This window comes from Terriglobia bacterium, from assembly GCA_036496425.1.
Lineage (GTDB): Bacteria > Acidobacteriota > Terriglobia > 20CM-2-55-15 > 20CM-2-55-15 > 20CM-2-55-15.
In genome coordinates, this window is record DASXLG010000100.1 from 1 (window position 1) to 41,237 (window position 41,237).

Genomic DNA, 41,237 nt, shown 5'->3' on the forward strand with positions numbered 1-41,237 from the left:
GAGCCGTTGACAGTACTCCAATAGTTCGATGTGAAATCTGCCCGGGGTCTCGAGGTGTTTGCGAAATGCATCGGTCGTGGTGACAAATGCATGGCCGGGAACCATTACGACACCACGATACGGAGACGTTTCACTAAGCACCGCGGCCGCGCCGGCCAGGCCTTCTGCGCCGACAGTCCAGACTTCGATACTGCCGCCCGCACCCGTTTCGGCCCAGAAAGAGACTACCGCGTCTTCGGGAAAGTATAGGGAGTGGACGGGCTTGCCCGGCTCGTAGAGAACTGTGTCCCGCGCCAGTTCCAGGCGGTCGAATGTCCTGAGGACTTTTCTCGAGCCGCTGGAGTAGAGGGCGCGCATCACTTGATTTCGCGGACCTTCCAACGCCTTTGCCACGAAACAAATAAGTGCAGACGGATTGCCAAAAGTCTATTGGACTGTGAGCTGGCGCACGCCGTCTTTCAGAATGTTGTAGCACTCGCAGCACATCTCTCTGAGGCCGTCCGGCTCCAGAATCGTGATCTGCCCACGGGACATCCGGATCAATCCCGCTTTTTGAAGAAGACCGGCGACGCCGGTCACACTGGCCCGGCGTGTGCCTAACAGACGGGCGATGGTTTCGTGTGTCACGCGCAGCGTGTCCGTTCGCGCCGCGTCCCGCGCGAACATCAGCCACCGGCAGACACGCTCTTGTAAAGGATGATAGCAATTGCAGAGACTCGACTGCGTCACCTGTATCAGAAAAGTATTGGTGTATTTCAGGAGAAGATTTTGAAAAGCTTTATTGTGGCTGCATTCCTCGCCGTTAATGCGGCCGCATTTCATCCTGAATGCGGCGCCCGGCGTCTGGACAACCGCGCGGTAGGGAGTCACTCCGCCGAGGAGCGCCGGAACTCCGACCATTCCGTCACGTCCGATCAAGCCAACTTCAACCGTGCTGCCGTCCGGACCCAGTGACAGGATGGATACGAGAGCACTTTCGGGAAAGTACACATATTCAACCTTTTCATCGGGTTCATAAAGAACCGCCCCCGCGTGAAGCGCTACGGCTTCGAGCGGCGGAAGCGCTTTCCGGTCCGGCAGCAAGTTCAAGAGTGTGTTCTGCGGTTCATTTAGAGTCGGAGCTTCAATCATCGAAAGTTTCCTTTCTTGAACTCGATCGGAACCCGGGCGGCCCATCGTTAGTCAGTGCATGCCCGGTACCTTCGAGACCTCCAGGTCTAATAATTATTCGCCCTTATGCATCAGCGGTCGTGCAGCCCCAATGGCGGTATATTTCTGTGGAAAAGTTCCCATGCACGGGCAGAAATCCGCATTCGCGGGAAATCAAAGGGTTTTGTCCTGGTACGGCAGCGTACGGGGAGCCGGCAAAAAGAGCGCAGCGCGCGGTCCCGTACAGATTATCTTAGGATTTTGTTTTATAGTTTTGCTTCACGTTCATCCTGAGGAGCCAAATTGCGAATACTGCTGGTTGACGATACGGAAGACGTACGGGAGACCGTTGGCGCAATGGCGAAATCGCTCGGACACGACGTCATCGCGGTCGACAACGCCATCATTGCGGTTAAGCTCGCCGCCGCCGATCCGCCGGACCTTGTGCTGATGGATCTATTCATGCCGGAGGTCGACGGCGCACAAGCCGCCGCAGCGCTCCACAGCATCTCTCCCCTGCGTCACCTGCGGATCGTTCTGATTACTGCTTTTCCCGAGAAACTGTCTCCTCATGTTCGCGAGGGCTCCTGGGATGGTCTCCTGATCAAACCATTCAACCTTCACGACCTCGAACGTGTCCTAAAGCGCTTCGACGGCGGGGCTAGCGGTCCTTAGCCGCAGATCCTCTATTCACACCTCAAAGCCGCCATTGGATCGACGCGGATGGCGCGGCGCGCCGGAATATAGCAGGCCAGCAGCGTCAAACCGAAGAGCAACGAGGCCATCGAGACATAGGTGAGCGCATCGGTCGGACTGACTGCGAAAAGCAATGTCGACAGGATTCGAGTCAGAGCGGCTGCGCCGAGCAGACCGGCAGCGACGCCGATGGCGGCCAGTTTTCCGCCTTCCCGAAGAACACCAAGAACAATATCGCGAGGCGGGGCGCCGAGCGCCATGCGAAGGCCGATCTCGTCGATGCGCTGGCTGACAGAATACGAAATCACTCCATAGATGCCGATAACAGACAGCAGCAGAGCGATGAAGCCGAACGCACCCAGTACGATAAGCGAAAAGCGCCGCGGGGCCAGGGTCGCCGCGATGGCGTCGGTCATGAGTTCTTCGCTATGAAGCGGGCTGTTGCTGTCAAAAGCAGCGAGCTCGCGCCGAAGTAATGGCAGGAGCGTGGCCGGCGCGGTCTTCGTCCGAATAAGGCAGGCTACCGCGGGAGCGAACAGCGGAATGACGTCATCCGGCATCTGCGCGACCGGAAAATAATATTCCATGCGCAGCTTGGCCGATGCGTCCGCATCGAGTCCGGCATGCTTCACATGTTCCGCGACGCCGACGATTTCGATGGGCTTGGGTTCTTTTTCCAACGTTATGAAGATGTGTTTACCGATCGGGTTCTGGCCCGGAAACACCGTATGTGCCAGTTCCTCGTCGATGACCGTGACCGGCGTGCTCTTTTCCGTGTCCTGCGCAGTAAAACCCCTCCCCCGCAGCACTCTTATCCCCATTGTCTTAAAGTGATCGGCCCCGACGGCATAAAAGCGTGCGATGTGCATATCTCCCTGCCGCGCAGCTTTCGGTTCGTTTTCGGAACGAAAAGCGATGCTCGTACCGTTGCTGCTCAGGAAGGGAAGACCTCCGATCTGAATGCTCACGGACTGCACGCCCGGTACTGCCGCCAGCCTCTCCTGAAGCTCGCGAAACGCCGCCCTGGCTTTTTCCGGAGTCGACGCCCGTTCCTTTGAAATGCCTGTGTAGAACGTCAGCAGGCCGTCTGGATTCAATCCGGGATTCACATTCCAGACCTTCTCCAGGCTGCGGATCATCAAGCCGGCGCCAACCAGAAGCACCAGCGTCAGTGCGATTTCAGCAACAATCAATACCCGTTGCGAACGATGCCTGCCTTTGACCGTGCCGCGCCCGCTTTGCTTCAATGTTTCATGAAGGCCGAATTCCACGGCCTTAAGGGCCGGGAGGAAACCGAACAACACACCCGCTGCAGCCGATACGGCGAAAGTGAAGAGCAACACGCGATTGTTCAATTGAACGTTGGAAAGCGAGGGCAGGGCCGCGGGCAAGACCGCAATTGCGGCTTGCGTTGCCCATGAAGCAAAGGCGACGCCGATGATTCCGCCAGCGATCGACAGAAGCATGCTTTCAGTCAGCAACTGACGGATGATGCGGCTCCTGCCTGCGCCCAGAGCCATCCGAATTCCAAATTCTTCCGAGCGTTTCATCGACCGGGCCAGCGCAAGATTCGCAACATTCGTGCAGGCGATGAGCAGCACGAAACCTACTGCTGCAGCCAATGCCAGAAGCGCCGGCCGCACTGAACCGACGACCTCATCGAGGAACGGGAAGATCTCGGCATACTCGCCGGCCACCTCGTCCGGATATTGCTCAGCGAGGCTGCTCATAATTGTGTCCATCTCGGCGCGAGCTTGCGCCAGCGTCACGCCGGGCTTGAGCCGTCCGATGCCCAGTGTGCCGTTTCCTACGCCGTGACTATAGAAGTTGAAGGTCTCGTACTGACCGATGGGCGTGAAGACGTCGTTGAAGAACGAGTTGAATGCCCGCTCCATTCGAATGGCGGACGGTACGACGCCGATGATCGTGTAATTCAAGCCATTCAAAGTGAGCGTCTGTCCCAGAACGTTCTTATCGGCGGCGAACCGCCGCTTCCAGAAATCTTCCCCGAGCATAACCACCTGCTGTGCGCCTCGCTGGTCCTCTTTGGATGTGAAGTTTCGTCCAATCAGCGGCTGGATTCCCAGAACCGGCAGAAAGTTCTGAGAGACCATCATGCCGATCAACTGTTCCGCATCGCCACGGCCGGTGAGCGTGAACCCGCTATCGCGCATGCCGGCGATGCTTTCGAAGCTCCGGGCCTGGCGGCGCCAATCCAGAAAATTCAGGTAAGGAACGGAGTTTCTATCCGTGCCGGCTGTCTTCTGATACATGCTGACGAGCCGGTCCGCCTCGGGAAAGGGAACGGGATGCAGAAGGACGCCGTCCACGACCGTATAAATCGCGGTGTTGGCGCCGATTCCCAGCGCAAGCGTCAGCAATGCCGCACATGTGAAACCGGGCGATCGTCTCAACGTCCGGACGGCATAACGAAGGTCACCCCAGAAACTGTTCATGGCTTCGGCATAGCGAATCTGCTTCCAAAAAGACGGGAATAGCCGCAAAAGGCATACGAGGGACCACAAACAACCCAAAACGTGAGGTCATTCGTCATGTTTTGTTGCCTTTGTGTTCTGCTATGTGCCTTTTGTGGCTATTCCCTTTTCCGTTGTGACTGTCCGCTCCCGCGACCGCCCGTCCCATTACCGGACACAAGTCGATCGTCCCAATCAAAAGTCTTAAGGCCTAATTGTCTCCACAATCCACGCGCATGATCCACTGCGGCAGGATCGGCAGCAGTTGTTCGGTCGTATAAATAAAGGACCGGCTGCCGGGTAAGTACGTCACGCCTTCCTGCTGTTGCAGAAAGTTGAGCTTGATCTTCTGCTGGTGCTTGAAATCGATGCTGTATTCGACCGCATCGATGTAAGTCAGGACCAGCAGGCGGTTGCCGTCGTCGGAGAACGCCATGTCCGTGGGCTTGGCGCCGGGATCCAGCGTCGTCACCGGCGTAAGGACCTGGGTGGTGAGGTGAGGATCGGCCTTGAACAGCCGCGCAGGACTTTCTTTCACGAGAATGTAGATTGTGCCGTCGGGATGCACGGCGAGGCTTTCGGCGTCGTGCGGTCCATCGGGGTAGCGAAGCGTCATGCGCTGCCGTGCTTTGACGGTTTGTGGGAAGGTTTCGAACTCGTCGACGACGGCGATCTCAATCGATTTCCTGTTTTTATCGTTGTCGCCGATATCCCCCAGGTACAGGCACGAACTGCCACCTCCGGAACACGGGCCCAGGCTGATGGCCTCGACATCGACCGGGTCGAACCCGGCGATGTTGATCGGACGGGTATCCTTCCCCGCCATGGAGGTGATGAAGAACCGGCCCGTATCTCCTGAATCATTAATGTGATACAGGCGGCCCGGCACCTTCCTGGAGGCCGCCACGCCACTGGCTTCGTGCAAAACGGACTGCAGCGCGCCGATCCGGGCAGGTTCTTTCCATTGCGTGCATACCTGTCCATAGATCGCGCTGTCTAACAATAAGGGGAACAAACCCAGGAGAAGCGGGAACCATCGAGAAACTCCTGGATTTCGAGTCACCTTACCTATACTAAAATTATGGCAATAAATTCTGTCACCCCGGCCCATGTCTTCTATGCGGAAGTCCTGAAAATCCTCAAAGACTCAAAGTTTACCTTCATGGTCGCCGGCGGGTTTGCAGTCAATGCCTATACCGGTCTGCACCGTCCGACCAAGGACATCGACATCTTTGTTAAAGCCGGCGATTACCCCAAAATTCTGAATAAGTTCACCTCACTCGGCTTCAAAACGCAGGTCTCGGACGAACGCTGGATCGCAAAGATCTTCAAAGGGAAATTGTACGTCGATCTGATATTCGGCTCCTCAAATCTTATCGCGCCGGTGACGGACGACTGGTTCAAGGATTCGAAAACAGCAAAGTTTTTCAATCACGAAGTCCGGATACCTTCGGTCACGGATCTGATCGTTTCGAAAGTGTTCATTCAGAACCGCGACCGTTACGACGGCGCGGATGTCGCGCACCTCATATTGATGAAAAACCACGACATCAATTGGGAGCGGCTGCTTTGTTCGTTGGAACAATATTGGGAAGTGCTCTTGATCCATCTTTTGAACTTCCGTTTCGTTTACCCCTCCGAGCGCGAAAAAATTCCGATCTGGCTGCTGCGCGAACTGCTCTCGCGCCTGCAGCACCAGTTCGAACTGCCCACACCCCGGATGAAGGTGTGCCGCGGCCGAATGTTCTCCGTCGCCGACTACACCGTGGACATTGCCGGCCTGGGATTTGCAGACGTCGTCGGAGGAGAAAATGAGCGCAAAGCCGGATAGCCTGCGCGTCGCCGCAGTGGGTGATCTGCACGTTCACCAGAACTCGACCGAAAGTCTGCAACCGCTCTTTGAAAAAATCTCGCACAACGCCGACGTGCTCGCGCTGTGCGGCGATCTGACCCACCTCGGGTTGCGCCAGGAAGCGGAAAAGCTCGCGCACGATCTGCGGGCGTGCCACATACCGGTCGTTGCGGTGCTTGGAAATCACGATTACCAGAGCGGGCATGCGGAGGAAGTGAAACAGGTTCTATGCGACGCCAAAGTGAACGTGCTGGAAGAGAGTGAGACATTCGAGTTCAGAGGCGTCGGATTCGCCGGCGCAAAAGGCTTCGGCGGCGGCTTCGACAAACACATGCTCACGCCTTTTGGAGAAGATGCCATCAAGCACTTTGTCGGCGAAGCCGTCAATGAATCCCTGCGGCTCGAGGTCGCATTGAACAGCCTGCGTACCGAGAAAGTCGTCGTCGTCCTGCATTACGCGCCGATCGCGCAGACCGTCGTCGGAGAGCCCCCCGAAATCTTTCCGTTCCTCGGCTCTTCAAGACTGGCGGAAACCATCGACCATTTCGATGTCAACGCGATCTTCCATGGACACGCGCACCACGGCACCTATCAGGGAAAGACGATGAAGGGCACGCCGGTCTACAACTGCTGCCTGCAGCTGGTGCAGGGTCTCCAGCCTGAACAGCCGTTCGCATTGGTGGAAGTTTAGAAAAGGGGAAGACTCGAATCCTTCCAGCCTCCGCAAAATGCGTTTGGCTACAGGCATTCCCTCCTGTGTTATCGTCCCCTGAAATGTTTTTGAACCTTGCGCCGTTGAAGAAACATCGGGATTACCGGCTTCTCTACACCGGGCAACTGGTCTCGATGTTCGGCAGCATGATCACCTACGTTGCCGTCCCCTACCAGGTTTTCGAATTGACGCACTCCAGCCTCGCCGTCGGGTTGCTGGGAGCCGCGCAGCTCGTACCTTTGCTGATCTTTGCGCTTTGGGGCGGCGCATACGCCGATGCGATGGACCGCAGAAGACTGCTGATCGCTTCCGAAATACTCATGGCCGGCGGGTCGCTCACCTTAGCCATCAACGGAATGTTTGCCCATGCGAGTGTCGCTCTCATCTTTGTGGTGAGCGCGGCCATGTCGGCATGCAATGGCTTTCACCGTCCCGCACTCGATGCGATGACGCCGCGCCTGGTGGACCGTGAGGACTTGACGGGCGTTTCGGCTTTGAACTCGTTCCGGTCCTCAATCAGCGCGATTGGCGGACCTGCGCTCGGCGGCGTCTGCATGGCGCTTCTTGGATATCCGCTGACATACATGCTCGACGTGCTCAGCTTCCTTATTTCGCTCGTCGCGCTTGCGGCGATCCGGCGGATGCCGCCGGCGGACGGCGCTTCGCGGCCGGGAATCCGAAGTATTGTCGACGGGCTGAAGTACGCAATGAGCCGTCCCGAATTGGTTGGAACGTACGCCGTCGACATCGTCGCGATGACGTTCGCCATGCCGATGGCGCTGTTTCCGTCGATGGCCATTGCCTGGGGCGGCGCGAGCGCGGCGGGCTGGCTGTATTCCGCCATGTCGGTCGGAAGCCTGTTCACAACGCTATTCAGCGGCTGGACCACGAAGGTGACGCGCCACGGCATGGCCGTCGTCACTGCTGCCGCTACCTGGGCGCTGGCGATTATCGCGCTGGGATTCGCTTCGAGTCTGGCTGCCGCCGTGCTGTGCCTGGCAATGGCGGGAGCGGCGGATTCGGTCAGCGCGGTTTTTCGCGGAACAATCTGGAACGAAACGATTCCCGCCGACCTGCGCGGCCGTCTCGCCGGCGTCGAAATGATCAGCTACCTGAGCGGACCACTTCTCGGCAATGCTCGAGCTGGCTGGGTTGCCTCGATTTCGTCGAACGCGGTCTCGGTTGTGTCGGGAGGCGTGGTCTGCTTCGCAGGAGTCCTTCTGTGCATCCCGCTTTTGCCGGCATTCTGGAATTATCGTGCGGACCGGACACCGGCAGCCGATATAATCCCGGTCTCATGAGCAGCCGCGACGAGGCGCTTCAAACCATCAAACAACTCGCGCCGACTTTGGCGCTCGCGGATTTCACGCGTGTGGTGTTAAAGCTCGTCCGCGATCAGGTCGGCGCGGACCGCGGAACGCTTTTTGTGGTGGATCCGGCGCACAGCGAGATCCGTTCGGTTGTGGCGGACAGGGTCATCGGAGAGATTCCGCTGCCGATCGGTTTCGGGATCGCGATCGCGGGCGCGGAGACGGGCGAGATCATCGACACCTACAATCCCACTTATGACGACCGTTTCGAAGAAAAATACGAAGCGGCCCTGAAATACGACACCAAAGACATCTATTGCATGCCTGTCGTCGACGACCGGAAAACGATCGTCGGCGTCCTGGAGCTGTTGAACCGGGCGCGCCCCTTCACCAACGAAGATCACGAATTTCTGCGACAGGTCAGCCATGAAATCGCGTCTTGCTTGAGGAACAGTTTCGCTTCCCGCTAGTGTTGCCTTAGGCCTGATTCAGCCGCAGAGCGGCTGCGCAAGCCGTGAAAGCATATAAGCCAGGGTTTTGCTCCCTCCGGGAACGCCACAAACCGCAATCGCACGGTTGTATAATTATCGGGTGACCGCTCGAAAACGAAAAATACTGGTCGTCGATGACGATCCCGGGATTCGTATCTCTCTCAGCGTGTTGCTGCAAAGCTGGGGCTTCGAAGCGCTGCAGGCATCCGATGCTGCCGAGGCCACGCGCATCGTCGAGAAGCAGGAACCGGATATCGTCATCACGGATCTTGTCATGCCCGAAACTTCCGGTCTCGAGCTGCTGAAAAAGCTCAAGGCGGGAGATCCTCACCGCCCCGTGCTCCTTATCACCGCTCAAGGCAGCATCGACATTGCTGTTGAAGCGATGAAGCAGGGCGCCCGCGACTTTCTTACCAAACCGCTGACGGATCTGGCGATGCTGAAAACGCTTCTCGACGATGCCGAACGCGAGCTTGAAATGCGCCGCAAAGCCAGGCGGCTGGCGGCTCGCGCGGACGAGGAAGGCGGGCTTGGCGATTTCGTAGGCAACAGCAAAGCCATACGCGAAGTGTTTGAAATGGTCGAAAGCGTGGCCCAGCGCGATGTGTCGGTCATGATCACCGGCGAGAGCGGCACAGGTAAAGAGGTCGTCGCCCGGACGATTCACAAAATGAGCCGCCGGGAGAACAAACCTTTTGTGGCGATAAACGCAGCGGCCATTCCGGAATCGCTCATCGAGAGTGAACTCTTCGGCCACGAACGCGGCGCGTTTACCGGCGCCGTCGCGACCCGGCAAGGCGTGTTTGAACAGGCGAACGGCGGGACGCTTCTGATTGACGAAGTCGCCGAAATGCCGATGGCGCTGCAGCCCAAATTGCTTCGCGTCCTCGCGGACGGCCGCGTACGCCGCCTCGGCGGAACACATGAATTCGAATTCGATGTCCGGGTCCTTGCGGCAACCAACCGGGATCCGATGAAAGCGATCGAAGACGGAAAGCTCCGCGAGGATCTCTACTACCGGCTGAATGTTGTTCCGATCATGCTTCCTCCTCTTCGCGCCCGGCCGGACGATATCCCGCTTCTCGTCCAGCACTTCATCACCGAATTCAACGCCAAACACCGGCTGGAACTCGAAGGCGTGACCGACGAAGCCATGACGATGCTCAAGGGATACCCGTGGCCGGGAAATGTCCGCGAGCTTCGCAACGTCATCGAACGGTCGGTGGTTCTCGCGAAGAGCGATTGGATCGATGAAAAGGACCTGCCGCCCTACGTGCGGAATCCGGCGCTGCGGCCGGAGAAACTGGTCTTTTCCGTCGGTGAAACCACCGTTGCGGATGCCGAGCGCGAACTCATCCTGAAAACACTCGAAAAGGCCGGCAATAACAAAGCCGAAGCGGCGCGCCAACTCGGTGTAGACGTCAAAACGATCTACAACAAGCTGAAAGGTTACGGGATCGACGTTACGGATAAATGAAGGTATCGAGCAAGATCATCGCAGGCTTCCTGATTCTGATGCTGCTGGCGGTCGTGCTTCTCGCGAACCAGCTGGGGATCATCCACCAGATGCAGCAGGTGAATCGCGAACTCGCGGACGTGGATCTGAACGCCGCGGCGACAGCGCTTCACATTGAAAAGAATACGGACATCATCACCGATGATTCGAAAAAATACTTCGCGGTGCTCGATCCGATTTATGGCGACCAGATCGCCGACCTCCGAAACGACGTTCTCAAAGATATCGCAACGCTGGAGAAGGCAGCTCACTCCAAAAGCGAACGTGAAGCGACAACCGAACTGCGCGAAGCGCTCGATGCCTACTGGAATGTCTTCAACCGGCTGAAAAGTCAGAACCAGGTCTCGGATACCGACGAGTTGCCTCCGGACCTGACGATCGCGATGGATCACCTGGGGGCGGAGGCCGAAGTCGCATTCGAATCCGTGAAAGGTTCGATGAAAGAGCGTGTCGCGGCTGCAGCGGAAACAGGCGCGAAGGCCGAGCGTGTTTCGCGGATTGCAGGCGCGCTTTCGCTTATCCTCGGTGCGATTGTCGCGGTGCTGTTCGTACGCTCCATCAACGATCCCCTGCGCCGGCTGACCCAGGGTACCCGGGCGATTGCGAAAGGGCAGTTCTGGCACCGGCTGCCTGCCGACGGAAACGACGAATTCAGTGAACTGGCCCGCGATTTCAATTCCATGAGCGAACGTCTGGGCGATCTCGATCGGATGAAGAAAGATTTCGTCTCGCACGTCTCGCACGATCTGAAAGCGCCGCTCGCATCGATTCGCCAGATCATGCACCTGCTGCTTCAGCAGATTCCCGGTCCGCTGAACGATCAGCAGCAGGATCTGATACGCCTCAGTTACAGCAGCGCCGAACGGCTGGCGGCCATGGTGGGGAATCTTCTCGATATCTCGCGCATGGAAGCGGGCTCGATGGAATACCAGATGTCCGCCAATGATGTCCTGCCGTTAATCCAACTGGTGACAAGCGAATTCGAAATACAGGGGCGCGAAAAACAGATCCGCCTGCGGCTTGAATGCGATGAAGCCTCGGTGTTCGCCGGCTGCGATCGGGACCGCATCGTTCAGGTGATCGGAAATCTGTACGAGAACGCCTTGAAATTTTCACCGGCCGGTTCAGAGATCCTGACGCGCGTGCAGCGCGTGAAGGGCGAGATCGTGATTTCGGTTTCCGATTCCGGCCCTGGCGTTCCCGATGCCCATAAGGAAAGAATTTTTCACAAGTTCCACCAGGTCCAACAGGGAAAGAAACTGGCGGGCCAGGGGGTGGGACTTGGATTGGCGATCTGTAAAACGATCGTCGAAGCGCACCATGGTCAGATCTGGGTCGAGGACAATCCGGATGGAGGCAGCGTCTTCTTGTTCGCCATACAACCCGCTGCCGGCGAGGAGATTCTCAAATGCAGCCAACCCGCCTGATACTCGGTCTGTGCCTGCTTTTTGCCGCGTGCCACAAACACGTTCCGGTGACGGCTCTTCCGCCGGTTGCGCCACCCGCTCCAGCGCCCGCACCGGCGGCAGCGCCGCCACCTGCAGCGGTGGCACCACCCGTGGCGGTGGCTCCTCCCGTCTCGCCATTGAATGGCGCGGATCGCGCGTTCAATGCGGGCAACTATGATGAATCCGCCCGTGCTTACGAGGACTACCTGCGCGCCAACACCGCGGGAACAGAACGCGATCAAGCCCTGTTTAAACTTGGACTAAGCTATGCATTGCGCCCGGCCGCCACCGCCGACTGGACCCGGGCGGAGGCCGCCTTTAAAGAACTGGTTGACGCGCATCCTAAAAGCCCGCTTAAACCGCCGGCGTATTTGATCCTCTCCATGCGTTCGGAACTCGATCAGGCGGCGGCCGATGGCAAACAGCGGGACCTGAAAATCAAACAGCTCACCACGGAGCTTGATCGGTTAAAGAAAATCGATGCCGATCGCCGGAAAAAGCCCTGACCCTGGAAATCTTCCAAGGTCGGAAAAGCGGGAAGTCTCTCGATTTCTCCGTTTTGTCATTCTCTGCACCACTTAAGCGAACGGCAGACCGCTTGCTGTTTTTTCTTCCGTGCCGGCTGCGATCCGGCGATTTCGGAGGGAAAATAAACAATGCATAGACTCTCAATTGTTCTATTGATGTCGGCAACGCTCGCGGCGACGAGCGGCTGCGCTTCGAGAAAATATGTCCGAAGCACGGTCGACAACTCTGCGGACACCCTGAATGGCCGGATCGATACCAACGAAGGCGAAATCAAGGAAGTCCGGGACGACGTCGACAAGAAGGTTTCCGGCGTCGATTCAAAGGTTTCCGCGCTCGATACACGTACCACGGAAGGCATGAGCTCGCTGAAAGGTGACGTCCAGAACTCGGACCAGCACGCCGCCCAGGCTCAAAGCTCCGCGGACCGCGCCGCCAACGGCGTTAACTCCCTGGATGAAAAGTTCCAGAATCGGAACCAGTTCGATGTTTCCGATGAAAAGTCGATCCAATTCAAAGTCAACAGCGCCACCCTCGACAAACAGTACACGGATACTCTTGATGAGATTGCGAATACTCTGATGCAGAGTCCGAATTCCATCCTCGTTCTGGAAGGCCGGACGGATTCCAGCGGAGCCAAGGACTACAACGTGAAGCTCGGTGAACGCCGCGTCGACGCCGTAAAACGGTATCTGGTCGTCGAAAAAGGCGTGCCGGTCTACAAGATTCACGACGTCAGCTTCGGTTCGGAGAAACCCGTTGCCGAAAACAACACGCGGGAAGGCCGCGAGAAAAACCGCGCGGTTGTCATGACGGTGATGATTCCCAAGGGCTCCGGAGACGTGGCAGCCAGGAACAATAACTAAGAAATTGCACCATTGCATCATTCGAAGTTGCTGCATTTCAAATTTAGAACTGCAAAAACTTCCAATGATGCAATGGTGCAATAAGCCCTTAAGCCCCCTGCCTCTTCCGGCTAAACTGAACCAGCCTGACCGTAGTACCAATCGTCGTCCCAGGAGGCGGCGGTGGACAGCAGCTCGTCGCGAGAGGCCCCCAGGGAGTCCCGCCTGATGCAGAAATCCGGCTTCTGGTACGCACGCGTGAGTTTTTCAAGCAAAGCCGGGCGTTGTGCGTCGCAGCGCTTGCGGGCCAATTCCAGCGCATTGATAAAATATCCGACCTGGGATCCTGTCAATCCGCTCAAGAGCCCGGGCTGCGTTGCATTTTGTTTGAGAATTTCCAACAATTGCTTGAGGCGCGTGTTTTCAGCCAGTATCTGGCCACCTGAACTTACCTGGGCGAAACCGATTACCGCCAGCTCTGCGACGGAATCCATCGCTGTGATAAGACGAAGTGCAGCCTCCCCCAGGTTGGCGGGCGACTTCGGCTGAGAACCTTTGTCATCGGCGCCAAAGTGTCCTCGACCGCCTGGTAACAGGAACGGCGCTATGCCGTCGTAAGCTTCTTCCAACTCGGCCCGGCACTCGGTGAACATTTTCTGGCTCAGGATCATCAGACCCAATTCGTCCTGCGGCTTTCCATTTTCGAGGAGAGTTGCTTTATCGCCGTCGCTTAACCTGCCAACCAGCGTTATTTGATCCGCGTGGAGATTCTTCACCGTCTCCGTCAGCCGATTCAAGTCCTCGGGGCTTAACCGCGTAGCAACGGAACCTGGGCGCTGCGCCAGCAGATTGTTGACGAACAGGTAAAGATCCGCCTCTGCCGCGGCATTGTTTTTGCCGGAAGGCAGCGCATCCACTATCTTGAGAAGGTCGCTGTAGCCCTTGCGCCAGCGGCAGGCGTCGCCGGAATTGCCCCACTCACGAGAAAGAATCGAACCGACGATCATCTGCGGATCGACGTTCTTCAGCGCCTCGCGCGCTGCTGTTTTGCTGATCAGGTTGCCTTTGGTTTGCCGCGCTGAAGGATCATGCGTCCGGCGCTCGTTGGCCTGGAACATCAGGGCAGCCATACTGCAGCCCCGCAACTGGTTCATATCCGTCTGGGCCCGGCAATCTGCGGTTATAGGCGGTTGATCCTCCGAGCCGCTCAGCAACGAATCGAAAGCTTCTTTGGAGAGACTCCACTCGAGAGTGCCAGACCTCGAAAGAAGCCTTTGTGCGAGCGGCTCCGTCATCGTTGCCCGGATATAAAACGGACGTATGGCTTGCGCGCTGTGCACAATGCCGGCGCCGCTATGCTCGACGGTCGGACCGAGGATTCCAAGATCTTCCGCAATCTTAAGGCTCGGGAAGTCGTGCAGCCGGACCACCAGCGTCTCTTCGATCTCGCCGATATCGAATACTTCCTTGAGCACGCGAGGCACGATCAGAAGTTCCTGATAACAGGCCTTGTCCGGATCGCAGACATCGCGGAACTGCTTCAGCGTGTATAAGGAGAACGGTGTTTGATTTCCCAGAAGTTCAAGCGCGAGCGCTCTCGCAATCGAACATTCGTCCGGGTTTGCTGCCTGGGTTCGGTTCATTTCGCCGAGTTCCAGGCGCAGAGTTTCGGCCCACGAGCGGGCCGTATCATGGGAGTCGGCGTTCCCGAGTCCGAACGTCGGGTCGTGGTTGTCGATCTCGATGATTGTCTCGATCCTTGCCTTCTGCCCCGCTCCAAGGGCCGGCCAGACCTCTGCGTCCACTCGGAGAAAGGTTTGTTTGGAATCGATATCAGACTCGCCTTCCTTCAGCCACACGTTTTCCGGCCGCACAAAATTGGCAGTGAAGGCATTGATGCCTTGAATCTCGGAACGGGAAATCGCGGCAATGCAATCGTCCACGAAGGTGCCGGCGGGCAAAAGTCCAACCGCGATAACATCCCAGTCCTCGTTTTCGTCTTTGTTGCCTCCGGGTTTTAAGCGTTCCCACTTCACGGGAATCAAAAAAGACAATTCATATTTGGCCCAGTCACCGACGTTGTTTGTCTTTGAAAGGACATTCGCGAAACTCGTGGCGGTCAAGTAGACATAAGCAAACTCGCCGCCTATAGGGGCGGGTGGACGCGCCCACACGGACAGGCGTAACTGTTCTTTCTCACCCGTGTGCTCCCGCACGATGGGCGCCTGCAGCGGCTCGTTGACCAATTTGTCGACAAACGACTGGACCTTGTCCAGGTTCGCCAGCAGTGGAAGCACCCGGATCGTAGTTCCGGAATATTCGAACGGGCCCGTGATGGCATCCAGCGCCGTCGGCACCGTACTGTTGAAGAGCGGTGGCTCCAATTTCGAGGCCGGAATGCAGGGATTGAGCGGCGCGCCGGCGCCATCCCGCCAGATGCCGTCGTGTTTACGCCAGGCGAGGTTGATGCCCTGCTCATAAATCAGGTTCATGCTCATCCAGAAGGGCAGCACGGGCTTCAACTCCGAAACGTCCGCGTCTTTGGCTCGCCATTGCCGGGAAACTTCCAGGCCCAGTACGCGCTCGATCGGCAGCGACGACTGTTGATACAAGTTGATCGTGTGACCACCGCTCAGATCGCCAAAGAAGGTCCGTTCCTCTCCAAGGAGACCGCCGCCGAGAAAACCCGTCATTCGCATCGGCCCGTTCGTCAGCGCCTGATAACAGACTCCGGACACATCATCGGCACGGCGAAACTGCTTGAGGTTGAGAGAGTTTTGAATGAATCCTGATCCGGACGGCGCGAAGCCGGGCGCGAGGCGGGCCAGCATCTCCGGGATGGCCGACGGATCCGTCCCCGGATTCAGGGGGTGGATTCTCATGGCTTGCGCCAGCCATATTGCGTCGCGGGCAAAGCCATTCATGGCCTCGGCGATATTGGATGCCATCTTCCAAGGCATGATCGGACTGCCCGGGTCGGTCGGCACACGGAAGTTCGACATCGGTGCATCGCGCTGGACTTCCAGGAAGACGCGTTTTTCCAGGCCCTTGTCGGCATACGCCTCCGGAAACACCTGCGTTTCGATGCGCGCGAGCGTGACGGATGAAAGCGCATTATGGGTCCAGGAACTCGGCGTAGCCGTGACCTTCGAGAGGATCTTGGTAAAACCGAAGACGGTACGGCCCATCGGCACCGAAAAATTGTCGTCCACAAAGATGTACGGCGTAATGACAGCCCAGTCGTGAAACACCCATTTGCCGTGGACGAGCTTGTACCACTCGACCGGCACAAGAAACAGAACTTCGACCTGCGCAAACCATCCGGTTTGAGTTACCGGATCGGACAGCTGACCGTAATCGAGCACCATCAGATAAACATAAGGAACAAACGCGCGGAAGTTTCCCACTTCCAGCGGTACGAGGTTTAAATAGCCATTGCACAACTCCTGCAGAGCGTCGAGATCGGCTCGCAAAGGGAAGACGCGTACCGACACTCCGTTGAATGCGAACGGAGGCTTCATCCGTAAGCGATTACTTGTGAACGGCGGCAGGTGCTTGCTGAACTCGCCAGGAGTCATTCGGGCCTCGTCAATTTCGCTCGATTACCCACGCGGGGAGCGCCTGCAGAAAGCGCTTGTCCCGTGAATCGGGCAGGTTTCCATACACCTCGTTAAACTCGTATTGAGCCGCTCCCGCGAGACCATGCGCCAACTGTCTGGCATAGTGCAGAGAACCATATGCTTTCATGCGTTCAAGCACCCACAAGACGTCTTCGTGGGTTCGGAGATCGCGCGGTTGTGCAAGGATCACATGCAGGCGATCGCGTTCAGGATCCGTGACTCTCGACAAAAGATGAATCAACATGAGCGTGCGCTTGCCTTCTCGAATGTCGCCGCCGAGTTCCTTGCCGTAGGCGGCCGGGTCGCCCTCGAGATTGAGCAGATCGTCCTGGATCTGAAACGCGGCGCCAAGAAAAAAGCCGAACCGGATACATCTGTCGGGGTCGATCCATCCCTTTCCTCCGATGAGAGTACCCATCCGGCTGGGGTGAATCGTGGTGAGCCAGCAGGTCTTCTTCAGGACCATCAGGAGGTAATCCTGTTCAGCCACGTCGATAATGTTGTCACGTCTCCAGCCGAGTTCGAAAGCCTGACCTTCGGCAGACTCGCGCGCCATGCGCTCGGTGTCCTCCAGGATGCGGAGCGACAGCTCGGGTCCCAGCAGATGGCGGTTGTCGAGCAGGGGCCGCATTGCGAGCAGCGAAAGAGTGTCTCCCACGTTTATCGCAATGGGAACGCCGGCGGATTGGTGCATCGCGGGCTTGCCGCGGCGCTGTTCGCTTTCATCTTCGATGTCGTCATGGATCAACATGGCATTGTGAATCAACTCGATCGAGGCAGCCGTGCACAGCGCCAGCTCCGTCGGCGTACCAAAAGCTCGAGCCGTCGCTATGCAGAGACTCGGACGGAATGCACGGCCGCCGCGACGGGGGTAATCTGCGACCAGATCATAGAGATAACGGCGCGGCTCAACGGCCGGAAGATACTTGAAAAGAATTGTTCGTGTGGCGTCACCGTATTCCTTCAGGATCGATGACACCAAGCCGCCGCCAGGAGCAGATGCAGTCATCAGAAGCCCGCTCAGTCTCCGCGCGATTCGTGGATGACGACCGTCAGGTCCCCGACGGTACGGCGGTCCCCGATACTTCGAATGGACCCGTAGTAGCAGCCCGCAGGCTGGCCACTATCGATCTTCACAGTGACAACAACGCGGCCTGGCGTCCGGCTGATCGAAACAGCGTCTCCGGAAAGCGGCTCCGGGGCGCCTTGACGAAAAAGCGGATCGACCATAATTTCAGAATGATCCGCTCCCGGCCCCAGGTTCGCGATAACCTCGGCAGGCCGCGTCGATAACAATTGGATGGCGACCGCCGGTGTTGTCTGTGCCTGCGCGGAAGCCGCTCCAGCCGGATTCCAGGCTTGCTGCGGCCAGCCCCCTGGAACGAAAGAAGACCACGCGTCCATCCACGTGCGCATCGCCATCAGCCATTGCTCGGTGAAAGGCGGCATGGCGCCCCAGGGGTTTTGCCAGCCGTAATTGTTCGCTCGTTTGTCGTTCATCGGACCTCGCCTGTCTTGGTAACTATTATTGTTGTTTGCCGCCTGGTACCCACGGCGCAAATACTCCTCGATGACCTCGTATGCGGTTCGGACACCGTTTTCCAGCGCGCCATCGGCCGGCGTCCCGGATTTCGGCTGCTCGCGCGATTCTTCCGGCGCAGACGGCCTCAAAAACGCCGAGAGCGGATTGCGAATGGGACCGCTCCGCACAGGAGGCACGCGTCTCTGCCTTGAATGCGGCTTACTCATCCATCCTGCCTGTTGACGGGACAACCCAGCGTGTCATGTGTGGAGGGGCATAATACCACCGCCGGGTCATTCACACACCACTCTTCAGCGCTTCGAGCATGATTTTTGCTTCACGGAGATCGGGAGTGTCGAAGCCTTCCTGAAACGCATCGTAGGCCTTTGCCAATTTGTCACACTCCTCAGACGATGAGCCCACCTCCCGCCGGAGCCGGCACAGACTCACAAGCGAACGTAACTCCAGCATTCGGGCCTCCTGGCTGCCGGCGCGGTCGATGGCCTGGCGGATTGAGGCCTCCGCTGCGGCCAGCAGGGCACCCTTTTCAGGAACAGCCGCACTCGCTTGTGCAAAAAGAAATTCACCTTTCAGGCGGTAGAGCTCCGGCTCGAACAGTCCCTCACCATTCCCGGCAGCAAACTTCATGGCCGTGTCGAGTGTATTGAACGCATCATTCCACTGCCCCGCCTTCCACTCCGCACCGGCGAGGACGCAATAGAGCCAGTTCAATTGGATGCCGTTTCCGGCCGCACGATAACGGCGGATCGCGTCGCGTATCTGCACCATACCCTGAGCAGGTTCTCCCAACTCGGACAATGCCCAACCGCGGTATATCGTGATCATCGGCTCATAAAACCCAAGACGCTCCTCATGCACGACTCGGAGCGCCTCTTCAGCGCACGCGAACGTACGGTTCACATCGCCTTGCAGATAGTAGATCGCGGTTCTGTCCGTCAAAGAAAAGCCAATGGAAGGCGGATGGCCGATTTCGCGCGCGAGTGCCACGCCACGTTCTCCGGCAGCTTTCGACCGTTCAGGAAAACCAAGCATCCAGAGCGCAGTTTTCTGATAGGACAGCAATCCGACACCCGAAGACAGGCCCATCATCCGCACGATGATTTGCTCGCGCTCCATATCGAGCATCGCCAGCCCCTCGTTCGCATACTTGTCGGCAAGCCGGAAATCGCCGTGGTAACAGTAGACGGCCGAATAATCCTGCAAAGCCATCGTCAGCAGGAGAGGGTTGCCGCTGGCTTGCGCCATCTCGAAAACCTGCGAGGCGAGCTCAATCGAGGAAGTGACGCGTCCGGCGACAAAGTGATAACCAAAGGTGCCGGTCGCGACCGTGAACCGGTGTGGCGTATCGCCAACGATATCCACCAGCTTTGCGGCTCGCCGGTACACCAGATCGAGATTGACGGATGCCCAGCTCTCAGCAGCGATCAATGCAGGAATCAAAAGGACCAGGAACTCCAGCTCCTGACGAGGGCGTTCGGCTTCAGGTAACTGGCCCACCAGCTCAAGCCCGCGCTTCAGATGCGTGATGGCTTCGTGGTTCGCCGCACGGCTCACAGAGAGTTGGCCGGCCTGCAACCAGAATTTCACGGCATCCTGCGTTTGTCCTGCCGCGGTGAAATGTTCCGCTACGAGTTCAGGGTGCTGTTCGGCGGTTTCAGAGAAGCTGCTCAGCAGCGCTTTGGCAATGCGCTCATGCAGAGCGCGGCGAGACTTTCTCAGCAACGACTGGTACGCGGCATCGCGGACGAGAGCGTGCTTGAATAAATAGATCTCTTCGAGGGCGTTACTGTCGCGATAAATCAGTTCCGCCCGGGCCAGCCGGTCGAGGCCACTCCTTAACTCAAGCTCATCGGTCTCGGCAACGCGGCTCAGCAATGCAAAGCTGAATTCCCGGCCGATGGTTGCCGCAAGTTGAGCAAGGCCTTTCGCCGGACCCAGCCGGTCCAGGCGGGCGCTGAGCGAAGCCTGCACGGTCGATGGAATCAAGCCCGGAGGCAGCGGCCCCGACAGCTCGAAGCGGTCGGCCCGCTCGACCAGCACGCCCAATTCGAGCACCGCCTTCGTGACTTCCTCCACAAACAGCGGGACGCCTTCGGTGCGCGCAACGATCTGACTCAACACTTCCTGGGGTATCGATTTGCCGTGCGCTACCCGTACCGCCATCGAAGTTGTATCTGCAGGAGCGAGGCGGCTGAGCGCCAGCGATGAAACCCGGCCGTTCACCGGCCATGGTGCTGCGAAATCGGGCCGGAACGTGAGGACGACCAGCAGCGGCGACGCCGCAAACTCTCCGATCACGGACGTCAGCCACTCCAGGGTTGTCGGGTCCACCCAGTGCAGATCTTCGATAATCCAAACGGCCGCCCCTTGCCGGGTCACGGCAAACAACCACGCCGACAGTGTTTGCAGGGTCCGTTCGCGTTTCTTCTGCGGCGAATAGTTGAGCAGCAGGTCTGCTTCGCTGCCCGGGATCCTCAGCAGTTCCGCCATCAGCGCAAACGCCTCGGCTGAGAGGATGCCGCGTTGCCCAAGGTAGGCCTCCAACGTCGCGCGTTTGCCGGCGTAGGTTGTCTCGCGGGTAAACCCGAGAGCCCGCTCGATCGAACCGATGATGGGAAACAAAGGAGTATTTTGTGCGTATGGAGTGCAGAAGCATTCCAGAACGGTTGCGGACTGGCGCTGGACCTCCTCGCGAAGCGAATCGACAATTCTGGACTTGCCGATACCGGCTTCACCCTGCACAAGTACGGCATGCCCACCCGAAGTCGAAACGGTGTTCCAGCGGCTTTTGATTGTAGTGAATTCTTCGTCACGCCCCGTAAGCGGGGTCAAGCCGCTGCGCCGTTCGACGTCGAGACGGCTTGCGGCGCCGGTCTCTCTCAGGACCCGGTGCAACGTGACCGTTTCGGAGAGTCCCCTGATGTCATGTGCACCGCGGTGGATAAAATCAAAATATCCCCGGACGATACGATATGTATCGTCGCTGACCAGCACCGTGCCCGGCTCTGCGATGTTCTGAATTCGCGCTGCCAGATTCGGCGTTTTGCCGACCGCAAGCTGCTCGCGCCGGTCGGCGCCTCCAACTTCACCGACCACGACGGGGCCGGTATGGATTCCCTGGCGGATATTGAGTGAGATGCCGCGCTCGCTACGCAGCCGGCCGGCAACCGGCACCAGATCCTGGATGATCTCCAATGCAGCTCGAACAGCGCGGCGGGCATCGTCTTCGTGCGCGGCGGGATAGCCGAAATAGGCAAGCACTCCATCACCCAGGTACTGAGCGATGTATCCATCGTGCCTCCGGATCGCAACCTCGCAGATCGATTGGTACATACTCGTCACTTCGCGCAGATCTTCCGGTTCGAGAGACTCTGCAAGGGAGGTCGATCCGACGAGGTCGCAAAAGAGAACGGTCAACTGTCGAAGTTCGGCTTCGGTCTCTGCAGAAGCCGGACGCAACGGTGTCCCGCAATGCCCGCAGAACTTTGTCCCACCGGGATTTTCTCCGCCGCAATTTCCACAGCGCATACCGACTCTCCGTCTGCCCAAAGCGGACACACGACGTTATTCGGCCAAGGCACGGGGATAACTAAGTGTTACGGGCAGTCCCGTGATAATGAACGCACCCCAGGGTTCGGTATCTCCTATTGGGCTGATATCCGAAACTGCACCGCTCAATCCCGGGATGAACGCATCACCTGATTCCAGCCGTACCGATGCCGGCGTCAATCGCATCGTCTGCTCCTCAAACGCGCGATCGAGGAACGATACCACGAGTCGATCTGCATACCGCAGGCCAAGCAAAGGATGAGACTGAGCAGTTATGACATGCGTTGCGGCGGAATACACGGCGGAGGCCGGCATTGGCGGAGCTGCGCGGCTGATGATCCGGAGCGGCGGGCCCGTCGAGCCCGTCATCACTTCAAGCGCGCCGTCTTCCGTCCAGGTACCGGAAGCGCGCGATTTCCTGTATCCCCACCCGACAAGCCATTCGCCGAGCAGTGATGCCGCACTATCGGTGTATGCGGCGAGGACCAGGGTAAAATCGCGGGCTCGCCCAGCTTGCTCATAACAGCAAGGAACCGTCACGATGATCTCATTGTAGGTCCCGACCATGCGCGAATTATTCTCGCTGGTCTTGCGGCCCATCGCAGCCGCCCAATGTGCGCCGCGAACAGCGCCCTCGGCCGCCATCAGGCCTGCTCCGGCAACGGACCCGGCCACTGCGCCAGCTGCGGCGCCCCACCACCAGCCTAACGGGCCAAGACCGATTCCCAGGGTCCCGCCGGCGGCCGCTCCCGCGGCGCCGCCAAGTCCTGCTCCCAACACCGCACCTGCGCTGCCGCCGACTCCGAGTCCGGCGGAACTGCCTGCGATCTCCCATAAGTCATGTGCGTCGAGTCCGCCCACCTGAATCAAACCGTTTTGAACGCGCCAGATTTCCAGAATGATGGGATGGCGGCCTTGCGGGACCTGCGGAAGGCGGGGCAACGAGAGCGGAGGGCTCTGTGGCAGGCACTGCTGAAGCTGATGAGAATCGACCAGCAGAGGACAGACCAGCGAATCCAGCCGGGCAGTACTGTAAGTCGGAGGCCGCGGAAGCGCTGTCACAGGTCTTCGCGCATCGCGCCGTCGAATGACAGTGCGAAATCCGGTCCGTAGATCCTGGAGGGCGTGTGAAAACCCGGTTTCAATTCACCAGCCAAGCATCTTTCGGCAATCGCGACTGCGCTCAGCGCGGTAAACCAATACACGTCACCGGTCTGCAACCGCGATCTCGCCGATCCTCCGCAGCCGTCGAACGCTTCGACGACCAGCGCGCCCCAGCCCTGATTTCTCTCAGGAGGCGAAGGATCAGGGGCAAGCCAATCCAATTGCGCCTTAATCAGACCTTGGATTGCCGGCGTGGAAATCAGCCAACCCCAATACTGATTGGCCGTGATCGCAGACCATATCGGGAGGGTTGCGCACAGGTAAGTCTCGACGTCCGGAATGCCTGTACTGAAGTAAGCCGAGGAGACGTCGGCGAGACTTACCGCGAGACTCATCTGGGGGCCCTGACCATAATCGAACTGGTGTACGAGAGAACCCGCAGCGACGCGCGCCAGAATGCCCCGGCGTCGAACGAGTACTCCCTGGCCATTCATCCCGATGCAGGTTTTCAACGAACCGCGCGAGGATGGCTGAGATTTATGGAATCCCAGCTTCAACGCAGTCGCGCCGGGCAGGCGGCGCGCCACGTGCGCCGCCAGGCAATCGGACGCAACGACTTCAAAGCCGACCGCCGGCATCAACATCACGCCGCGGCGCGCGGCTGTATCGTCGTGTGCCGCCGCCTGTTCGATGACTTCAGGTTCTCCTGTAATGTCGAGATAGTGCGTCCCTGTGGAAAGACAAGCATCTATCAGAGCCGATGCCGTGGTCGAAAAAGGACCTGCAGCGTTGAGCAGGACAGGAGCGGAGGCGGTCATCGCACGAAGACTAGCCGGCTCGTCCACCCGTGCGATCTTCCATTCGAGATCGTTCGACGACGCCATGAATTCCACAGCCTGCCGATCCCGGCCGGCGATCAAGGGCCTCAATCCCCGGGCGAGCGCCCTTCGCACGATCAATTGACCGGAATACCCGGTGGCGCCGTAAATCGCAAGAGTGGACATCTTCTGCCCGGCTCAGAATCCCAACCGCAAAGCGAAGCTGATGTACCGCGCAGGATAAGCGGACGCAAACGCAAGCGGTTGGCTGAGCTGTGAGATGGAAGTTGGAGCAAAGCCTGTGGCAGTGTATGGACCGTTCAGCAGATTTCCACCATTCGGAAGAGTGAAATTGGGATCAGCCGGAACGATGTTGTTGACCGCAGCAAAGTTCGTCCGGTTGAGCAGATTCTGAAATTGCGCGATGAGTTCCAACTTCCGTCCCCTTTCTCCATTGAAGTACAGGGATTTCGCAACTCTCAAGTCAACAGTCTTGTAGGAATCGCCTCGCCCCTCATTCCGGGGTTCATTCCATGGCCGCGCTTCGCTGGTATGTCCGATCGTCCCGTTGCCCGACAAGCCTCCCAGACCGGGTGCCAGAAGAGTGAATGGAACTCCGGACCTCAGGACAACGATCGGCGAAATAGAAATGCCGGCCAGAACCTTGGATTGAGAGGGAGTCATGTAGACCGCGTTTGCGACGAAATTGTGCGTCACGTTAAAATCCGAAACAGACCAGTCTCTCCTCAACTGGTCGGGACGAAACGGGACGCTCAGATTACTGAAATCGCTTGTATTGTCTTCTGCGCGGCTGAGCGTGTAATTGGCGTTGAACTGCAAACCATGGCTGAAGCGTTTGCTCAATGAAGACGTGAGTCCGTGGTACACGCCGCTGCCGACAGGCGACCAGACGTCGTTGACGAAAACCAGCGAATTCGGCACACCGGCTGTTGTTCCAGGCTGGGGACCATAGCATGGCCCAACGAACGGATCGATCACCGCCGTGAATTGCGCAGGGTTCACGAAGTTACACGGAGCTTCCTGGTAATTGCCGGCGGTTACCTGCTGGATGTGAACGCTTCGATAGTAGCTGTATCCGAGCTCGATCGACAGGTTCGGAGCGATTTCGCGCGCGATGCTTGTGCTCGCCTGGACGGTGTATTGCGGTTTGAAACCCGGATCCAATGTTGAAAACACGCTTCCAAATGCCGTCGGACCCGGAGGGTTTATCGCCCAGCCTATGGACGCGAGGTCGGCGGGACTGAGTGCGGGATTCGGATCAGGCCCTGTCGCTTTTGACCTGGCGACCGCCCAGGCAGCGAAGATGGAAGGAAACGGCGGCGACGGGAGGCTGGCCGATAATGCGCCCTGGTTGATATATTTCCCGCTGGTGCCAAGGGTATTCACGTAGAAGGGCACCATGAAGAGAACCGGAGCAACGAACAGCCCCCCACCCGCGCGGACGACGGTTTTTCCTGTGCCCGCCGGATCCCATGCAAGGCCTGCACGCGGCGAAACATAGACGCTGTGCGGCACCGGCGCAGGCGCGGCGTCGTAGTCCAGCCGCGCTCCGTAGTTAAATGTCAGCTTTGGAGAAATTTTCCACGTGTCCTGCGCGTAAACGCCGAGATGGTGGTCCCAGCCTTTCCATTGAGTATTCGAAGAGGGACTGGCCTGAATCAAAGAGAGCGGTGTGCCGGCAAGGAAGGACTGCACCGCCGTCAAATTCGTCGATGATGGCCCGCCCGCTGGATAACCCTGGCTCAGGTTGAAAGCGGCGAGATTTGCCTGCACCGCCTGAGGCAAAAGCGCAATCAGGGGGATAGCACCATCCGCGAAACTCCACTGGCCGCCAAACCAGACGTTTTCGGAAACGTTGTAATGGTCGGGCTGATATGAGCCGCCAAATTTAAAGCTGTGGGCCTTGCGCAGCAAAACAGCATTGTCGTCGAATTGAAACCGCTTCACGTTCGCACCGTACGGCAATGAAAACGGATTCCCCAGAACAATCGAATTCGCGGTCAGAAGGTCGATTTCCGCCCGCTCCGGATAGGGAGTGCCGGCTGTGGCAAGATCTTGCGGCACGGCTTGCACGCGAAGAACGTTGACGAACTTCGGACTGAAAGAGTGGGTCCAGGCGGACGTCACCGTATAGTCCGTTCGCAGATCGAACGTGGAGGTCGGCGGCTGCGGAACCACGCTATCCGTCTCGTGCATCAATGAAAAACGCGCCATGATGCTGTCACGGACAGACGGCTGATAATCGACCCGGGAAACCCAATTGTTGTAGCGGCCTCGCGGCGTGTTGAATCCGGGCGTACCGCGAACCGCAGCAAGTGTCGAGATAATTCCGTCAAATGTCCCCTGGTTTGGAAGAACAAGAGCGCTCAGGATCGGGTCTGCGAGCGGCGCCCCTAACACGGGTGAGGCGAGAAGAGTAGCGCCCAAGGGCGCTGCCGCGGTGCCGGAATTCGCCAACTGGGTCAAATAACAAAGCTGGCTGACCTGTGCGGGCTGCCCGGGACACTTGCCGCCACTGTAACCATTGGTTTGAGCGCTTACAGACTGAAACTCCGCTGTGCCTGAGTAATTCTGCGAAGTCGCCGAATCGAGCTTCTGATTTTCGTAGGCGGTGAAAAAGAACAGCTTGTCGTGCCTGATGGGTCCGCCAAGCGTGAAGCCGGAAATAGCGCTTTGTTCGAAAAGGTTCGAACCGGGATTGATCAGCCGGTTGAAATAGTTAACGGAATCGGTATTTCTGTTGTGGAAGTAGGAGTAAACGCTGCCGTGCAGTGTGTTTGTCCCGCTCCGCGTCACGACATTGATGGCCGTGCCCACCGTATTTCCGAATTCCGCCGCGAAAGAACTTCGGTTTACCTGAAACTCCTGCACTGAATCCAAGGGCACGTTGCGCACTCGCGGCGCACCCGAGCCGTAATCGTTCTCGCCGCCATCAATCGTAATCAGGTTGTTACGACCGTTGCTGCCGCCTATGGAGAATCCGGAAGCGAGATATCCGGTACCGACGCTGGGATCCTGTATTGAAGGCGTATTCGAACTTGCCACGCCCGGAACGGTATAAATAAGGTCCGTGAAGCGGCGGTCGATATTTGGAAGATTCTCGACTTGAAGCTGGTTGACGGTGTTTGCCTGCTGTGTTTGCTCAACTTCGATCAGAGGCGCCTGATCCCTAACCTCGACCTCCTGATCGAGCACGCCAAGGACAAGATGGACGTTATATGAAACAGGTTCGCCCACCGTGAGCACAACGTTATCCGCAACCGCTCTGCTGAAACCCGCGGCTTGTACGGTGACGCGATAGGTGCCCGGAGCGAGCGCCGGCACCTGATAATAGCCGGCCTCTTCCGACAGCGCGGTCCTGACCAGACCCGTAGACGTATTGGTCACGGTAACGGCCGCGCCCGGAACCACTGCGCCATTCGGATCGAGGATGCTTCCTTTCAGTACGGCGCTGTCATAACTCACCTGGGCATAGCTCAGGACCGAAACAAACAGGACGATGCCGGAAAGCATCGCGGCCCTATGGATGGTCATAACCGATGATCTCCTTGAGCAATGGCTTTTGAGAAATCGCGTGTGCTGCCAGAAGACCGGAAATGACGGCGGATTCGATACAGCCGGAGTCGAGTCCCGTCGCCGTCCAATCACCGGCTATCGTCAGATTGTCAAAGGCCATATCCAGGGGAGACACGCGGTAAACAATGCTGCCGGGCAGCGATTGTACATAACGATCCGTCGGATTGACGTTCGCTTTCCAGAATTGCGAATCGAAGCGGCATTGGGATGCTTCTGCGCTCGATTGATCTTCGCCTGCCAGTAAATCCCAGCGAAACGCTCCATCTCCGCCGGCTGCCCGGGGCCACAGCGCACGGACATCGTTGTTCAGGAAACGAATGGCATTGTTGCGGACGGTTTCGTCTTGCTGCAGGCAAAAGTCCTGGGTGACGCTGGAGGAATCCGGAGCCAGGTCGGGCAGCACGCTGCAGAAGTATGCAATGGACTTGACCGCGATGCGCCAGCTTTCCTCCGGGATGAGATGGCTCATGTCCGCCCAGGTATCGAATGGATGGACAAAGCCCGACACATTCGTTTCGCTGCCTTTCCACCCAAGCTCGCTCGAATCCTTCTGCATCCAGAGCTGAAACGCCTGCGTCGGCACGGTCTTGACTTCGCGAACCATATCGCGCCAGCGTGGCTCGCGCTCGATGAGTTCAGCAGCCACGCCGGGCAGAGCCCCAATACCCAAGCCGAGGATAACGAAATCGAAATCGCGTGCAACCGACAACCTCTTGTTGCCCGCACGGCCCTTTTCCCAGATCGCCTCAAAGGAGCGGCCGTCGCGGGCAAGCGAACGGCCGCCGACCAGTTGAGCGTAATCGGGTTGAATGGGCCAGCTTGGGAGGTTGTGAATATCCACCAGGGGTTGATATTCACCGCCGCCCTTGATACGGGCCTGCACATCAAAATCGAGTGTCTTCACGAAAGGAGTCTCGCCGGGTTCGCTGGGACCAAGTCCTATATGCGTCAGCCGATGGAAGAACTCAAAGCGCACACCTCTTTGCTTCAGCACCTGGTAGAGCGGCGCGAAAACGACATCGCCCATACCCGCACTCATGCGCCAGAAGAGCGAACCGCGGTATGTGAAGAACATCCGCATTGCTCCGCGCAAGGCTACGCCCGCCGCCAGGCGCGGACGATGGACATCGCCGTCTTCGTATGCGAAAACCAGGTCGTAAATCCCCCGCATGAATCCCGAATCAAGTGACGGCTCGGACGCGCCGTTCATCCGGAGCCACTCTCGCCAGTCGTAATCGTTGATCGCGTCGAAACCGCGCGGATCGACAGCCAGTCCACAACGGATCGAACCGCGAACGATAGCGAGAATGAGATCGATGACTTCCCAGACCCGGCGCAGTTCGGGACTCGCCTCGACCATGGAAGCAAGCTGGCGCCGGGCCGCGACCGCCAACTGTTCGATGATCTGCATCGGCGCGGAGACGGCATCTCCAAAGAAGCGCGGGAAAAGAGTATCGATCGCTTCGCGCAGGAAATCGCTTGCCTCAATGAGAGCGGCGGCCGTCGCGAGCTGGGAATACCGCAGCATTGTCGCAACGCCAGGTGTGGTTCCGCCGCCGCTGTTGGGGCGTGGTCCGGAGCCGGTATCTTCCGTTCCCTGTTCGGAAGATTCCATCGCGGCTGCCGACCGCAGCAACTCACCGATCAGCATCACGGATTGGCGCAGGTAAGCAGCGACAGTAAACGGGTCACCCGTCGCCGGGTCACCAGGCTCACCCTGACCCGGTGGAAAATGCGCCAGCCAGAACGCCCATCCATCCCCCGTCCGGTTTGCAACGCCAACGTTGGGGGCCGGCTTGAAGGCATCCCGCCAATCCGCAAAACGGCAATTCGGAAACGCCTGCCGCCGCTCGGCGTAGCATTCGCGCATCAACCGGAAGGCATTCTCGTAGAAGCCCATCCACAAATGAAGACCGTGTTCCTCCACGCGATCCGCGACGCCGCGCCCGGAAGCGCCTTTTCCGCCAAGACGCCATCCCATTTGATAAACCGTGACCTCATATTGACCGTCATGTTCGGGACGTGTGAGTTCGAAGGCCGCCGTCAGAGCGGCACAACCGCCGCCAATCACGGCTACACGAATGGGTGTTTTCATCGGCGGGCCATTGTACTGAAGCAAGCCTTTATAAGTCTACCGATTGAAAAGGTATTGAAAGCGAGGTAGGGCTAGGAGAGCATACGACGTGCACGTCGGACAGGTCGTTTCCCATTACCGCGTTTTGCAGAAAGTCGGCGAGGGCGGCCTCGGAGAAGTCTTCCTCGCCCAGGACCTGATCCTCAATCGCCGGGTGGCGCTCAAAGTGCTCGCCACCAAGCAACCCGACGCGCGAAAACAGATACTCGAAGAGGCGCGGTCCGCCGCGTCCATCGATCATCCCCACGCCTGCAAAATCTATGAAACCGGTGACTGCGAGGGCGCGCCTTTCATCGTGATGGAGTTTCTCGAGGGTGAAACTCTTTCACAACGCCTGGAATCCGGTCCCCTACCGCTGAAGGAAGCCGTGACGATAGCAATCGAGATTACCGAGGCGCTTGCGGAAGCTCACGAAAAGCAGATCATTCACTGCGATCTAAAACCCACCAACATCATGATCACACTCAGCGGCCACGCGAAGCTGATGGACTTCGGTCTGGCCAGAATGCTTAAACAGAGCCCCCCGTCTGGTGACGATTCGACACATCAGGATGAGGTGTCGAAACCCGGCATCGCCGGAACTCCGGCATATATGGCACCAGAACAGATTCGCGGTGAAAAACTCGATGCCCGCTCCGACATATTTTCGCTTGGAATCGTTTTATATGAGATGCTCGCCGGCGTACATCCCTTTCGGCGAACTACACACGCGGCAACAATGGCAGCAATTCTTCATGAAGATGCGGTTCCTCTGAACCAGGCTGCTCCTGCAATTCCCGAATCCCTTTCACGGGTTATCGAGCGAAGTCTTGTCAAATCTCCTGCCGGAAGGTACGCGTCGGCACGTGATTTATGGGCGGCATTGACCGGGCTGCGCAGCGACGATGCCGCACGGCTACAGGCTGCTTCACCGTCGGCCGCAATCGCCATTCTGCCCTTCTCGGACCTGAGTCCAGCGCACGACCAGGAATATTTCTGCGACGGGCTGGCCGAAGAACTGATCTCGGCGATCGGTCAGTCGAGCCCAATCCGCGTTGCCTCACGGACGGCATCGTTTCGATACAAGGGAGCCACTCTCGATCTGCGGGAGATCGGACGTACCCTGAATGTGACGTCTATCCTGGAAGGAAGCGTTCGAAAGGCGGGAGACCGGCTGCGCATCGTCGTCAAGCTGGTCGACATTGAAACCGGTTATCCGATATGGTCCGAACGCTACGATCGGTTACTGAACGACATTTTCGAAATCCAGGATGAAATCGCCCGCTCGATTGCCGGGAAGCTGCAAGGAACATTCGCTGCGTCGATGACTGCGCCGGCCGCTCCGACTCCGCCTCGCAACGTCCGGGCCTACGAGTCCTATCTGAAAGGCCGGTACTTCTGGAATAAGCGCACAGAGGATGACCTGCGCCGGAGCGCGGAGTATTTCGAGAGCGCGATCGCCGAGGATGCCAATGAAGCCGTTGCGCATGCCGGGCTGGCTGATGTTTACGTGACGCTCAGTCTGTACGGCGCCGTACGGCCTCTCGACTTTTTGCCGCTTGCGAGAAACTCCGCAGACCGCGCACTTGAACTGAAACCCGATCTGCCCGAAGCATTGACCTCACGAGCCTGCCTGAGAGCCGTCTTCGACTGGGATTGGAATTCCGCCGCCAGAGAGTTCGAAACTGCGATTCGCTTAAACCCGAATTACGCCCAGGCCCGTCAATGGTACGCGATGAATTGTCTGTCTCCCCTGGGCGCATTTACGCGAGCCAGAGAGGAGCTGAAGATAGCGTCCGAGACCGATCCCGTATCTCTGGCGATCGCATCTTCCGTTGGCGTACTGGCTTTTTTTGAGCGTGACTACGAACGGGCGATCGCGGACTTTCGCGCGGTACTGCAGATGGATGAAGCATTCTACCTGGCACATTACTTTCTCGGCCAGATCTATGCGGCACAAGGTCTATATCCCGACGCACTCGGCGAACTGGAACGCGCGGTCGCAATCAGCCGGGGATCGTCGGAAAGTATCTCTGCGCTCGGATACGCTCAAGCCAGAGCTGGACAGACGGACAATGCCCGCCGTCAGCTTCAAGAACTGTCACAGCGAAAAACCGGGAGATACGTTTCGCCGGTATTGGTGGCTCAGGTCAATACCGGCCTGAAAGAATATGACGACGCCATGACGAACATCGAAGAAGCGTTCCAGGCGCGGTCCACCGATCTCGTCTGGTTGAAATTGCGGCCGGCCTTCGATGCTGTCCGCTCGAACGATCGCGTGACTCGCCTTCTCACAAGCCTTGGGTTAGGGAGTTCTCTGTCCAGCCGTCTTGTCTGAACGCATCAATTGCTGCAGCTCAGCCGGTGTCTTGATGGACGGTGTCGGGCCCGGCTCACAGGTTTGCCAATGCCCGGGGCCGTATATTCCGCAGGGCGGCAAAATGACACATTGATGCTTTCCGTCGACGCAGCCGCAGTAGATGACGTGGTCCGGTTTCTGAGCATCCCGGGCAAGTACATTCAATAGAGCTTCGCGCTGCATGATGTAGCGTTCGCGGACCAGATTGACACCGTCTGCGACAAGGTTTGGGCTCATCGCGACAGGTTGTATTGCCGAAATCGGGCGGCCGAACAGCTCCTTGAACGAGCCAAAAAATGCGCGATCATCCAGTTCCTCGTTCTGAAGAATCATGATTGCCTTAGAAAGATTTTCCGCGACTTTTTTCAGCAGGCTATGGTTGACATGCGGCGAATGAGGCAGACAACCGTCCAGCGGTGTCGGATCTCCTTCAATTTTCATGATACTGATAGACGCAAAGTCAGCTGGTAGAGCTTTCAGGCTTTTGGTGATGTCTTCAAAATTGTCAGGTTGGAATTGCGGACTTCGTAACGCCAACCAGTCTGTTTCAACCTTCTGCCGGTCAACTCCCAGTGGCAGAAGCTTCTCCATAAGGGACGGCAGTCGAGACAGGGGCGAACATTCAAGCACAGCGGTCGTTTCGAGATCGTGAACAAGTGTGTCGATCAATGCCCTCAGGATGTCAGGAGTCATATTCCCCGACTCCAGCTGCGAGGTTGCGGCGAGAGCCGGGTCCCATTTCAACAGTTGACCGGCGATATATTGCAATTCGTTGACAACATACTGATCCGGGGGGATGTCGGCCGTAGCTCTGCGTATCCCGCGATCGAGTTCTGCACGGCGGGTTAACCAGCGATTCACGAGTTCGGGCTCCTCCATTCCCGGGACAACAATGTCTCAATAATGAGCTCAGGTCCGAACAGGTTCAGCACGTTTTGTACGTCAGCGCCGACCAGCGGTGTCTTGGCTGTTGTCATCTGCCAGCGGTTAACGGCTGCGTCGAGCTTTCGAGGATCCCCGGCATCGACCATCTTTGCCGCCTCCGCACCGATTTGCAGTGGTGCCGCGCTGAACTCTGCAGGAGTGGGTATGGTTGTGAGCGGAATCCATTGGCTCGGTGCACGGTAGACCAGCGGCTGCCCCAGTTTCTCATCGACATTCGCGGCGAACCAGAATGGGCGGACAGGACGTATCTCATATAAGATTCCGGAACCGTCGCCTTCCAAGCGCCGATGTTCGAGCCCGAGCAGGCTGACGATCGGCAGCGTCGGGAATTCATAGATCAGCAGGCGCAAAGGATCTTCAATCTCCTGCACGGTAGGTGTGACGGGAAAACTACGATCCGTTTGAACAATGGATTGATAACAGGCGAGGTCTGGGTCGGCAACGTCGCGGAACTGCTTCAACGTGAAAAGCGAAATGGGGGCTTGCTGGCACATGATATCCAGCGCAAGTGCCAGCCCGTCATTCAGCTCGTCGACTTTGCACTTGGCAAGTTTGCATTTTCGCTCCAGTTCCTTTTTAAAGGTCTCACACCAGAAATAATCGTTGGATGCGTTCGAATCCGACCACGGAGCCTTGCCGCTATGGATTTCGAGGATGGTCTCTGAAGCGGATTTCTGGCCTTCGTCGACGGCGGGAAGCACTTCTGTCTCCATGCGAAGTAACAGCCGATCGGCATCGGGATACACGCCTGTCGATGTCATCCAGGTGTTGCGCTGCGCGTAAGGCAGTTCGAATTGCGCGAGAGTCGTTGGAATCCCGGAAACCTCGGAACGTGATACCGCTGCGGTGCTACTGTCCATAAAGGTAAAAACCGGTAGCAGTCCCGCGCAATATGTGTACCAACTTCCATTGTCGTGGTATTGCAGCCGCACGGGAACAAAGATCGCCACTTCGAATTTGGTCCAATCGCCGATGTCATTAGTCTCGGACTGAACAGCGCCAACGCTGATTGCTGCCAGATAAACGTAGGCATATGGATTTTCAGGATTTTCTGGCTGTTCTGTCTCTTTGCATGGCCCCGGCCCCACGTCCGGCTTGGAATCGGCGTCGGCCCACAAGGCGAAGCGCATTTTGGAACCGAACATCGGCGTGTTCAGATATTCGCAAATGAAACTGTTGAGACGGCTTCGATGCGCCAGAAGCGGCAGGGCACGCACGACGACATCGGAAAAATGAAACGGACCGACGAGCGTCTCGTTGCCTCCGGCCAGCGTTGTGTTGAATGGAGGGGCCTCGTCCCTCGGCGATTCTCCGGGGAACTGGTTCCCTTGATCGTCATTCCAGGTATAACTTCGCGCCCTCCACGCCAGGTTCGTCCCGGGTTTGTATTGCATGTCGCCCTGATACCAGAACGGCAGTACCGGTTTCAGCACGAACAGATCCGCCTCTCCCTTCACTCGGGCGGGAATCCGCTCGTCCACCTGGAGTCCAAGCGTCTCGACGATCGGCAGCATGGGCCAGTCGTACAGTTTGACCGAATAACCGCCGCTCAAATCGCCAAACATCATTAACTCCTCGCCCAATCGGCCTCCGGCCGTGATGGACGTGATCTCGATCGGCGCATTGGTGACGGCTTGAAAGGCGCAACAATCCGGGCTTTCCGACAGCCGGAATTGTTTCAGATTAAGCGTATTCAGCGTGAAGTTTGGACGCAGCGGAAATAACGAACCTGCCATGGCGCCAAACATCGAAAGATAATTGTCGCCGCTGGTTGCCTGATGCATCGGGACCACGCCAAATCCGCGGAGCAGTTGAACGATATCCATGCTCATTCCGGCCATCCCGTTGGCGAGGTTTGCCGCTATCGTCCAGGGATTCAAAGGATTTTGCACGTTGAACGGAAAGCGCAGATTCGCGGCGGGACGTTCGTGTTCGACCGAAAGGAAGACTTCAGTTTGTGGAGATTGTCCGGTAAAGAACTGGGGAAAGAGCGACGCAGTCATTGTGAGTTCACAGATCGGACCCTGCGGATTTCCGACCCATGTGCTGGCTGTGGGCGTCGACTTCGCCGGAGATTTTGGCCAGCCGTACACCAGACGTCCCAGGCCAAGCGCGAAGTCATCATCGACGTAAATAAAAGGAGTGATCGAGGCATAATCGTAAAAGACCAACCGCCCGTTGATCCGCCGATACCACTGCAGTGGGACGAAAAACGCAACCTCGCGTTCCGCTATCCAGCCGACGTTGGCGACATCCACGGACATCGAGCCATAGTCATTTATGAGCAGGAGCACATAGGGGAAAGGCGCCCGAAAATATCCGACTTCCGGCGGCAAAATGTTCAAGTAGAGGTCGCAAAAATGCTGTAGCGCATTGAGACTCGCCCGGAGAGGAAATACAAGCGAGGTTACGCCGCCGAAGTAAAACGGCGGCTTAAGTGTTGTCGACACCGTTTTCCAGGGCGGCCACTTGGCCTCGCTGAACGGGGGTAGCGCCCCGTCATTATCAAATGTCATGATATCGCTTCGAATTCAGGAAGGCAGGTCACAACCTCAGGAGGTCGATTCGGTCTCTTTGAAGGCCTTATGTAGCTTTTCTATAAGGGACTGTGCGTGACCGTACTTTTTGGGGTCCCTTTGAGCCGACTTCTGCAGCTCTCCAAAAATTAAATTCCTGCGGTCTTTGTCTTTAGCCATCATTTGCAGCAAGTCCAGGATAAACTCCGCCGTTTCCTCATCACGCATTTCCGGCCTTGATTCGACCGTGACCGCTACATCCTTGGTGAGAACCCTGACGGTTAGTCTTCCCCTTTTTCTATCGCAATTGTCGAAGATATCGCCGTTATATGTGCCGGTTTTCTGATTAGGCGCCGGCTTTATCTTTACTTTGATCTGTCCATGATGATTCTCGATCTCGGCGTCTAACGTGGTCCCGAGTTCGTCCCCCAATTTCAGCTTACCCACCCTGAGGTTCGCGTGTCTGGCATCCGGGTCCAGATGTACTCGTACGATTTCCGACGGCCCTTCGAGTGCGAAACTCATCCAGGACGAATCATGGCACCAGTCATGGCACGGATCACAGGAAGAGTCGGGACACCCTGCACCGTAGTTATATGATGGTGACCATGATGGCGAAGCGTTAGGAATCGACAGATTGGGGACGAAAGCCATCAGGCTATCGAACCAAAGCCTTCCCAAATGGACCAAAGGATTCGATGGCCAAGTTCCGGTATATCCAGCTCCCGAGCCGCAAGACGACCGATAATTACCCATGGTTTTCCTCCGTTGGGGCCTAGTCTAGCATCAATCTGCAATACCTAGCGGGCTAATTCAGCCCCGCCGCCGGCTAGCAAAACTAAAGGCTCTCGAAGTCTCGTCAAATCCGCCGCAGAATTTCCAGTACGTCCGAAATCGATTGCCATCGTTCTTCCGGCTGGCGCGCGAGGGATCTGGCGATGACGTCCTGCAAGGCCGGCGGCGCGGCTCCCGCAGTCATCTCGCGCGCAAGCAAGCCGAAGGCGAAGATGTCGGTGCGCGCGTCGGTGGGGCGGCCTTCCGTCTGCTCGGGCGCCAGGTAGGCCGGCGTTCCTGCTCCCGACATCCCGAAGTCGAGAACCTTTACCCCGCTTCGCGTCAGCATGATGTTCTGCGGCTTCAGATCGTGATGAACGATCGCTTGTTGATGAGCGTGTTCGAGCGCTTCGGCGATCTGAATCAGGTAACGGAGCGCGTCGGTTAGCGGCAGCGGTCCCTGTGCGAGACGATCCGAGAGCGCCTCTCCGACGAGATATTCGAAGACCAGGTAGTGCGTATCCCCGTCGTTGCCGGCATCGTGCAGGATGCAAATGTGTGGATGACTCATGGCCGCGATCGCGCGGGCTTCCTCCTGGAAGCGGCGGAATCGTTCGGGATCGCCGGCGAGATATGCGGGCAGGATCTTGACCGCGACGAGCCGGTTAAGATGGGGATCGACGGAGCAATAGACATCGCCCATGCCCCCACGCCCCGCGAGACCGAGGAGCTGATACCGGCCGAGCATGCGGCCGGTCAGCAATCCGGCGCCTTCAGCGGCGAGAGATTCGGCCGCAAAGCGCATCGCAGGCTTGTCGAGAAATGTTTCCGCCTCACTGTCGCATGCCAACAGCGATTCGACTTCCGAGCGCACGGACTCGTTGCCGGCGCAGGCACGGTCGAGAAACGCCTTGCGTTCTGCCGGCGGCAGCGGCGACGTCTGGCTATAAATTGTCTGAATCCGCTGCAGGCGTTCCTGTTCCACCTTTGACTCCATGCCCAAGTTCCCGAAGCAGCCAGGCCTTCGCGAAATTCCAGTGACGGCTGACGGTAACCGGCGAGACGCCCAGGGCTTCGGCCGTTTCTTCCACGCTGAAACCTCCGAAGTAGCGCAACTCGACCACGCGCGCCAGCTGCGGATCGGCGGCTGCCAGGCGCTAGAGCGCCAGGTCGACCTCCAACAACAAGCCCAGACGATCATCGACCGCCGCATACGTGATCTCCGCTTCCTCGAACGCGACGGCGTGTGCGCCTCCGCCACGCTTGGCATAGCAACGCGAACGGGCGTAATCGACCAGAATCCTTCGCATCAACTGAGCGGAAACGCCGAAGAAATGGCCGCGGTTCTGCCATTGCACGTTTTTCCAGTCCATCAGCCGGAGGTAGGCTTCGTTTACCAGCGCCGTTGCCTGCAAGGTGTGACCGGGACGCTCGCGCCCCATATATCCGCCGGCCAATCGATACAATTCCCGGTAAACAACAGGAGTCAGCTGCTCCAGCGCGCTTTCGTCACCCTCGCTCCACGCCCGCAGCAGCTTCGTCAGTTCGCCGGACGATATCTCTGCCATGCGTCTACTGTATCCCTCCCGTCAACTTCACGGACTCCCGAAAATTTCCGAATGGGTGATAGCCGCCCGGCCGGATTCCCGCCTTACTTGATAGAAGCGAATTTTTGACGTTCAACAAAAGGAGTTCACCATGAAATCGAAACAAATAAAGGCGGCCATCACAGCCGCTCTTTTGCTTGGAACTGTGATCGTGTTTTCCAGTAATACTGCTCTGGCTCAACAGACGCTGACGCTGAGGGCCAACATCCCGTTCGATTTTTATGCGGGACAGAAACTGATGCCTGCAGGTGCTTATCGGGTGCAAACTATCGGCCCGAACGTTATCCGGCTGACCCACGTCGATTCGTTCACGACCGTGGCGTTCTTGGTCCTGGGGGCGCCCGACTCGAAAGATGCCTCGCCAAGGATCGTCTTCAAGGCGTACGGCGGCGGCGACAAGTACCTCTCGGAGCTGTGGTGGGGACAGAAGGGCTCGATCGAGTTGCCTTCCCCGAGAGAACGCGAGCTGGCACTGGCATCTTCTCAGATCCGTGTATCCCTCAGTGCAGCGGGCCGTTAGGCACGGGATTTCTCAGCTGTGGCGCGCCCAACATGTAGTCGCGGGCTTTAGCCCGCGACTACATGTTGGGATCCGAACCCCTCACTTCGCTGACGTACTCGATTGCGTTTTCTGAACGACGTTGCCCAGCGTCCGGTCGAATTCGATATTGTTCTTCTTCAGTGTCATGCCCATCGACCGATCCAGCTCCACCAGCGCTTCGGTAAAGTTCACAAGCGTCTGCGCCTCGTTGGTCTGAGCCAGCGCAAGGAAGTTCTGATCGTTGATGATGAACTGAATCGTGGATGTCCCGAGATCGAACTTGGCCTGCTCGGCCTCCAAAGTATCCTGGGCAAGCTCGCGCGCGGTCTTCGCTGTGTCGATCCGCGCTTTATACATTTCGACAGCCATCAGGGAATTACGAACATCGAGGGCAATAGCCTGGACCGTGCTGTCCATCTGGTTGCGCGACATGCGCTGATCATTGAGCGCCTTCCCGTAAGCGGCGTTTGCGGCCTTGTTGTCGATCGGTATGACGACGGAGATGCCGCCCGAAAACCCAGTGTAGCCGTACGAGAACAACTGCCCCAGGGAACTGAAGGGGCCGCCCGGCACAGGAACAATGAAAGCAGGACTGTTGAGCAGAAAACCCCGGCGCTGCGCGCCTCCGACGCCATTCTGGTCGAATGACGCCGTTAAATCGATGACCGGCTTTCTCTGGTTGTTCGTGTACGTGATTTCGATGTCTTTATTCTTCAGGTCCAATTGCGCCTGGCGGAGTTCCGGCCGGTTCTCCAGGGCGATCCGGACCGCTTCTTCGAGCGTCGGAATCTGAGCGGCTTCCGGCCGGACCGGCAGATCCTGGGCTTTCAGTTTCATCAGAAACATCGACGGGTCTTTCTCGCTCGACACCAGCGTCTTCAACTGATCTTCCGCGGTCGTCACGGCGTATCTGGCCTGGACGAGCTGATCGTTGACCGTCGCCACCTGTGCTTTGGTAGGAATGAGATCGACCTGGGCCAGCGTACCAATTTCCACCTTTTGCCGGTTCTGGTCGAGCAGCGTTTGCGCCCGGGTGAGCGATTGCTGCGTCAAATCCAGGTTATCGCCCGCGAAAACAAGATTCCAATACGATTTCTGAGCCTGAACGATCAGGCTGGTGAGCTGGAGCTCGAACGCCGCCTCGGAACTCTTCTCCGTATTCTGCCCTTCCAGCACTTGGCGCAAATTCACAACCCGGCCGCGGTTTTGCAGAAGATGCTGGCCGACAGTGTAGGTCGCGCGACTCGTATAGGACGGATTGAAGATGGTGCTGCTGCTGTTCGTCAACAGGCGGACCATATTCAAGTCGACGCTGACGCTCGTACCCGAGGGAAGTAACTGCGAGACGTTGGCGTCGAGCAGTCCCGTGTTTGTAATTTGCGACATCGCGCCGTAGAACTGTGACGAACTCAAGGCAACATCCCGCGAAACATTGCTCGTGAGCCTCAGCGACGGCAACAACGCCTGCCAGAAGACGAGAGACTGGTAGTACAAGGACCGGGGAGCCATGCGGTCAGCGCGGATATTGAGGTTATTGTCGAGCATCATATTGACGACGTCGTTCATCGTGACCGGCAACTCGCCGGTCCGAAGCAACTGCCCCAACTGCCCGCCCGGCGAACTCGCAGCGGCGGGTGCCCCAACTGGTGATGGATCAGGGTGGGCATCATAACGATGCAGAAACTTATCCACCCAGTTCTCCGATGCCATGCCCGGTTTGGCAACCATCGTGATGAGTAGCAGAGCGATGAATGTCCTGGTGAGCTTCATTCGTAAACTCCAATGAATGAGATGCCGGAACTCCTGACTTCTTCTGTCACAAGTACTTATGAGTGTTTAGCTGAGGCGGAAGGCCGTCCGGAGGAGCCCAAAGCTGTATAAGATACAGCAATCCTGAAGTCCTGGGAGGAGAAATTGCTATCCTCCCGGCAACTTAGCAGTCAAAATGCCTACGCTTCACGCTGTTCGGAGGTCCAAATAAATGACCCGCATTGGTCTGATCCTTCTGATTGCCGCACTTCTGACGATTCCTATAATCGCGGCCCAATTGAAGGTGGATGTCGCTCTTGTCAACGTGGTTGCAACGATCACCGACGAGACCGGACACTATATTCCGGACCTTACTGAAGACGATCTGATTGTCGAAGAGGACGGCCAGCCGCAGACAATCGCGCATCTGAGTCAATCCAGCGACCTCCCGGTGAGCATGGGTATTCTCCTGGATACCAGCGGAAGCATGCTCCGGAAGATCGGCACGGCAACGAGCGCGGTCGAGAAGTTCATTCGCACCGTACACCGGCAGGACGACATCTTCTTGATGACGTTCGCCGACACCCCCGTACTGCGCCAGGACTTCACCGACAATCGCGAAAGGCTTGCTTCGGCGTTGCGCCGCGTAAATGTCGGTGGTGGAACGTCGCTCTACGACGCATTGTATGAAAGCCTGCGTAAAGTTAAAAGCGGCGCCCACGAGAAGAGAGCCATTCTGCTCCTCACGGACGGCGAAGACACAGCCAGCGCACGAACATTCGAATACGCCGAGCAAAGCGTCAAGGAATCCGAAATTCTGGTCTATTGCCTGGGAATTTCTCCGAGCGGCGGGGTGTTGAGCGAGGGAAATCCGAATCCATATCCCGGCGGTCCGACTTACCCCGGAGGCGGCCGGCGGGGTCCGACAAACGGGCCCAGCATCAATCTTCCAATTCCGGGCATTCCAGGCATCCCGGGTATCCCAGGTACGGGTTATCCCGGCAGGTTCCCTGCACTTCCAGCCCAGCAGTATCCAAGGGGCCCGCGGGTTTCACGGGGCGACGAGGACACGGTCGATATGGGCGTCCTGGACGCCTTTGCCGATTCGAGCGGCGGAAAGGCGTGGCTTCTTTCCGGCAACTGGATGGACAATCGAGGGCTGGAGATCGAGAACATTCTGGATGAAATCGCAAACGAATTGCGGAACCAGTACAGCATCGGGTATTACCCGAATCATCCTTTGAACGACGGCAAGTGGCACCACATCGAAATCCGGGCAAAGAATAATCGGTATCGTGTTCGCGCGCGTAAAGAGTATTTCGGCCAGAAGTAATTTCATAAACATTCCTCGTGAGCGACCCTCTGCCGGCCGCTTCGCGGCCGG

The 41,237-nt window shown here is 57.8% G+C and carries 29 protein-coding genes and 1 pseudogene; 12 read left to right on the forward strand and 18 right to left on the reverse strand.

What is annotated here, in order from left to right; all coding sequences use genetic code 11:
* Both VGK48_07075 and VGK48_07080 read right to left on the reverse strand, forming a co-directional pair.
* The coding region (locus VGK48_07075; GenBank protein HEY2380931.1) for a hypothetical protein at positions 1-357 on the reverse strand (357 nt) is incomplete at its 3' end.
* A gap of 69 nt (positions 358-426) precedes the next feature.
* Entirely contained in the window at positions 427-1,131 is a 705-nt protein-coding gene (locus tag VGK48_07080) for a Crp/Fnr family transcriptional regulator (GenBank protein ID HEY2380932.1), read from the reverse strand.
* A 321-nt stretch (positions 1,132-1,452) separates the two neighbouring features.
* Between VGK48_07080 and VGK48_07085 the strand changes: the two genes are divergently transcribed.
* Positions 1,453-1,824 (forward strand): response regulator, encoded by a 372-nt coding sequence (locus VGK48_07085; protein ID HEY2380933.1) that lies wholly within the window; start codon positions 1,453-1,455, stop codon positions 1,822-1,824.
* Between the two features lie 11 nt (positions 1,825-1,835).
* Here VGK48_07085 and VGK48_07090 read toward each other — a convergent pair whose 3' ends face one another.
* Together VGK48_07090 and VGK48_07095 are read right to left on the reverse strand one after the other, a co-directional pair.
* Positions 1,836-4,301: an ABC transporter permease gene (locus tag VGK48_07090; GenBank protein HEY2380934.1), complete on the reverse strand. Its 2,466-nt coding sequence runs from the start codon at positions 4,299-4,301 to the stop codon at positions 1,836-1,838.
* 229 nt (positions 4,302-4,530) lie between these two features.
* Entirely contained in the window at positions 4,531-5,322 is a 792-nt protein-coding gene (locus VGK48_07095) for a hypothetical protein (protein HEY2380935.1), read from the reverse strand.
* A gap of 78 nt (positions 5,323-5,400) precedes the next feature.
* Here VGK48_07095 and VGK48_07100 point away from each other — a divergent pair, with 78 nt between their 5' ends.
* The 8 genes from VGK48_07100 to VGK48_07135 all read left to right on the forward strand — a co-directional run bounded on the left by VGK48_07100 (position 5,401) and on the right by VGK48_07135 (position 13,039).
* A complete protein-coding gene (locus tag VGK48_07100; protein ID HEY2380936.1) occupies positions 5,401-6,150 on the forward strand; it encodes a nucleotidyltransferase in 750 nt (249 codons plus the stop codon).
* On the forward strand, positions 6,131-6,862 hold the full coding sequence (locus VGK48_07105; protein ID HEY2380937.1) for a metallophosphoesterase: 732 nt from the start codon (positions 6,131-6,133) through the stop codon (positions 6,860-6,862). Before VGK48_07100 ends, VGK48_07105 begins: the two co-directional genes overlap by 20 nt.
* Positions 6,863-6,945: 83 nt before the next feature.
* A complete protein-coding gene (locus VGK48_07110; protein HEY2380938.1) occupies positions 6,946-8,184 on the forward strand; it encodes an MFS transporter in 1,239 nt (412 codons plus the stop codon).
* Entirely contained in the window at positions 8,181-8,663 is a 483-nt protein-coding gene (locus tag VGK48_07115; protein HEY2380939.1) for a GAF domain-containing protein, read from the forward strand. The genes VGK48_07110 and VGK48_07115 overlap by 4 nt, the downstream gene beginning before the upstream one ends.
* A gap of 121 nt (positions 8,664-8,784) precedes the next feature.
* Positions 8,785-10,161 (forward strand): sigma-54 dependent transcriptional regulator, encoded by a 1,377-nt coding sequence (locus tag VGK48_07120; GenBank protein ID HEY2380940.1) that lies wholly within the window; start codon positions 8,785-8,787, stop codon positions 10,159-10,161.
* Positions 10,158-11,627, forward strand: coding sequence for a HAMP domain-containing sensor histidine kinase (locus VGK48_07125; GenBank protein HEY2380941.1), 1,470 nt, complete (start codon positions 10,158-10,160; stop codon positions 11,625-11,627). Before VGK48_07120 ends, VGK48_07125 begins: the two co-directional genes overlap by 4 nt.
* A complete protein-coding gene (locus tag VGK48_07130) occupies positions 11,609-12,154 on the forward strand; it encodes a tetratricopeptide repeat protein (protein HEY2380942.1) in 546 nt (181 codons plus the stop codon). Before VGK48_07125 ends, VGK48_07130 begins: the two co-directional genes overlap by 19 nt.
* Before the next feature lie 150 nt (positions 12,155-12,304).
* Positions 12,305-13,039, forward strand: coding sequence for an OmpA family protein (locus tag VGK48_07135; GenBank protein ID HEY2380943.1), 735 nt, complete (start codon positions 12,305-12,307; stop codon positions 13,037-13,039).
* 110 nt (positions 13,040-13,149) lie between these two features.
* On the opposite strand, the gene VGK48_07140 is transcribed toward VGK48_07135, so the two are convergent.
* From VGK48_07140 to VGK48_07175, 8 genes are all read right to left on the reverse strand, one after another.
* Positions 13,150-16,596 carry a hypothetical protein gene (locus tag VGK48_07140; GenBank protein HEY2380944.1) on the reverse strand — a complete coding sequence of 1,149 codons (3,447 nt, stop codon included), beginning with the start codon at positions 16,594-16,596 and terminating at the stop codon, positions 13,150-13,152.
* 10 nt (positions 16,597-16,606) lie between these two features.
* Positions 16,607-17,647 carry a polyprenyl synthetase family protein gene (locus VGK48_07145; protein ID HEY2380945.1) on the reverse strand — a complete coding sequence of 347 codons (1,041 nt, stop codon included), beginning with the start codon at positions 17,645-17,647 and terminating at the stop codon, positions 16,607-16,609.
* Between the two features lie 11 nt (positions 17,648-17,658).
* A complete protein-coding gene (locus tag VGK48_07150; GenBank protein HEY2380946.1) occupies positions 17,659-18,357 on the reverse strand; it encodes a hypothetical protein in 699 nt (232 codons plus the stop codon).
* 100 nt (positions 18,358-18,457) lie between these two features.
* The gene (locus VGK48_07155) at positions 18,458-21,598 is read right to left on the reverse strand and encodes an adenylate/guanylate cyclase domain-containing protein (protein HEY2380947.1); all 3,141 of its coding nucleotides are present in this window, start codon (positions 21,596-21,598) and stop codon (positions 18,458-18,460) included.
* 147 nt (positions 21,599-21,745) lie between these two features.
* Positions 21,746-22,792 carry a hypothetical protein gene (locus VGK48_07160; GenBank protein HEY2380948.1) on the reverse strand — a complete coding sequence of 349 codons (1,047 nt, stop codon included), beginning with the start codon at positions 22,790-22,792 and terminating at the stop codon, positions 21,746-21,748.
* Complete coding sequence (locus VGK48_07165) at positions 22,789-23,838, reverse strand: saccharopine dehydrogenase NADP-binding domain-containing protein (GenBank protein HEY2380949.1); 1,050 nt, start codon at positions 23,836-23,838, stop codon at positions 22,789-22,791. The genes VGK48_07160 and VGK48_07165 overlap by 4 nt, the downstream gene beginning before the upstream one ends.
* Positions 23,839-23,850: 12 nt before the next feature.
* Positions 23,851-27,207 carry a TonB-dependent receptor gene (locus tag VGK48_07170; GenBank protein HEY2380950.1) on the reverse strand — a complete coding sequence of 1,119 codons (3,357 nt, stop codon included), beginning with the start codon at positions 27,205-27,207 and terminating at the stop codon, positions 23,851-23,853.
* Entirely contained in the window at positions 27,194-29,344 is a 2,151-nt protein-coding gene (locus VGK48_07175; GenBank protein HEY2380951.1) for an NAD(P)-binding protein, read from the reverse strand. The genes VGK48_07170 and VGK48_07175 overlap by 14 nt, the downstream gene beginning before the upstream one ends.
* Positions 29,345-29,432: 88 nt before the next feature.
* On the opposite strand from VGK48_07175, the gene VGK48_07180 reads away from it, so the two are divergent.
* Positions 29,433-31,700, forward strand: coding sequence for a protein kinase (locus tag VGK48_07180; protein HEY2380952.1), 2,268 nt, complete (start codon positions 29,433-29,435; stop codon positions 31,698-31,700).
* Here VGK48_07180 and VGK48_07185 read toward each other — a convergent pair.
* From VGK48_07185 to VGK48_07205, 5 genes and pseudogenes are all read right to left on the reverse strand, one after another.
* Complete coding sequence (locus tag VGK48_07185; GenBank protein ID HEY2380953.1) at positions 31,668-32,600, reverse strand: hypothetical protein; 933 nt, start codon at positions 32,598-32,600, stop codon at positions 31,668-31,670. The genes VGK48_07180 and VGK48_07185 overlap by 33 nt on opposite strands.
* A complete protein-coding gene (locus VGK48_07190; GenBank protein HEY2380954.1) occupies positions 32,579-35,182 on the reverse strand; it encodes a hypothetical protein in 2,604 nt (867 codons plus the stop codon). Before VGK48_07190 ends, VGK48_07185 begins: the two co-directional genes overlap by 22 nt.
* Before the next feature lie 36 nt (positions 35,183-35,218).
* Complete coding sequence (locus VGK48_07195) at positions 35,219-35,707, reverse strand: hypothetical protein (GenBank protein ID HEY2380955.1); 489 nt, start codon at positions 35,705-35,707, stop codon at positions 35,219-35,221.
* 334 nt (positions 35,708-36,041) lie between these two features.
* Positions 36,042-36,953 carry a serine/threonine-protein kinase gene (locus tag VGK48_07200; GenBank protein ID HEY2380956.1) on the reverse strand — a complete coding sequence of 304 codons (912 nt, stop codon included), beginning with the start codon at positions 36,951-36,953 and terminating at the stop codon, positions 36,042-36,044.
* Positions 36,901-37,524: pseudogene (locus VGK48_07205) on the reverse strand (sigma-70 family RNA polymerase sigma factor). Before VGK48_07205 ends, VGK48_07200 begins: the two are co-directional and overlap by 53 nt.
* Positions 37,525-37,654: 130 nt before the next feature.
* Here VGK48_07205 and VGK48_07210 point away from each other — a divergent pair.
* Positions 37,655-38,083: a hypothetical protein gene (locus VGK48_07210; GenBank protein ID HEY2380957.1), complete on the forward strand. Its 429-nt coding sequence runs from the start codon at positions 37,655-37,657 to the stop codon at positions 38,081-38,083.
* Between the two features lie 81 nt (positions 38,084-38,164).
* Here VGK48_07210 and VGK48_07215 read toward each other — a convergent pair whose 3' ends face one another.
* Complete coding sequence (locus VGK48_07215) at positions 38,165-39,874, reverse strand: TolC family protein (GenBank protein HEY2380958.1); 1,710 nt, start codon at positions 39,872-39,874, stop codon at positions 38,165-38,167.
* Between the two features lie 211 nt (positions 39,875-40,085).
* Here VGK48_07215 and VGK48_07220 point away from each other — a divergent pair, with 211 nt between their 5' ends.
* Positions 40,086-41,186 carry a VWA domain-containing protein gene (locus tag VGK48_07220; GenBank protein HEY2380959.1) on the forward strand — a complete coding sequence of 367 codons (1,101 nt, stop codon included), beginning with the start codon at positions 40,086-40,088 and terminating at the stop codon, positions 41,184-41,186.
* The last annotated feature ends 51 nt before the right edge of the window (positions 41,187-41,237 follow it).

Bases quoted from the DNA above. Each gene is read 5' to 3' on its own strand.
- VGK48_07080 (HEY2380932.1), bottom strand. From the start codon at position 1,131: ATGATTGAAGCTCCGACTCTAAATGAACCGCAGAACACACTCTTGAAC.
- VGK48_07090 (HEY2380934.1), bottom strand. From the start codon at position 4,301: ATGAACAGTTTCTGGGGTGACCTTCGTTATGCCGTCCGGACGTTGAGA.
- VGK48_07100 (HEY2380936.1), top strand. From the start codon at position 5,401: ATGGCAATAAATTCTGTCACCCCGGCCCATGTCTTCTATGCGGAAGTC.
- VGK48_07105 (HEY2380937.1), top strand. From the start codon at position 6,131: ATGAGCGCAAAGCCGGATAGCCTGCGCGTCGCCGCAGTGGGTGATCTG.
- VGK48_07110 (HEY2380938.1), top strand. From the start codon at position 6,946: ATGTTTTTGAACCTTGCGCCGTTGAAGAAACATCGGGATTACCGGCTT.
- VGK48_07115 (HEY2380939.1), top strand. From the start codon at position 8,181: ATGAGCAGCCGCGACGAGGCGCTTCAAACCATCAAACAACTCGCGCCG.
- VGK48_07125 (HEY2380941.1), top strand. From the start codon at position 10,158: ATGAAGGTATCGAGCAAGATCATCGCAGGCTTCCTGATTCTGATGCTG.
- VGK48_07130 (HEY2380942.1), top strand. From the start codon at position 11,609: ATGCAGCCAACCCGCCTGATACTCGGTCTGTGCCTGCTTTTTGCCGCG.
- VGK48_07135 (HEY2380943.1), top strand. From the start codon at position 12,305: ATGCATAGACTCTCAATTGTTCTATTGATGTCGGCAACGCTCGCGGCG.
- VGK48_07140 (HEY2380944.1), bottom strand. From the start codon at position 16,596: ATGACTCCTGGCGAGTTCAGCAAGCACCTGCCGCCGTTCACAAGTAAT.
- VGK48_07145 (HEY2380945.1), bottom strand. From the start codon at position 17,647: ATGACTGCATCTGCTCCTGGCGGCGGCTTGGTGTCATCGATCCTGAAG.
- VGK48_07165 (HEY2380949.1), bottom strand. From the start codon at position 23,838: ATGTCCACTCTTGCGATTTACGGCGCCACCGGGTATTCCGGTCAATTG.
- VGK48_07170 (HEY2380950.1), bottom strand. From the start codon at position 27,207: ATGACCATCCATAGGGCCGCGATGCTTTCCGGCATCGTCCTGTTTGTT.
- VGK48_07175 (HEY2380951.1), bottom strand. From the start codon at position 29,344: ATGAAAACACCCATTCGTGTAGCCGTGATTGGCGGCGGTTGTGCCGCT.
- VGK48_07185 (HEY2380953.1), bottom strand. From the start codon at position 32,600: ATGGAGGAGCCCGAACTCGTGAATCGCTGGTTAACCCGCCGTGCAGAA.
- VGK48_07190 (HEY2380954.1), bottom strand. From the start codon at position 35,182: ATGACATTTGATAATGACGGGGCGCTACCCCCGTTCAGCGAGGCCAAG.
- VGK48_07195 (HEY2380955.1), bottom strand. From the start codon at position 35,707: ATGAGTTTCGCACTCGAAGGGCCGTCGGAAATCGTACGAGTACATCTG.
- VGK48_07200 (HEY2380956.1), bottom strand. From the start codon at position 36,953: ATGGAGTCAAAGGTGGAACAGGAACGCCTGCAGCGGATTCAGACAATT.
- VGK48_07210 (HEY2380957.1), top strand. From the start codon at position 37,655: ATGAAATCGAAACAAATAAAGGCGGCCATCACAGCCGCTCTTTTGCTT.
- VGK48_07215 (HEY2380958.1), bottom strand. From the start codon at position 39,874: ATGAAGCTCACCAGGACATTCATCGCTCTGCTACTCATCACGATGGTT.
- VGK48_07220 (HEY2380959.1), top strand. From the start codon at position 40,086: ATGACCCGCATTGGTCTGATCCTTCTGATTGCCGCACTTCTGACGATT.